This is a genomic window from Parasphingorhabdus sp. NYA22 (assembly GCF_976973735.1).
In genome coordinates this window covers 1-57,671 of record NZ_OZ333477.1, presented here as the reverse complement: position 1 = coordinate 57,671, position 57,671 = coordinate 1, and the positions used below count along the sequence as shown (strand labels likewise).

The window sequence follows — 57,671 nt, the reverse complement described above, 5'->3', positions numbered from 1 at the left end:
CGCACGCCCGCATCCTGATACGCGCGCGGCGCGGCGTTCTGGTAGCTGTCGAAAACCATCAGGCCGAGCCGGTCAAATCCCGCTATGGCAGCAAATTGTATCGCCGCGATAGCGATAACGACCAGCAGGCCCGCGATGATCGGTCCGGTTTTGATCAAGGCCAGCCAGCGGCCAACCCATTCGCTGAAATTCCTGATCCCCGATGTCATGCTACGCTGATTGCCCCACTAGTGTCGAAACTACAAGGTGGCTGGCGCGACCGGACGCCATTTTCAATTAAATTTCAATTACCGTTTGACAGTCTGTGATCAAGCTCCCTAATTAAGAATGAGAATCATTCGCATTATCAATAAAACAGGGGCACAATTCATGAAACCGAACTTCCGTCATCGGGGAGCTGCGCTTACATGCAGTTTTCTGGCATTAGGCTTTTCCCAGGCGGCCATGGCCGCGGGTGACGATGCGTCCGGTTTCGAGGATGACAACACGATCACGGTGACGGCGACCCGCTCGCCAGTACAGGTCGAGGATGCGCCCGCTACGGTTACGGTGATCGATCAGGAGCAGATTGCCGATGAAATGGCGACCGATGTCCGCGACATTGTGCGGTTTGAACCGGGCGTAACGGTCCGCCGGGCACCGGCGCGCTTTGGCGCGGCTCTGGGCACCACGGGCAGGGCTGGCAATGAAGATTTCAACATTCGCGGTATCGGCGGTAATCGTGTGCTCATTCAAGTAGACGGCATCCGCTCGCCCCAGGGTTTCACCTTTGGCGCGCAGGAGGTCGGGCGCGGCAATGCCACCGATGTCGGACTGATCAAGTCTGTCGAAATCCTCCGCGGCCCCGCCTCGGCCCTATATGGCAGCGATGGGCTATCTGGCGCGGTCAGCTTTATCACCTCTGACCCGGTCGACTTTATCAGCGACGGCAATAGCTTTGGCGGCTTCGCCCGGGCGCAATATAGTTCAGCCGATCAGGAATTTTCCGAGACTGTGGCGCTCGCCGGACAGGCTGGCGATTTCTCGGCGATGCTGGCTTATTCCCGGCGCGATTTTGAAGAGCTTGATAACAAGGGAACGGTCGATACTGAAGACGCAACCCGCACCACGCCGAATCCGCAGGACGGGAAGTCCAATGCATTTCTCGGCAAGCTGGTCTGGAGCAACGGCTCGCACAAACTGCGCCTGACCGGTGAATATCTCGAACGCGATCTTTCCTCCGACATATTGTCCGGGCGTGGGCCTGTATTTCTGTTCGGACCAACCCCCAGCTGGATCGTCGACAATCTGACCGCGCAGGACGACACCAAACGCAGCCGGGTATCGATCGATTATACTTATGATGCGGGTGAAGATGGCTCCGGCTTTATCGACTATGCCCATCTCGCCGCCTATTGGCAGGATGGTCAGGACCTGCAATTTGCTCTGGAAGAGCGCACGCCAACCTCGGCCACCCCGCGCCCGGATCGGGAAAGGCTGAACACGTTCGACAATGAAGTGATTGGCGCGGTCGCCGATTTCCGGTCCAGCTTTGAAACCGGTTCGATCAAGCACACGCTTACCTTCGGCGGTGATATCAGCAAAACCGAGCAAGCCGGTCTGCGCGACGGCACCGAGCCACCGTTTGGCGAAGTCTTCCCGACGCGGGCCTTTCCAAAGACCGACTTCACGCTGGGCGGCTTCTATCTGGGAGACGCGATCGAATTCGGCGGTGGCGTGTTGACGCTATATCCAGCATTGCGCTATGATTTTTACGACCTGAATCCGACCGACGATCCGCTGTTGCCAAGCTTCACGCCGAGCGGGCAGGATGGATCAAAACTGTCACCGAAGCTGGGCGCCGTGGTCAAACTTGGCGATGTCCGTCTGTTCGGCAATTATGCGCGCGGGTTCCGGGCGCCAACCCCGAGCCAGGTCAATAATTTCTTCGAGAATCTGGCCTTTGGCTATTCCTCTTTGGCCAATCCGGACCTCGGCCCGGAAACCAGCGACAGTTTTGAAGCGGGCATTCGCTACGCCACCGATAATATCAGCCTGTCGCTGACCGCCTTCACCGCCGACTATTCCGACTTTATCAGCCAGGAACAGGTGTCCGGCAGCTTCACGCCCAGTGATCCGGCGCTCTACCAGTTCGTCAATCTCGACAATGTGACCGTCAAAGGCGTCGAAGCCAAGGCGAGCTATGAAGCGGAAAACGGCGTTCGTGCGCGCTTTGCCATAGCCTTTGCCGACGGTACGGTAAAATCGCCCAACAATCCTCCGGCATCACTCTCCACGATCGATCCGATCAACGCGATTGTGGGTCTGGGCTATCGCGAACCGAGCGGGGCCTTCGGCGGCGAAGTGATCCTGAGCTATAACGCGCAGAAGGAATTCAACGAAACGGTCGGCGTATGCGCCGCCACCTGTTTCCGGCCGAAAGAATCGGCGATCCTCGACGCGACCGCCTTTGTCCGGATTACCGAAAATGCCAAGATCCGGGCGGGCATATTCAACATCACTGACCAGAAATATGCGCTTTGGAGCGATGTCAGGGGGCTGGCGGCGACGTCCGACATCCTTGACGCGTTCACCCAGCCGGGCCGCAACGCTAGCATTTCGATCAGCCTGTCATTCTAATCCTTGGGGGAGAAACTATCATGAAACTGAAACTGACAACACAATTGGGAGCAGCCCTGTTCGCTCTGGCAATGGCAACGTCACCGGCTCTGGCCGCTGGCGATCAGCCGCAACTGGCGGCAACGGCGACGCAGGCGTCCTTCGAACAGGACCGTGCCGACATATTGGCGATGGCCGGAGACTATAAGGTCAGATTCGACATGTCGGAGACCACGTCCTGGCGGGAAGACTATGAACCGATCAAGGCGAAGATTTCCGGCGGCCATGAAAGCGTGCGCGTCATCAAGGACACGGGCAGGGAGATCGTCCTGCAGCATCTTCTGGTTGCCGAGCATGAAGGGGAAAGCTTCATCATCAAACACTGGCGGCAGGACTGGACCTATGAGCCTGCGCAGGTGCTGGTCTATGCCGATTCTGGTACATGGGTGAACAAGGATGTTTCGCAGTCCGAGCGTCAGGGCAGCTGGTCGCAAACCGTCTGGCAGGTCGATGACAGCCCCCGCTATGGCGGTGTGGGAAAATGGCAGACGGTAAATGGACTGCGCAGCTGGACCAGCGACTGGACGGCGCGGCCGCTGGCGCGCCGCGATGCCGTGCGCGATCCGGTCTATGACCATTATCAGTCCATCAACCGGCATCAGCCGATGCCCGGCGGCTGGATCCACTGGCAGGACAATACAAAGATGAAGACGGTCGATGGCAAGGCCGTACCCTATGTCCAGGAATCGGTGCTCAACACTTACACGAAATTCGACGGCTATAGCGTCAGCGCGGCTGATGACTATTGGGCGAAAACCAAATCCTATTGGGAGCAGGTACGGGCCGAATGGGATGCCGCAATCGCTGCCAGTGGCGGGGTCACCGTCGAGGAAGAAGCGCACACCGGAACCGTGATCAGCGGACGCCTGTTGACCATGGGCACGGAGATTTCCGACGGCGAGTTAACCGAGGCTGCTGCAGTGGACGAAGCGCGGTCGCTGATACGGGTCGCAACTGGCAAGCGACCCGCGCAAAGCTCTGCACAGACAGCTCCGGCATCAGCAGACTATTAATGTCGGAGCCGATATCCGCATTTGCGCAATCGCTGGCCGCGACCCCCAGGATCGCCGCCTTGCCCGCTGCGCAAATGCGGATAGTTGTCGCGATGCGGATTGCGGTGCTGGCGTGGAGAAAGCGCCAGGATCCGAAACCCTATCTGGTGAGGCAATTGGGCGATGAAATCTCGGCGCGCCATTTTGCCCATATTATCGAATTGATGCATGATTGCTGGCCCGAGCCGATGGCCGTGCATCGGCCCTGCTGCCAGCAGACAAGCTATGACGAGATGCTGATGCTCGATTTGACCACGGCGGTGGTACAGCGCGAGCCCGACCATTTTCATGGGCTGCTCGGCGAAATGATCGGTTGCTCCGACAGGGAGAAACTGCTTCTAGGCTTCTCGAAATTGACCAGCCGGTTCAAACGTTCAGGAATAGATGAGTGAATAAAGTCAAAACCCGGAACCTGCTGATATTGGTTCATCTGTTCCTGGCCGCATTTCTGGCCCCGTCCTTTCTGATGGTTGGCACAACCGGCGCGCTCAAGCTGGCCGGGGTCGATCCCGCGATCGAGGATATTCCGATCGAACTGCCGGTCGGCACGCAGATCGACCCGGACAGCCCGACGCTGAAACAGGATATCGGCACGATTCTCGCCGCGCAGAATATCCATCTCGATATTGAAAGCGTGCGCAGTCGTGGGGGAGATATGACGACCCGACCGACTTCGCGCACTTTTGCCCGGATCAACCAGACGCCCGACGGGTTGCAGGCCTCTCTGCACAAGCCCGGCTTCCAATATGCGATGATGGAATTGCACAAGGGCCATGGCCCCGCGATCTTCAAAACCTATCAGCTGATTGCCGGCATCGCCCTGTTTCTGGTCATCGTCGGCGGGTTGATCGTCGGACTGTTGGCAAAGCCCTATCGCCGCAAAACCCTCGTTTCACTGGCGTTGGGAACCGTCACCTTTCTGGTTCTGGGTTTCGCGGTCTGATCCCCGAAGGACAGCCTACGCCAGAGCCACACCCTCGAGCGTGATCCGGTTCAGATAGCGCCGGTGTCCCTGATAGTCGTTCATGGCATAATGCCAGGTCGAACGGTTATCCCACATCGCCAGATCGCCCTCGCGCCAGACATGGCGATGGTGGAAGCGGTCCTGCATGATATGGGCGTATAGTTCCTGCAGAAGCGCCTGACCTTCCGCCGGATCCATATCGACAATCTCCAGCGTGAAGCCCGGATTGACATAGAGCCCCTTCTCCCCGGTTTCGGGATGGGCGAGTACCACCGGATGGATCGCCGTCTGTCCCGCCTGATCGGCATTGGTGTAGCGGTCGCCGACCGCCTTGCGATAGGGGCTTTCCTCGCCGAACACATGCGCATTGCCGTGTCGCGCTTTCAGGTCCTTGATCCGGTCCTTCATCGTATCGTCGAGCGCTGCATAGGCAGCTGCCATGCCGGCGAATAACGTATCGCCACCGCTCGGCGGGATTTCCAGCGCGTAGAGGATTGATCCCATTGCAGGCGCGTCATCATAGCTGTGATCGGTATGCCAGCCGCCGCCGATATTGAGCTGCTGGTCCGGTTCCTTGAGAACCTCGGCGATTTCCGGATAGCCCTCGCGCCGCTTGAAAAAGCGGTTAAGGTCGATCGCGCCCCAGCGCTTGGCGAAGGCAATATGGTCTTCGGGGGTGAGCTTCTGGTCACGAAAGAATAATGTGCCGTGGTCGAGAAAGGCGCGACGGATGTCAGAAAACTCTTGATCGCTCAGTTTGGTGACATCGACATCCTCGACAATCGCGCCCACCGCTTCGCTGGCTTTTGTAATCCGCATATCGCTCTCCCGCTGTTCCGTTTCCTTCTGGAACTTATATTGTGATCGTGTAGCATGAAATCTGATATTGAGGAGTCCGATAATGACCGAGCAAACCCGTGTGCCGTCTCTCAACCGCCGTCAGCTGCTTGCTGCAACTGCCGCAACCGGTGTGGCGCTGACCGCCGGTACGGCGACCGCCGCCGATAGCAGTTCCGATTTGACTGACAAGCCGGACCTGACCGGCAAATCGGTGTTGATCACCGGCTGTTCGTCTGGCTTCGGCAATCTCGGCGCGAAACTCTATGCCGAACTTGGCGCGAAAGTATTTGCCACCATGCGCAATCTGCCGCGCGCCGAAGGAGAGGCGCTGGCAAAGGTGGCGAAGGATAATAATCTGGATATCACTATCCTTGAACTGGATGTGCTGTCGGAAGACTCAGTGAACAAGGCTGTTGCGGAAGCGGAACGGCTGAACGGTCGCGCGCTTGATGTTGTCGTCAATAACGCCGGGATCGGCACCGGCGCGCCGGTTGAATTGCAGGATCTCGAGACGATGCAGTTGCTGTTCGACACCAATGTCATGGGATATCAGCGGGTCGCTCGTGCCGCTTTGCCGAAAATGCGCGCGCAGAAATCCGGTTTGATCGTCAATATCTCGTCGCAGCTCGGCCGGGTGATGGTGCCGGGCATGGGATTCTATAGTTCGACCAAATTTGCAGTCGAATCGATGAGCGAGCAACTGGCGTATGAACTGGTGCCGCATGGCGTCGATGTTACCATCGTCCAGCCCGGCGGCTTCCCGACCAAGATCTGGGAAAACGGCAATCAATATACGGCACCGATGCTGGAGCGCGCCGATGACGAACGCAAGGCGGCCTATCAGCAGCTAGTTGACGGCGCGCTGCGCAACGGCGGCGGTTCGACCGATCCAATGGATGTACCCCGCGGGATTGCGCTGACAATCGCCATGGCACAAGGCAGGCGCCCGTTACGCCTGCCCGTCCATCCAGGGCCCAAACCGCAGCAGGCGATCAATCAGGTCAGCGCCCAGACCCAGATCGCGATGCTCGGCAATTCGCCCTTTGGTCCGTGGGTCAAGGATGTGAACGGACGGTCCTAGCGCCGGGGTAATGTGCTCCGCACTTGATGCGGCGCACTGGCGTTTCAGGCCGTGCGTTTCACCAGCAGCAAGGGTGCCAGATAGACGACCAGAAATATAATATTGGGGATGACATTTGGCGCATTGCCGGATGCCACCGACGCGGTGCTGTCGACAACGAACCAGACCAGAAATGTGGTGATTGAACCCTTGCGGATCAGCTCGCTACCCTGTTCTACACCCGGCGCGGTGATGAAGACATACATGGCCATCAGGCCGGCAAATACGCCGCCCGCAATTGCCATCGCCATTTTCGCTTCCGGCGTATCCAGCCCGGCAACGCCATTGCCGCCGGAGGATGCGAGGTGGAAGAATATATCATTGGCGCCGGTAAAATCATTCACTCCGGCGAAGGCAAATAATATGGCGACCAATATGGAAAAACTACCGACGATACGGATATAACGGCCAGTGGCTTGTGGTGACATGATCTTCTCCTCATTCGGTTTCATCACCGGTAAAGCATGTGGTGGTCATCAAAACAATTACCTCTCGGGTAAGTGCATGGGGCGCGATTCATGCTATCGGTTGGTGAGGCTAAGGACAGGATGAGGGAGACGATCATGCCGTCGGAATTTGGTGCGATATTGAAAGACTGGCGCAAGACGCGCCGGTTCAGCCAGCTCGACCTCAGCCTCGAAGCCGAAATGTCCGCCCGCCATCTGAGTTTTCTCGAATCCGGTCGCGCCAATCCCAGTCGTGAGATGGTGCTGCGCCTTTCCGAAGCGTTGCAGCTGCCTCGCCCTGCCGCCAATCAGGCGCTCAATGCGGCGGGCTTCGCGCCTGTCTATCCCAGTCTTTCCGCAGACGCGCCCGAACTGGCCCCGGTCAATCAGGCGATCGCCTCGATGCTCGACCATCATGACCCCTTTCCCGGCTATGCCCTCGATCGCCACTGGAATATCGTCGGCAGCAACAAGGGCGCACAGATGATCCTCGCGATGGCCAGCCCCGACGGGCCGGCCAATCTGATCGACATATTGATCAAATGCGCCGGTCTCGACCTGATCGAGAATTGGGACGAGGTCGCGATCCTCTCCCTGTCCCGCCTGCGCACCGAGATACTGGAACTGGGTGGCGATGATCAACTGTCCGCACTGGCCAGACGGCTGGCGTCGCACGAACGGATCAAGAAGGTCGATATGGGATCGATCAATCTCAACCAGGCGGTGATTCCGACCATCTTCCGGATCGGTGAAAACCGCCTGTCGCTCTTCTCGGTGATCGCGCAATTCGGTTCCGTGCAGGACACCAGAGCCGGAGAGACAAGGATCGAGCTGATGTTCCCGATGGATGACGAAACGGTTCAGTATTTCGAAAGATAGCGCGGACATTGCGCATTCATCCGTGACTCCTTAGCACGTGATGCAACGGAGGAGAGAGACATGCGGTGGACAGCGGGATTAATGGCAGGAACGCTGGCGGCTTGTGCCCCGGTGGAGCAGGATGCAGCTATGGCTCCGCCCGAAACAGACAGGCCTGATACAGAGCCGCTGGATAGCATCGCCAATCCGGTTGATGACGAGATTCCGGAACAGTTTGACTGGCAGCAAAACTTTCCCAGCTGGTACGCCGCCGTCGAACCCTATCAAATCATGGGCAGCGGCAAGAAGGGTCTGTATTTTGTCGGAACCGAGGGGCTCGGCATGTATTTTATCCCCACCGATGCTGGCCATATCGTGATTGACGGAGGGATGCCGGGCGAGGGACGATATGTAGCCGATGCGATCCGCAAGCTCGGCTTTGATCCGGCTGATGTAAAAATCCTGCTCAACAGCCACGCCCATCTGGATCACAGCGGCGGTCTCGCCGAATTGAAGGCTCTGACCGGTGCGAAACTGGTTGCGAGCGAAGGTGACCGGTCCGCCCTGGAAGGCGGATTCTATCTGGGTTCCGAGGATGACAGCGCGATGAACGCACCGCCGGTCGAGGTTGACCGGATCATTGCAGACGGTGAGCAAGTGAAGCTGGGCGATGTCACGCTCACCGCGCGCATCACGCCGGGACATAGCCGCGGCTGCACGACCTGGACCGTCCCGATCATGCAGGGCGGTGCAACCTATCAGGCGCTAATTTTCTGTTCGGCGACGGTCGCTGCCAACCGGCTGGTCGGACCACCGCAATATCCAGGAATAGTCGCGGATTACCGCAAGACATTTGCGATGACCAAAGACTGGAATCCCGATATCTTCCTGACCAATCACCCCGAATTTTCCGGCTTGGCAGAAAAGCGGGAGCGTCAGAAGGCCGGGGATCCGCTTGCCTTTGTCGATCGCCAGGGCTTTCCGGTGATGATGGCCAAGCTGGAGAAAGCGTTTGAAGCGGCTCTGGAAAAACAGACGCTGAAACATAATGCGATCATGAGCGACTGAAGAAATCGAAACGAGGCAGTCGAGCCTGACCGATCAGCCTTCTGCGATCCACTCGCTGCGCAGCGGCTTGGCGGCGAGCGCCATCAGAGCTGCTGCGATGACATAGAAGACCAGCGAATAGAGCATCGAGTAGCGCAGACCGTCTTCTCCGTAGATCGGTGTCAGACTGTCGGAAAGCGCACCGAGGAAGAATATCCCGCCGCCGATACCGATCAGATTGTTGATCAGCAGGAACAGCGCCGAAGCGGTGGCGCGTGCATCCGCCGGAACCAGATGCTGGACCGCAGAGAGGACGGGGCCAAGCCAGAAATAAGCCAGCGCCTGCGGAATCAGGAACAGGATGAAGGCGACGGTCGCCGAACCGCTCATGATACCGGCGGCGAACAGCGGCACTGCAAGCAGGAAAGCGGCCGCTGGAACCAGTCCATAAGCCGCTTTGTCTTTCCGCCCCAGCCAGTCGCCGATCATGCCGCCGCCCAATACGCCGGCAACGCCGCCGATCAGCAGGATAGCGCCAAAGAACAACGATGTATCGATCAGGCTCAGGCCAAAGCTGCGCTGCAGCAAGCTGGGCAACCAGAAGGCAATGCCATAGCCAAGCATCGAACTGGAAGCCGCGCCAAAGGCTAGAAACCAGAAAGCCTTCTTTCCCGCCAGCAGAACCACGGTGCCCTTGAAGCTGTAAGAGGACACAGTTTGGTCGGCAGATACCGGCGCTTTAACCTTGTCGCGGACGAAATATTTGAACAAGGGCGCGATCAGCACGCCGGTAAGCCCGACGACAAAAAAGGCCAGACGCCAGTCGACGGTGGCGGCAATATAACCGCCCGCGATCACCCCGGTGGCCGATCCCAACGGAATTCCAAGCGAATAGATGGACAAGGCCCGCGCCCGCTTCTCGCTAGGGAAATGGTCGGAGATCAGCGCATAGGAAGGGGCAACGCCGCCCGCTTCGCCGATGCCGACGCCCAGCCGTGCCAGAAAGATCGACCAGAAACCCTGCGCCAGTCCGGTCAGCGCGGTAAAACCGCTCCAGATCGCCAGCGAAATGGTGATAACCCAGCTGCGGCTGGTCTTGTCCGCGACCCAGGCGAGCGGTACTGCGAGCGTCGAATAGAGTAAGGCGAAAGCAATGCCGCCGAGCAGCCCCATCTGGGTGTCGCTCAAGCCCAGATCGGCCTGAATCGGCCCCGCGAGAATCGCCAGTATCTGGCGGTCGACAAAATTGAAAATATAGACCAGCAGCAACATGCCGAGCGCGATATTGGGTGAAGTCGTCCGGCTTTTTACGTTTTGTTGGCCTGCCATTTAATGCCCCAATTCCTTGTAGAAGCTATCGATCGCGGCCAGAGCATCGGGTTCATCGAGCATTGGCGTATGGCCGCGATTTTCTATGTCTACAGCGCGGAAATTCTCCGGATGCCGACGTTTCATTTGCGCGACGGTTGCAGGAGAAAGAATGTCGGAAAGCGCACCACGGACAACCAAAACAGGCAGGGCTGACAATATGTCCCAAGTCGCCCAGAGATCAGGAGGAACGGCGCTTTGTTCGCTGCCCGAAAGGCCTTCCGAAATCGCCGGGTCATAAGCGAACGATATTTCGCCATCCGGCAATTCCTGACAGGTATGGCGCGCGAATGCCAGCCAATCCTGTGCCTCAAATCCGATCATGAATTCGCCATGGACGGAGCGGCTATGATCGGCGGCCTGCTGCCAGCTGTCAAAGGGTTCCATCCGGCCTATATAGCTTTGGATCCGTGCAAGACCTGCCGCCTCCACCGCTGGCCCGATATCGTTCAAGATCAGGCTGTCAAACCGTGCAGGAGCCATGGCCGCCATCATGATCGCCATCAGCCCGCCCATCGAGGTGCCGATCATGCCCATATTTTCGAGCTTCAGCCCGTCAATCAGGGCAAACATATCCTCGACATAGACGGCGGGCGTGTAATTTTCCGGATCGGGGTCGTAGTCTGATCGTCCCCGGCCACGCTGGTCGGGGATGATCAGTTGATATTGTCCGGCCAGATGTTCGGCCAGCGCTTCGAAATCACCGCTGTTCCGGGTGAGCCCGTGCATCAGCAGCAGCGGCGAACCTTCCCCGTCATAGATGCGGGCATAGAGGTCCAGCCGGTTGTCTGCGCTGCGGTAGACATGGTCGCGATAGGCAGGCGGACCGGATGATGCCGGTGCCGCCTGCCGATTGTCTTCAGCCATAATTTTCCGTCCTAGAACCGGACCTCGCCGGTAACAAAGATCCGCCGTGGATCGCCGAAAAAGCCTGTCAAAGTGCCTTCCAGGCCCAGGGTCGACACGAACGGTGCACCATTCTGACCACCGGCTACAAAATTATAGCCTGCAACCTTGTAGCGCTTGTCGAACAGATTCTTGCCGTGCACGCCGATCGAGAAACGGTCGCTGTCGTCATTATAGACAAGGCTGGCATCGACCAGCGAGAAGCCGTCCTGGTCGAGGAACGGATTGGGCGATTCAAACTGGCTGGCATCGCTGCGGAAGGATATCGAACTGTTCAGATTCAATATCCCGCTGGCGACAGGCAGGCCAAGATTGAAGCCCATGCTGCCGGTCCATTCCGGGGTGTTCTGGAACACGCGCTGGTCTGCGACATCATTGCCGAATGCATCGATGAACGTGTTATATTTCGCATCGAGATAGCCGATTGCCCAGTGAAAGTTGAAGCGGCTGCCGGCTCCGGCAAAATCCTTGCCGACCAGCGCCCGGCCTTCAAATTCAAAGCCGTTGACGTCGGCGCTGGCTGCGTTGGAGGTGATGCCGGCAAAGCTGTCATTGATACCATCGCCTGTTGTATCGACTCCGACCGAGCCCGGGATCTGGACATCCTTATAGTCACCCTTGAACACGGCGACGCTGATATTCAGGCGGTTGTCGAGCAACGAGCTTTTCCAGCCCAGTTCATAGCTGTCGACGGTTTCCGGATCGAACTGCAGGAAGTCGAAAATTTCAGCAGCGGAAACCGTGCCGTCGAGATTAAAGTCCGGTGTCGCGCTGGTCTGGCCGCGCGGATCAAATCCGCCGCCCTTGAAGCCGCGCGAATAGGTGAAGTAGATATTGTTATTCTCATCCGGCTTCCAGCTGACCGAGGCACGCGGGGTAAATTCCTTGAACGTATCGCTGCCGGAAAAGTCGGAGGTCACCGCAATCGGAATGCCGGAACCGTCAAACTGGTCGGACAAACCGCTGATGAACGTAGTCCGCAAAATCCGCGAGCTGCGCTTGTCACTGGTGTAGCGACCGCCAACCGACAGGCTGAGATGATCGGAAACATCATAGGTGAAATCACCGAATATCGACCAGGTTTTGGTATCGACATCGCCGAGCGTCTGGGCATTGAGACCGGGCAAGCCGATAAGAGTGCCGGTTGTTCCCAATAGTACGTCGAAGACATTGAATGCGCTGGCATCGAGATAATAGGCACCGAGCACGCCGTTAAGCTTGTCGCTCTCGTAGAGAATCTGGAATTCCTGACTGAGCTGGTCATTTTTATATATGACCGGGACGTCAAGATCTGCCGAAGGCAAGCTGTCAAAGTCGATATTGGAAGCAGAACTGTCTTTCCGGTAAGCGGTGATGCTTTTCAGGGTGATATTGTCCGACACAGGCGCTTCGATCAACAACGCGCCGCCATAAGCTTCGACCAGTTGCTCGGGTACCGTCAGGCCGGCCCTGGTATCATAGACATCATCCAGAACCGGTGCGCCGGTCAGCAGGCTGGGTATCAACCTGTGGCCCTGGCGCGGGTCGCTCTCATCGCGGACATAGTCGCCGGACAGACGGACAAAGAAACCGTCATTTTCATATTCCATGCTGCCGCGCGCGGCCCAGACATCCTTGTTGTAATTTTCAACACCAGGCTGCACCAGATTGTCGCCGAAGCCGCCGCGGCTGAGCCGGGCGCCGCTGGCGCCGATGCGCAGATTGTCGGTGATCGGCGCGGAAGCGGTTACCACCAGGTCTGCCTGGTCATAAGAGCCATAGGTCCCGCGGATCTTGACCGCCACATCATCCGGCAGGCGCTTGGAAACATATTTGATCGCGCCGCCAATGGTGTTGCGCCCGTAGAGTGTGCCCTGCGGTCCGCGCAGCACTTCGATCCGCTCGACATCATAGATATCCAGGACCGAAGCCTGCGGCCGGTTGAGGTAGACATCGTCGACATAGAGGCCGACACCGGCTTCAAAGCCCGCGACCGGATCCTGCTGGCCGACGCCGCGGATGAAGGCGGTGAGGGTGGTGTTGGTTCCCCGCGAAACTTCCAGTGTCAGGTTCGGAACGTCCTGGCCAATTTCGGTAATGTCCTGAACGCCGGTGGCGGCAAGTTCGTCGCCGCTGATCGATGTGATCGAGAGCGGAACGTCGACCAGTCGCTCTTCGCGGCGGCGGGCTGTGACGATAATGACGCCATCATCGCCGCCTTGAGTGGCCGATTCGGATGTCTGGGCATTGGCCGTGGCAGGAGCGATTAGCCCGCCCGCCAGACCTGTGATGATCGCTGCATAGCTAACGGTGTGCTGAAATTTCATGAAAGCATCCTCCTTGAATATATGCCTGGCATTTCCAGGTCGATGCCGGGCCTATATTGAAAGTTGAACCATTATTCAACTTAGAAATTTGCTTATCCGGTGAAATGCGGTTAGCCGTGACATTATGGCCACTGAATATACCGAACATACTGAGTCTAAAGGCAAACAGCCGCGCACAGCACGCGGGCTGAAGACCAAACGCAAATTGCTGGATGCGGCGGCGCTGGAATTTGGCGAGAAGGGCTTTCACGAAGCCTCGATCACCGGAATCACGCAACGGGCCGGCACCGCGCTCGGCAGTTTTTACACCTATTTCGATTCCAAGGACGAGCTGTTCAGCGCGCTGGTCAAGGATATGAGCACGCGGGTGAAAAGCCATGCCGCGGGAGCAATGACCGAATGGCAGGACGCGCTCGAACGGGAGAAGATGGCGCTCGAGGCGTTTATGAACTTTGCCCGCGAGCATAAGGAAATCTACCGGATCATCGACGAGTCCGAATTTGTCGACCCGCAAAGCTACCGTTCACATTATGAAGAAACGGCAATGCGTATCTACGAACGCCTGCAGGAGGGCACGGCCGCCGGCGATTTTCGCGGCGGACTGGAGGAGGCTCATGCCTGGGCGATCATGGGAATGAATGTTTTCCTGGGCATGCGCTACGGGATTTGGAGTGAAGAGAAATCGGCGGTTCAGATTGCCGATATTGCCAATGGTATATTGGCGAAGGGCATTGCGAAGAAGGGCTAGCCGTTCGCGTTGCCAGATCCGCACCGGCGAAGGCCCTGGCCCTGTCGGTGCGTCATTGTTTCCGTCGGTCTATTTCGCCATCCAGCTTTCAAGATTTTCGTGGAAGAAGCGGACCCGCCGTTCCTGCCAGGCGAGATAGTCACGCTCGTAGCCGCGCGAGTGCAGTCCGCGCTGCTGGACTTCCCAGACCTCGACATCCTGATCAATGCCCGGGCCCATCGAGACTTCTTCCACGGTGCCCTGTACGTGGGGTGCCGGCACGGACGTGTCGACCCATTCGGCCATGCTCTGCGAATAATAGCGGTCGGTGCCCTCGGGGAAGAGCGTCATATACCACATGTCGAAATAGCATTTTTCCGGATCGCTCTCGTGCGGCCGCGCGCGCAGCCAGATATTGCCGTCCGGCTTGAGGCTGAACGACAGGTTCGGGAAGATCGTATAATGCCAGTGGTCGGTGAGCTGCGAATCCTGATAGCTGGAAAAATCGAAGCCTTTTTCCGCGCCCAGTTCGCGCTTGGCCTTTTGCAGCGCCAGCCGGATTTCACCAGTCTTGCCGTTCCGGTAGTCGTCCGGATCGAGGCCCCAGAACTGGATTTCCTCGGCAAGCTGTTCGAGCGTTTCCTTCTCGCCGCCGCGCAGCGTTTTGGTCGGTCCGGCGCCCGGCATGATCATATGCGCATGGCCCTGCGGATAGAGATCGAACTGGCAGTGATGATGCGAATATTCCATCACGAATTTTGTCTGGGGATGGACGAAGGGTACGTGATAGCTTTCGTTGAAATTGTCCTGGATCAGCTTCCAGTTGAAATTCCCCTCGACCGTGACCCAGTGGGTCCGCTTCATCTTGTCCATCGGATAGGTTTCGATCTGCTCGGCAATCGGTCCGAGATATTCGCGCAGCGGCACGGCATTCTCGTCCATGTTGATCCAGATGAAACCGGCCCAGACCGTGCACTGCACAGGCTTGAGATTGAGCTTGCCGCAGGGAGAGCCCTGCAAAAAGTCGGCCTCGTCGGGTACGGCCTTGAGATTGCCGGTAAATTCATAGGCCCAGCCATGATAGGGGCAGGTCAGTCTTTTGCCCCGGGCATTGCCCTGTTCACCGGTGACCAGCGGCATGCCGCGATGCTGGCAGACATTGTAGAAAGCGCGGGTCTCGCCATCCTCGCCGCGGATACAGACGATGGTTTCCGGTCCGAAATCAGCGGTGATCCAGTCCCCGGCCTTTTGCAGCTGGTCGGCGACACCGGCAATCTGCCACGTTTTGGTCCAGATTTTTTCCCATTCCTTATCCGCCCATTCTTTCGAATAATAACGATCCGGCGTGATCGGGGTGTTGCGGAATTCAGGGTCGCGCAATTTGTCGGTCGTGGCCTTGAGGGTTGCATCGGACCGGTCTTCACTGATGACATTGGACATTTGACTATCTCCTGAAAATTTTCGGTTTTGGACTCATTTTAACATGAAAGGGCTAGCGGGCGAAATGCTGGTAGGATGGATCGGCTTCCCCGCGGGCGCCGAAACTGTAATCGGGCATATTGGCGCGGTCCCAGACATCGGTCGACGGGCTGATGCTGCTCCAGTCATAGACGGCGCCGCGATGGGCCATGCGCCATTCGCCGTCACGGCGTTCGAAACGGTCGAGATAACGGCCGGCGGCAACCATGAAATTGTCGCTGTCGTCCTCGGCGGGAATCGCGTGATGCGCGATGAAATAACTTTCGCCATAGGCAGTATCGCCGTCCAGCTGGATCAGGACATTGCCGACCATATGCTGGGTGCGGTGCATGCCGGAAAGGACTTCCATCACCCAGGGAGTAAAATCCCTGGCGCTGCCCTTGTAGCTGCCGTGGTCATCCGTCGCATCGGGATGGAACAGCTGATCGACCAGCTCGGCGTCACAGCGGTCGATCGCCCGCGCCATACGATGCACCAGTTCGGTGCAGTCCTGCTTGTCGAGCATGTCGGAGATGCGCTGCTCGCGCGAGGGTGCTGATCGCGTTTCGGCTGAAGTCATGTTCCAGTCTCCTCTTTTGAAGCGGCATGGCGATCCGCAAAGACCGCCATGCCTGTATCCACGTGCCGTTTAGAAGCGCACCGTGCCCTGCAGGGTCACCGTCCGCGGGAAGGCGCCATAGCCGATATTATCGCCCGGTATTGCCGCCGCCGTTCCGGTTCCCGAGCCCGTCGAAGGGGCCGTACCACCACCGGTGAAGTAGAATTTATTGGTGAGGTTCTTGCCGATCAGCGCCAGCTGCCAGCGGTCGTCCGCCGCCCCGATGCGCAGACCCGCATCGAGAATGGCATAGGAGGACTGCGTGGTGCCCGGATCGCCGAAGCTCGACGAGATATAGGAGTCGCTATAGCGCATATCGACATTGGTGCCGAATTTCAGATCGGACGACAGTTCGGTCTCGTAGGAGACACCGATGGTGCCGGTCCAGTCCGGCGCCGCCGAAGTGGCGCTGCCGCTGAGATCCTGCGACGGCACGCCACCGACGACCAGCGAACAGCCCGCAGCGATCGACTGGCCACCATAGCAGGGAGCGATGAAGTCCTCGTAGCGCGCTTCATTATAGTTCAGATTGCCGCGCAAGCGGAGGCCAGGGATCGAGTAAGGCGCATATTCCAGCTCTAGCTCGACGCCTTCGCTGCGGGCGCTGCCTGCATTATAGGTGATATAGGCAAAGATCGCGCTGTTGAAAAAGTCGACCTGCAGATCGGTATATTTGTAATTATAATAGGTCAGGTTGGCCTGCAGCTGGTTGTCGACCAGATTGGACTTGATGCCGATTTCATAGCCCTTGCCCTTTTCCGGGTTGAAGGTAAGATCGCCTTCGGGATCGGGAGACAGGGCCGAGTTGATTGCGCTGTTCGAAAAGCCGCCCGATTTATAGGCCACCCGATAGGCGCCGTAGAGCATGATATTGTCGGCCGGTTTCCACCGCAGGGTGAAATCCGGTGACCAGTCGTTGAACGTCTGGTCGCCGTAGATCGTGCCGTTTGCCGCCGCGCTTGCCGGCAGGAAAAGCCCCTGCAGACCGGCATTGACATAAGGCTGACGGAAGCTGCTTTCCTTGGTTTCATGAATATAGCGGACGCCGCCTGTGGCTTCGAGTGTCGGCGTGATCTGCCACATTGCCTGGCCATAGCCGGACAGCGTCTCGCCTTCGGTTTCCGACTCTTTGGAATAGGCGACATAACGGTTCTGCGCCGAAGCGGTCGAATCTTCCAGATTGGCGAACATCACCGCCTGGTAGAAGTTGCGCTTGGTCTTCTGGTACAGGGCGCCAACCATCAGGTTCACTGGCGCGTCGAAATCGGTCAGCGCGCGCAATTCCTGACTGAAAGCGTGATAGGTGGCATTTTCCGTAGCCCACACCCCGGCGCTCAGAAAGTCGCAGTCGCAGGCGAATTTGTTATTGTTCCAGTTATAATTGGTGATCGAGCTGATCGTCACATCGTCGAGCGCATATTCGAGCGATCCGGTCGCCGCCCAGCTTTTATATTTGTTATACAGCCCACCGTCATCGCGTGCGAAGGGATAGTCCTGCGCAATGTCGAGCGGAAAATCATTCTGGTGCGTGACGAAGCCGCCATCGCACGGATAATTGGGAGCATTGGCGGTCTGGCCCGTCGGGCAATTGGTGGCGACATAGTTCCAGCCATTGCCGACCGTGCGGTTATAGCTGCCGGAGACCTTGAGCTTGGCGGTCAGGCGGTCGTCCGGTTCATATTTCAGCGTCACCCGGCCGATCAGCTCGCGCTCCTGCGGTGCTTCCGTTGCTGCCGGTGCCGCCGTGTGCGGGTTGGTGACGCCGGTGGCGACATCCAGCGTCGGATAGTCGATCGTCTGCTGCTGATTTTTATAATAGCCACCCCACATGCGCGAGCCGCGAACGGCCACCCGCACGCCCAGAGTGTCGGTCAGCGGTTCCGAGATAATCGCTTCGGCAAAGGCGCGCTCGGCGGCAAATTCATAGCCGACCCGGCCGATATATTCCGAATCCAGACCCGGATCGGCTGTGGTCAGGGAAATCACGCCGGCGGTCGCATTCTTGCCGAAGAACAGCGACTGCGGGCCCTTCAGCACCTCGACCCGGGCAAGGTCGAAAAAGCCTTCGTTGATGATCCGGCCCTGACCGTAGTAGACGCTGTCGACAACGATCGCGACCGACTGTTCGATGCCGATAGAGGTGGCCGACGAGCCGATCCCGCGCAGGGTGAGCTGTGCACCGGCGCCATTGGAGGCGCGTGCAATGGTGAAGTTCGGAGTCGCCGCGGCAATTTTTTCGAGGCTCGACAGGTCGCGCTGCTGGATTTCCTCGGCGGTGATCGCCTGGACCGACACCGGAATCGACTGGACCGTTTCCTCGCGCCGACGGGCCGTCACGACGATCGCCTGAAGTCCGCCGGACTGTTCCCTGATTTCCGCTTCGGGCGAGTCGGCTGAGTCGACAGCGGCCTGATTCAATATCGATGGAACGAGACTGTTGCCGGGCTGGATTGCATCGGAACCGCTTTGTGCCTGAGCACCGGTGCCCGCTGCTGCTTCCTGTCCATAAGCCGCTGTCGGCGCTGCCAACATGGCCGCCACGATGGATGTTCTATAAAGTAAATCTGCACGCAAAGCGGTTTTCGCCATTCCGATATCCTCCACAATTTTTTGGTGCGCTTTTGCGCTTGGTAGGAAGGTATCTGACTGTAAATATTTTGCGCCTAGCAAAAATGCCCTAACAAAATAAGCAGCCAGTAAGCTAGACAACAGGATGCCGCCGTTACTTGGTGAAATAGGGGGGCACTATTATTGTTGATAGGGGCTATATTGACGAATTCGAGTCCGGCTTTTCCCGGCTCGCTTTTCACGAACGTCCGGCTCCGTCCCCCAAATGGCGACGTTCCCGGTAGTATGTCCCCCATCACTGACCAATGATTTTCATTATCCGCTTTTGTTTCTATGATGAGGCTGAACGGAAACTTCTTGAAACCAAGATTTCCCATCCTCATTTCGGCCGAGCGCTTGTCCCATGATTAAAAAATCGTCGAACTCAAAATCAATCGCGTTACTGCTGCGGCTTGATCCGGGGAGCAGCTTGTCTCTGCAGGCTCAGCTTCGTACGCGCATCATTGAGGCGATCAACGCTTCGGTTCTGACGCCGGGCAGAAAGCTTCCGTCCTCGAGAAAACTTGCCGGCGAGATCGGCGTTTCCCGCAACACCACTTCGCTCGCCTATCAACAGCTCGTGGCCGAGGGGCATTTGGTTGCGCGAGAGCGTAGCGGATTTTTCGTGGCGGAAAATCGTGCGCCAGTGACCAAGGTCGCGACAGTCGTCGCCAACGCGGGTAGTGATGATGGAACGGTTTCTTTTGCCCGCGGCATGATTCGCGCCCAGGTTGGCGCTGCGGGTGGTTTCCGCTGCCCTCCTGACTGGCAAAAATATCGCTATCCGTTCATCGACGGGCGTTATGATCGCTCGCTCTTTCCGGTGGCCGAATGGCGCGAAGCCAGCCGGTTCGCGCTGGGCGTCCAGGAAATCGATAAATGGTCGATCGACAATGGCGATTCCGATGATGAGATGTTGGTCGAGGAGATCCGTACCAAATTGCTTCCCCGTCGCGGCATAAGCGCGCAGCCCGATGAGATTCTTATCACCGCGGGTGAGCAGCAGGCGTTGCATTTGCTGACCGAGCTTTTTGCCAGACCGGGCGTTTCGATCGGGATGGAAGAACCGGGGCTGCCCTCGATGCGCGAACTTATCGGTCTTCGTGGTGCCGACACCCATTATCTGGAAGTGGATGAAGAAGGTCTGGTTGTCAGTGATACCATAGGGGAATGCGATCTGGTCCATGTTACGCCGAGCCGTCAGCGCCCGACCGGCGTGACCCTGTCGATGCCGCGCCGCGAGGCTTTGCTAGCCGCAGCGCAGAAACACGATCTGCTGATTATCGAAGATGATTTCGAATGCGAAATGAACTATCTCCGCGATGCCTTGCCCGCTTTGCGCGCGATGGCCGGTGGTGAGCGCGTCCTCTATGTATCGGCCCTCTCCAAATTGCTGTCTCCGGGCATCCGGATCGGTTATCTGGTCGGTCCTGCTGACGTTATTGCCGCCGCACGGCGTCTCCGCGGCCTGACCACAAAGCGGCCATCTCCGAACAACCAGCGAACGGCGGCCTTTTTCCTGTCTCTCGGCCATTACGATGCCATGCTGGGGCGGCTGAACCGGACATGTGAGGAACGATTGATTGAACTGCGGGATGCCCTGAACCACTATCGTCCAGAATCCATTGCTATTCCGCCGGTCGACGGCGGCACCGCCTATTGGGTCAGCGGGCCTGAAAGGCTCGACGCCGACCGTCTGGTGCAAGCGGCGCAAGCACAGGGCATGCTGATCGAGCCGGTCGTCGACTATTTTGCTCACCAGACCGGGCATAAGAATATGTTTCGTCTGGGGATTACCAGCCTTCCGAAAAACAGCATCCGTCCCGGCGTGGAATTGTTGTCAAAGATCATGCGGGAACTGAACGACGGAGAAAAGATACACGCTGGCGGAGAGCAATCCAGGCTGGACAATGGCGCGCTGAACAGTCTGATTCCCGGTCTGACGTTACTGTATAAAACCGTATATGGTGAGCCGTGTACGATCGAGGTTCTTAACGAGGGACAGCTGGTCGGCAGGGCCGGATATGCCAATGAGGACCGTGATACCGGCAAGTGGTGGATCGAGGGCGACCGCTGGTTCCGCCAGTGGGATCGCTGGGCTTATGGTGAAGCAGCGAGTTTTCCCATCAGGATCGAGGGCGATATCCTGTCCTGGCTGGATGAGGATGGCCGGACGGTTGATACGGCCCTTATCGTCCCGCCACAATTGTGATTTCAACCGGCCGGTGCCAAAACTGGCACTACAAAAGGTTATGAACTGGACCTAATGCAATTGTCAAAATTCTGTAATCACTAGGGATGGATAAACGAACCGTCCGTCTTGAGAGGTTCGCCTGATCGCAGAAAGCCCTTATGTCGACATTGGGAATAGCCTCCATTCAACTTGCCGGCGGCAAGGACAATAATATCGATTTGCTCGACACCGAGTTTCGGTCGATTGCCAAGCGATTTCCGTGGGTGGACATGATGGTTTGCGGCGAGCTGGCAGTTCACGGCGCCAGCCCGAAAAATGCTGAACCGGCAGGCGGGCCAACTGAACAGAGATTCAGGAAAATTGCACGCGAAACCGGCAAGTGGTTGATACCGGGATCTCAATTTGAAGCGCGCGGCGATAAAATTTTCAACACGTCGCTGGTGATTGATCCGCAGGGCGAGATCGTTGCCCGCTATGACAAGATGTTTCCCTTCCTGCCCTATGAAAAAGACATTGCATCGGGTGTTGAGCCGGTGGTGTTCGATGTACCGGGTGCCGGACGGATCGGGATCGCGATATGCTACGACATGTGGTTCCCGGAGGCGATGCGGACATTGGCCGGAATGGGCGCGGAAGCCATCATATTGCCGACCATGACCAATACCATTGACCGCGATGTCGAGCTTTCCATCGCGCGCGCCAATGCCGCGGTCAACCAATGCTATTTTATCGACGTGAATGTCGCTGGCGAGCAGGGCAACGGCCGTTCGGTATTCTATGGCCCCGGCGGTGAACTTCTCCACGAATGTGGCACGGAGAGGGAGGTTTCGGCCTTTGAGATCGATTTCGAGCAGGTCCGGCGTGCGCGCGAACGCGGATGGCATGGTCTGGGCCAGGTGCTCAAAAGCTTTCGCGATGCGCCGGCGCGTTTCCCTTTGCATGAAAGCAGGGAAGCCCGGCAGCAGGCGATGGGCGGACTCGGGGAATTGCGCCTGCCGGAATCTCAAAATGCCAGTCTGTCGAAGTCTGTCGACGAGACTTCAGGAAATTGAATTCACGCACAGAAGATCGCCAAAAATGGCTTGGTAAAAATATTCGAACGAGGGAGAATTTGACAATGACCGGGAATGTGAAGCGTAAATGGGTGATGATGTCGTTATTGAGCGGGACAGCTTTAACCCTGTGCCTGCCTGATGTCGCTCTGGCGCAGGCAGATGGGCAGGAAGTGGCGAACGATGGCGCAACGCAGGAGCGTAATGTCATTGTCGTGACCGCAACGCGGCGCGAGGAAAGCATCATCGACGTACCGTATAATATCTCTGCGATCAGCGGCGATACAATCGAAGCTGCCAAAACTTTCGACAGCGCCGAATTGCTCCGCTCCGTTCCAGGCGTGGGTGTCGTTGACCGGGGGGCACGCAGCGCCGGTACCGTTAACCAGGTTCGCATTCGCGGTCTGAACGTCGACGGAAATGGTCTTGGCGATTATTCGGTATCATCCGTTGCGTCGGTCTCAACCTATATCAACGACACACCGATTTTTGCCAACTTCCTGCTACGCGACCTCGAACGGGTCGAAGTGTTGCGCGGACCACAAGGTACGCTTTACGGTTCAGGGGCGCTCGGTGGCACGGTCCGTTATATTACCCGCGATCCGGTACTTGGCGAATTTGGTGGCTCGATCAGCGGTTCGCTGTCGAACGTCGATGGAACGAGCAAGTTCGGCTACACGCTCGATGGCGTGCTCAATGTACCGCTGGGTGACACCATGGCGCTCCGCGTTGTCGGTAGTTGGGCCGATTATCCGGGTATTACCGACTATGTGAACGTCTATGAACTCGACGCGGACGGCATACCTGTTGCGCCCAACGGCGTTCTTGCGCCCGAAGCCCAATATCGCGTCGCGAAGGACGCTGATACGGTTGAGCAATGGATGGTTCGCGCGACACTGTTGTGGGAACCGAGCGACACGGTCAGCATCAAGGCGCTTTATACGCATCAGGACGATGACGTCGGTGGCCGCCGCGCGCAGACGGTCAACAGCGATGGTTTCGGACGGCCCTACGGGCGCTATGAACAGGGTGCGATCCAGTTGGAACCAGCGCAAAGCAATGACGATATGGGCGCGCTGGAAATCAATGTGGATCTGGGCTTTGCGACCCTGACCTCGTCTTCATCCTATTATGACCGTGAGGGTGAAAGCGTCAGCGAGAATACCGGATTTTATGCCCAGGCCGGGTTTCTGGGCTTCTATTACAATTATCCACGGCCAATGGCCTCGGCGGTTCGCGGCTATGCCGACGAAGCTTTTGTCCAGGAGCTAAGGCTGGTGTCGGATACCGACGGGCCACTCGACTTCATCGTCGGTGGTTTCTATCGCGACCAGAAAACCCAGTCGACACAGCAGAGCTATTTGCGCGGATTCAAGCGCTGGTATGACGCGGCCTTCCCGGCCTTCGCGGCCTTTGTCACCGGCGACAAGGATTTCGACTATCGCAGAAACGAAAAATTTGAGGAATTGGCGGTATATGGCGAGTTAACCTGGCATGCCACAGACACGCTGGATCTGACCGGCGGCGTGCGTTATTTCGACAACAAGTCGGAAAATACCACCTTCATTGACTTACCGCTCTTCACCGGTGTGTTCGCGCCGACGACGGCTTTCTTCGAGACCAGCGAAAATGACGTGCTGTTCAAGGGCAATATCTCCTGGCAATTTGGCCAGCGTGACCGACTATATGCCACGATATCGGAAGGGTACCGGCGCGGCGGCACCAATGCGGTCCCATTGACGGGTACTTTTGCCGAAAATCCGAACTGGCAGACATATGAGGCGGACAATGTCGTCAATTATGAAATCGGTGTGAAGGGACAGAGAGCCGGAATTGTTTATGATCTCAGCCTCTATTATGTCGACTGGAAGGACCCGCAACTGAACACGGCGACAACCAATTGGGGCTTCTTTGCAGTCCAGAACGGGGATTCAGCCAGAACCATGGGGCTTGAGGCTCAGGTTGACGGCTATATCGGGGATCGCGTCCATTACACTCTGGGTTACACCTATACGGATGCGGAGCTGACGTCAGACTTCTTCGCCCCCGACAACGCGGTCACGCCGATAGCGGTTGACGGTGCCCGCTTGCCTGGCGCGCCCAAGCATATGCTGAACTGGGCGGTGGACTATACCGCACCAATTTCGGACAGCTGGTCGCTCTATACCCGGCTGGACGGCAATTATCAGTCAAGCTCGCGCAACGGGGTTGGCGTATCTCCGACATTCAATGTTCCGCTTGAGGGCTTCTCGCTCTGGAATGCGGTGGTGTCGCTTTCCAACGAGAATCTGACCGGCTCGCTATGGATGAAGAATATCTTTAACGAAGAGGGTATCACAGGTATATTTACCGAGGCCTATATGGGAACGGCACCGGCGAGCGGCTATTTCGGCAATGCCAACAAGCAACTAATCTCGCTTCCGCGGACAATCGGTGTTTCTGCAACTTATACATTCTGAGGGGAGGCGGCCTGCATGACTCACATAACGGCCGCCTCAACCACCCGATGCGTATGAACCCCGATTTCCAGCGTCGTCTCCAGGAGGCCGACCGCCTGCTTCGCCAACGCCAGCCGCAAGCTGCAGAAGCTATCTGCGCTGCGCTGCTGAATGAAGCCCCCGGGCATCGGGAAGCATTGCTGATTACCAGCCGTGCGCGTCAGATGCGCAATGACTGGGATGGCATGCTTGCGCATGTTGATCGGGTGCTGAAAGCCGAACCCGGTGATATGGCAGCGCAGTTGATGCGCGTCGAAGCGCTCAGCGCATTGGGCGAAATTGTTGAAGCCCGGGCCCAGCTCGAAACAGCCAAACGCCAAGCCAGGCAGAATGCGGGGCTGCTTGGCCGGATCGCCGAAATGGAGACGCAGTTGGGCGATCATGCCGCTGCCCGTGAAACGCTTGCGAAAGCGCGCGTTCTGGCGCCAGATGACCCGGCGATTTTATATAATTTTGCGTCAGCCGAAATTGCAGTCGGGGAAATGGATGCCGCAGAGACGCTGCTCGACCAGCTGATCGAAACTGCGCCGGGCGATTATGACGCCTGTTATAACCGGGCGACCGTCCGAAGGCAGACGATTGACGATAACCATATTGACGATCTGATAGCGCGTTTGTCCAAAGTTTCAGGGAACGTCGCCGGTGAAATTCAGCTTTGCTATGCTTTGGCAAAGGAACTGGAAGATATCGGCGAATTTGACCGGTCATTCGCTTATTTGTCCCGCGGAGCAGGTGCCCGTCGTCGCCAGATGGCTTATCGGGTCGAGGATGATATCTCGACAATGGAAGATATCGCTGCCGTTTTCGACAAGGATTACTTCGCCGCATCCGGTGAAGGTTCGAACGGTGAAGGCGCAATTTTTATTCTTGGCCTGCCGAGGTCAGGCACGACGCTGGTTGATCGCATCTTGAGCAGCCATCCGGAAGTGAACAGTGTCGGTGAAGTGAACGATCTGGCCTTGGCTATCACCCGTTTGTGTGCGGGCGCGAAAAGCAAGGAAGAGCTGGTCCGGCGTTCCGCGGCGATTGACCCGAATGCATTGTCGGCGGCCTACCGGAATTCGACGACCCAGCGATTGCCCGACAGCCCGAATATCATCGACAAGACGCCGTTGAATTTCCTCTATATCGGCCTGATTGCCAAGACCATGCCTGCGGCAAAGATCATCAATCTTGTCCGCGATCCGATGGATGTCGGCTATGCCATGTACAAGACGCTGTTCCGCATGGGCTATCCCTTCTCCTACGATCTGGAGGACATCGGCCGCTATATCCGAGCCAAGGACAGGCTGATGGCGCATTGGGAAGCCGTCCTGCCCGGAAAAATCATCAACGTGCATTATCAACAACTGGTCACCCGTCAGGAAGAAGAAAGCCGTAAGCTGGTTTCGGCTCTGGGGCTGGAATGGCATCCGGATTGCCTGGCCTTCCACCAGAACAAAAGCCCTTCGGCTACAGCAAGCGCGGCTCAGGTTCGTCAACCCATATACTCGTCTTCGGTCGGCAAATGGAAAGCCTATGAAAGCCAGCTCGCTCCTTTGGTGAAGGTGTTGAACGCATGATTATCCCGCGCTTGGCCATCGTTCTGTCGTTCATCATGGTGATGACAATATTGCCGTTGACGCAAGCCCATGCACAGGAGCTGCTCACCGAAAATTTCGAACAGAGCGCGGGCGACTGGGCGATCACGCCTGGACGCGGTTCAGCGCAAATCACGACATATGCCGATAATTCTTCCTTGCAGCTTGTGCGCGATGCTGCGGCGGTGCGCAGCTTTGCTCTTTCCGGTGTGAGCCGGATCGACATTGCCGCGTCTTTTGCCGCAAGCGGTCTGGAGGGGAATGACAGTTGCCTGATCGAATTCTCGCCAGACGGGCAAAGCTGGTATGAAATTGGCCGCATCGAAGACGGCAAGGATGACGGGCTGTCGCTGCATCCTGTCAGCGGTACCGTCGATATCCAGACTGGTACGGACAGAGGTTATATCGGCGTCCGGGTTGCTGGTAACGCGGACAATGACATTTGCTGGGTCGACAACATCAGGGTGGTTGCAAGGCCGTCGCCCAGTGATCTGTCGACGATCATCCCGGATCAATCCTTCGATCGCGGCACGACGCCGGACCGGCCTTTCTCTACCGATGCCTTCAACCGCCCCAGTGATGCCACGCAGCCGACGCACAGTTTTGCCGGACGCTTACATTCCGCTGGCACAGCGATGTCGCACTTCATGCTGCTGAAAGATGACTTTGACTATGCTGCGAGCAGCCAGAGCATCAGGACATTGCCGCCATTCGCAATCGATCTTTTGCAAATTGATGATGAACTGGTTCCGCTGGTGCGGACGCCGATTGCCGGCAACCATCAGGACTGGGAATGGATTTTCGCGCCCGGGAAAGTCTGGGATGACCCGGCAGACAAGGGATTGACGCGAGCGGTGCTGCCATTCGCGCTGATGGAACGCAACGCCAATTGCATTCACAATGGTCTGGCAAGTTTCCGTTTCGATAGCCAGGGCACGATATCGCATTTCGTCTATCAGATCGGGTCGGAAACCTGCGCCTATACGCAGTTCGATGCCTGGGGCGCTACGCCGGTCACTTATGTTCCGCAGCCGATAGCGCATTCCGAAGATGTGGTGACAGCCTATCATGCGGAGAAAGCGGCGAGACTGGAGAGGCGGTCGATCGATAGTCTGCCATCCGATGTCGCAGATATGTTCGGGTCCGAGGAAGAAGTGGCGAGCGATGCGATGACCGCGTTCGGCTATATCGCGGACGGCATTCATTATACCGGCGGGTGCGATACGCGTTTCGGCAGCTATCTCTATTGCGATTCGCTGGTGCTGCCGTCTTATTCCTGGGCAAAGTCGCTGGCCGCCGGCATTGGCGCGATGCGACTGGAAAAATTGCATCCCGGCGCGATGCAGTCCCTGATCTCGAATTACGTTCCTGCCTGCACCGGAGCACGCTGGCGCGGAGTCACCTTTGCCGATGCACTGAACATGGCGACTGGTGTTTACAATTCCGGCGGGCATGAAGTGGACGAGCAATCGGCTGAAATGCGAAGCTTCTTCCTTGCCGACAGCCATGCTGAAAAGATAAACACCGCCTGCACCGCGTTCGATCGTCAACAGGAGCCGGGAGAAAAATTCGTTTACCGGACCGGCGACACCTATATTCTCGGGGTCGCGATCAACGCGTTTCTTCGCGAAAAGACCGGCAACCCTGCGGCCGATTATTATGCTGATCTGCTCGAACCGATGTGGCGCGGACTGGGCATGAGTCCGCTGATCATGAGCATCCGCAGAACTTATGATTCCGAACGGCAGCCGTTCAGCGGATGGGGCATGACCTTGTTGCGCAACGATATCGCGCTGGTCACCACTTTTCTGCAGCGCGGCGGGACCATCAATGGCGAACCGGTCCTGGACAAAAAAATGCTGAACGCAGCGCTCCAGCGTGATCCCCAAAATCGCGGGCTCCGGGCCGTAATCGACGAACAGCGTTACCAGAGCGGTTTCTGGGCCTGGAATGCGGGCTCTGCTCTCGGTTGCAAGGGTGATGTCTGGATCCCGGCTCTTTCCGGCTTTGGCGGCTTGTCGGCTGCGCTGATGCCGAACGGGCCGGTTTATTATTATATCAGCGATGGCGGGGCCTTTGCTTGGCGCAACGCCGCCCGGGCATCCAACCGCCTTCACCCCTTTTGCGAGTAATCAGCATGATCGATTCTCAGGATACCGCACGTCGTTGGCCGACAGCACCGCCCAATGGCGTGCTGGCAGGTATCATGCTTTCCTTTCTGGCTACGGCGGGCCTGTTTTACGTCAATATCATGGCAGCGATCGTTGACGGGCTGAAAAACGGGCTGGGTTTTACCGACAGTCAGGCGGGGAATGTGGCCGCCGCCAATATCTACGGCGCGGCGCTCGGCGCACTGGTCGCCATATTTCTCATCAAGCGTGTGTCCTGGCGCTATTTTGCGACGGGCCTGTTACTGGCGTTGATCGCGATTGATCTGGCTTCGATGGCGATTGTGTCACCAATGGCAATGATCGGAATTCGGTTGCTGCACGGCATCGCCGGGGGCTTGCTGGTCGGCCTGTCCTATGGGGTGATAGCCCGCGTGGCGAATCCGGACCGGACATTCGGCATATTGCTGTTCGTGCAATTCGGCCTCGGCGGTCTCGGTGTCATGACACTGCCGCGGCTGGTGCCGATATATGGCGCGTCGGTGCTGTTTATCGCGCTTATCCTGTTCAGTCTGGCCACCCTGTTCATGCTGCCGTTTCTGGATCGCTATCCGGCGAATGATGGGCGGAGCAAAGTGATTGCCGGACCGATAAGCTGGAAACCGCTGCTGCTTACGCTCGTTGCGATTTTCCTGTTTCAGGCGGCCAATATGGGGCTTCTCGCCTATATCATCGGGCTGGGCATCGATTACGGTCTTGAGCGGGATTATGTGTCCACCGCTCTCGGTCTGGCCACCTGGGTTGCTCTTGCCGGGCCGCTTGTAGTTATTTTCATGGGCGTCAGGTTCGGCCGTTTCTGGCCTCTCGCCATTGTCATGCTGCTGACCCTGCTGGGCACCGCTGCCTTTCTGTGGAGCGCCAATCCGGTGATGTACCTGCTGGCGAATTGCGGCACGGGCATTACCTGGGGAATGGTCATGGCCTATCTGCTCGGCATGGCGGCCCAGTTCGACAAAGCCGGACGCACGGCGGCGGCAGCGGGCTTTGTTTCAAAAGTTGGTCTGGCTTCCGGGCCGCTGGTCGTGGGTCAAATGCTGGCTGCAGGCTTTTCCTATGCGGACATGCTGTATGCGGTTTTCGTCCTGCTCGTTCTCAGCATGGTGGTCATGCTCTTCCCGGCGGCGATATTGGACCGCAAATGACAGCAGGATTCTGGCACCATGTTTTGGTGCCAACTGGCGCTGTCACTGCCCGCTGCAAAGCGGCAAAACGCATTATTGGTACCATCCGGAGCATCTCAGAACATGATTTCTAGCGCCTATCTCAAGCATGACGCTTACATCGACGGCGAATGGATTGCTGCTGCCAGTGGCAAGAGCTTTGCTGTCTACAATCCGGCCGACGGAACCAAAATTGCATCGGTTGCAGATTGCGGGACGGCTGATACCGAACGGGCCATTGCAGCGGCAGACAGGGCTTTTGGCTCTTGGTCAGCGCTTACCGCTTCCGCGCGGGCAGAAAAGCTTCAGGCATGGCATGCTTTGATGCTCGCCCATGAAGAGGAACTGGCCAATATATTGACCGCCGAGATGGGCAAGCCGCTGGCGGAGGCAGTCGGCGAAATCCGCTATGGCGCGAGCTATCTCGAATGGTATGCCGAAGAGGCAAAGCGCGTTTACGGCGATGTCATCCCGCATGCCTCCGGCGATGTGCGTGCGGTTGTCGTGAAACAGCCGATTGGCGTCTGCGCCGCGATAACGCCCTGGAATTTCCCCAATGCCATGTTGATGCGCAAGGTCGCGGCGGCGCTCGCAGCGGGCTGCACGATGGTGGCAAAACCCGCCGAAGACACACCTCTTTCCGCGCTGGCGATTGCGGCATTGGCCGAACAAGCGGGTATCCCGCCCGGCGTTCTGAACATAGTGCCGACAAGCGGGGCGGCGGAAGTCGGTAAAGCCCTGACATCCAGTCCAATCGTGCGGAAACTGTCGTTTACCGGATCGACCGAAGTTGGACGGCTATTGCTGGAGCAATGCGCTCCGACGATCAAGAAAGCATCGCTCGAACTCGGCGGAAACGCGCCGTTCATCATTTTCGATGATGCCGATATCGATGCGGCGATGGAAGGGTTGATGGCATCAAAATTCCGCAATGCCGGGCAGACCTGTGTGTGTGCAAACCGCATTTTTGTGCATCGCTCGGTTCATTCGCAAGTAGTACGAAAACTGGTCGAACGCGTGAAGCGGATGAAGGTCGGGCCGGGTGCTGGCGCCAAAAATGATATCGGCCCGCTGATCAATATCGCCGCCGTCGAGAAAGTCGAAAAGCTGGTGGCGAGTGCCCGCAGTGCAGGCGCGCAGGTTTTGCTCGGGGGCGGTCGCCACGAGGCAGGTGGCCTTTTCTTCGAGCCGACAATCCTCGACAATATCAGCAATGATATGGAGATTGCGCGGAACGAAATATTCGGTCCCGTCGCGACGCTCATTCCCTTCGACAGCGAAGCGGAGGTCATCGCCCTGGCCAACGACACACCTTATGGCTTGGCCGCCTATTTTTACAGCCGCGACATCGGCAGAGTCTGGCGCGTAGGTGAGGCGCTTGAATATGGAATGGTCGGGATCAACCAGGGGATAGTCTCGTCCGCAGCGGCACCGTTCGGCGGCGTCAAGCAGTCCGGCCTTGGCCGGGAAGGTTCGAAATACGGGCTCGAGGATTATCTGGAAATGAAATATCTGTGCTTGGGAGGCATTGCGGAATGAACATATCAGCCAAAGTGGAAAGCTCTAATGAAGTGACCGGCAACGCCGCATGGCAGGCGCGCAAGAACGCGGCTATCGCCAGAGGAGAAGGCAATGCTGCGCCGATTTATGTTGATCGTGCCCGGGGATCGGAAATCTGGGATGTCGAAGGCCGGCGCTATGTCGATTTCGGAGCCGGAATCGCGGTCTGCAACACCGGTCACATGCATCCGAAGATCCATGCAGCGGTAACCGCGCAACTGGAGCGGTTCAGCCACACATGTGTCATGGTCACGCCCTATGAAAGCGCCGTCATGCTCGCCGAGCGGTTGAACGAATGTGCGCCGGGCGACAGCCCCAAGAAGAGCATGTTCGTGACAACTGGCGCAGAGGCCGTTGAAAATGCCATCAAGATCGCTCGCGCCCATACGGGCCGGCGCGGTGTCATAGCCTTTGACGGCGGCTATCATGGACGGACGATGATGACCCTGGGCCTGACCGGCAAAGTGACGCCCTACAAGAATCGCTTTGGCCCGTTTCCCGGCGAAATTTACCGCGCGCCCTTCCCGGTTCCCTATCACGGAATCAGCACGGAAGACTCGCTACGTGCGCTGGAGATCCTGTTCAGGACCGATATAGAGCCACGGGACTGTGCTGCGATAATCGTCGAGCCGGTGCAGGGAGAGGGCGGATTTTATCCGGCTGCGGACGCGTTTCTACAGGCGCTTCGGCAGATTTGTGACGAGCATGGCATCCTGTTGATTTTCGATGAGATCCAGACCGGCTTTGGCCGTACCGGCAAATTTTTTGCCGCCGAACATGCGGAAGTGGAAGCGGACCTGATGACCGTTGCCAAAGGTCTGGCAGGCGGCTTCCCGTTGGCTGCGGTGATCGGGAAACAGGAAGTTATGGATGCGCCTGAACCGGGCGGCCTGGGAGGCACCTATGCCGGTTCGCCGATCGGCTGTGCTGCTGCGCTTGCCGTGCTCGATGTGATCGAAGAAGAAGGCCTTGTCGAGGCATCGGTCCATATTGGCCAGGTCTTCGGCGAACGGTTGCTTGCGTTGCAGGCAGAATTTCCGGATCGGATTGGCGATGTGCGCTGCGATCGCGGCGCAATGATCGCGGTTGAACTGGTTGAAAATGGTGATGCCAACTTGCCAGACGCGATCCTGACAAAAACCATAGTGACGGCGGCCTATCAGAAGGGACTGATTGCTTTGACCTGCGGGGTTCGCGGCAACGTCTTCAGGTTCCTGCCGGCGCTGACGATCTCGGACGCGCTTATCCATGAAGGGCTGGATATTTTCGAAGAATGTTTTCGGGATGCTCTCACTAAATAGAGAAAAGTCTGAAGGCTGAAAATTGATCTCGGCTTGAATCGGAGGGATTGCAGGCAAAGGCGACTCTCAGGAAGAAACTTCGGCGGTCGGAACAACGATAATTGGGCGCGAAGCAGACGCTGGCTCGAATTTCGATCGCGGCCTCATCGCATTGGGTCGATAAGCCAAAATGTTTTTCACGCCACGGACAGCTGTTTTGAGCAACCCGAATCCCGATGTTCTCCATGATTCCACCGGAGAACCACCGGAGTTCCAAGTAGCTCTAACTCAAGAAATGGCAGAAAATATGGTGCACCCGACTGGATTCGAACCAGTGACCTCTGCCTTCGGAGGGCAGCGCTCTATCCAGCTGAGCTACGGGTGCCGGGGCGGTGTTCCGCCGGATGCGCGTCTAGCAGCGGATTTGCTGCTTTGCCAATAGATTATTCTGCGTCCGGCAATCGCGTCCGGCGGGCGGCTTAATCTTCGCTCTCTTCCTTCGGAATTTTCTCGATTTTCTGGAATTTGCCGAGACCGCAGGCGCCGCGGGTGTCGAGCCGGCCGCCGGTCTGGGCCAGCACATGGATGATGTCGACGCTGCACAGCTGGTTGGTCGAGGTCTTGTAGGAAAAGGATTCCTCGAAGCCGAGGCCGCTGCATCTATGGGGCAGCGAATTGCGGTAGATATCGCCGTTGCGCATCTTGAAATCGATGGTCTGGTCGTCGATGACATCGGTCGAGCGGATATTCGAACGCGTGATGCAGCTTTCCGGTTCGCCAATCTCCCTGATCTCATATTTGTCATCCCCGGACGATTTTTCGGCGGCAAAGGCGACGCTGCCGGCGGCGAGGGCGGAAGCGATGATGATCGTGGTTTGAAGGCGCATGTTCTTCTCCTGTGGATGGTTTCCATCTCGGTTTACAATTTACAGGGAGTCACATTTCGCGAAGCTGAATGTTATCCGCAATGCTACGGATCTGCGCTCCACCCCTCCGGCGCCGGTGTTTTCTTCTTGAAGCGGCACAGATCGGCGACCGGACAGCGCCAGCATTCCGGCTTGCGCGCCTTGCAGATATAGCGGCCGTGCAGGATCAGCCAGTGATGGGCGTGGACGCGGAACGGGGCGGGGGTTTGCGTCTCCAGCTTCTTCTCCACTGCCAGCACCGTCTTGCCCGGCGCCAGGCCGGTGCGGTTGCCGACTCGGAAAATATGCGTGTCGACCGCGAAAGTCTCGGCACCAAAGGCACAGTTCATCACGACATTGGCGGTCTTGCGCCCGACTCCGGGCAGCTTGACCAGCTCGTCGCGATCCGCTGGCACCTCGCCGCCAAAATCGTCGATCAACATTTGCGACAGCGCGATCACATTTTTCGCCTTGGTATTATAAAGCCCGATTGTCTTGATATGCTCTTTCAGCCCGTCGAGCCCGAGATCGACCATCTGTTGCGGCGTCTTGACCTCGGCGAACAGCAGCCGCGTCGCCTTGTTGACGCCGATATCGGTCGACTGCGCCGACAAGGCCACAGCGACGACCAACTGATAGACATTGCCATAATTCAGTTCGGTCTCCGGCGAGGGATTGTCGGCGGCGAGGCGGGAGTAGAATTCGAAGATATCGGCTTTTTTCATGCGCGCCGTCATGGCGGTTCAATGATGAAAATACAATCGCGGGGGCAAAGCATTGGTTTAGCCAGTGGCCCGCTTTTGCCATTACCGGGCTGATGCCCTCACTGCTCTGTGCGGCGCTCGTCAAACCATTGCCGCATGATCGCCGCCTGGCAGCCGGTAAATCCGAAGGTGCCGACCACCGAGCAGCTGCCCGGACGCCCGGGCCGGGCGGCTTCGTCATGCGAGGCGACTGTAGATGCCCAGCTCTGTTCGCCGGCCTGTTCCTCTTCGCTTTCGCGTAATTCCGGCGGGATGCGATAGCGTTCCGATTCGGGTCGCTGGGCGCAGACGACAATTTCGTCACCTTCCGCCACCGGACATTCGTCTTCGCCAAAGGTCACGAGAATATTGATCCGTTCCGGGGTGTCGAGATCGGGCGCCGGTTCGGCGGCGGCGCTGGCTGACCAGAGACAGCTGGTCACGGCGATCAGGCCGGCGGTTACCATATTTTTGCAGGACATGATCTGGGCCTTTTCGCTGTTCCGCCCCGTCGACGGCAACCCCCCGGTCGTGTCCTGCCTTAAAAATATATGTATTGCGCTTTACTGAACAGAAAGGCCGGCGGGCAGGGAAGAACGTGACGGGCAACGCCAGGCCATCATCCGAAGCACCGCCAAGCCAGCCCGGATCAGGGCCGCGAAATCATCCCGCCGTCGAGCACCAGCGTCTGGCCGATCATCCAGGACGATGCGCGCGAGCACAGAAAGAGCGCTGTACCGGCAATATCTTCCGGCGCGCCCATCCGGCCGCGCGGTATCTGGGAAATGGCCATCTTGGTCATGCCGTCATTCTCGACAATCTGCTTGGTCATGTTGCTCGGGAAGAAGCCGGGGGCGATCGCGTTGACGTTGATATTATAGGCAGCGAGATCGGTGGCCAGATGTTCGGTCAGATTGATCACGCCGGATTTGCTCGCCGTATAGGCATAAGTCGGCATGCCCGAATTGCGGATGCCGTTGATCGACGCGATATTGATGATCCGCGCCGGATCGTCCGCAGTGCCGGAGGCTTTCAGCAGCGGCAGAAATTTCTGGGTGGCAAAGAAGATCGACTTGATGTTGATGTCCATCACCTTGTCCCAGCCCTTTTCCGGGAAATCCTCGATCGAGGCGCTCCAGTTCGCGCCGGCATTGTTGATCAGGATATCGATCTTGTCCTCGCGCTCGCTGATCGCGGCGACCAGCGCCTCGATGCCCTCGACATTGGACAGATCGGCCGGGATAGCGATACACTCGCCCAGTTCGGAAAGCTCGGCCGCTTTCGCCATCAGCCGCTCTTCCTTGCGGGCGGTGATGTAAACCCTGGCGCCATTTTCGATCAGGCCGCGCGCCATCATCGCGCCGATGCCGCTGGATCCGCCGGTTACCACGGCCACTTTGCCACTGACATCAAATAGGGTCTTCATCGACACGCTTCTTCTCCCGTTAATTCACAAGCCGCCACCCCTTTCACATCGCCCCGGAAAAGTCCACGCACGACTGGTGCGGAGGGTGGAGGACGATATTGGCGCAGCGGGCGGCCCGCTCAGTCGCCCTGAACCCGGTCCATCATATCCATGAAATCGCGCGCCGAATTGCGGTCGGCCTCGTCCTCGAAAGCCTTGTCCAGATCCAGATGGGTGCCGAGCATATAGAGCACCGCCCATAAGGCAAAGCGCCGCCCGCGATCCTTTTCCAGACCAAAGTCGACGCGCATATGCTCGATCCCCGCCGCCATCGCTTCGGGCTGAATCGCGGCAAGATCGGCGGTGCCGAAATAGCGTTGGAGTTGGTCATCAAAATCCATGGTTCTGGCCTATTGCCTGTGCGGGGGCTTGGCAAGCCAGTCGTGACAACGGACCTACGCGATATTGCGTAGCGACGGTGGTGACCGTCAGTCGTAACATTGCCGGATAAGACATGATTGCGATGGAGTCTTCCTATGGAAAACCACATGAAAGCCGCGATTTTTATCGAACCCGGAAAGATCATTCTCGGCGAGAAACCGATTCCCGACATTGGCCCGCTTGATGCGCTGATCCGGATTACCACCACTACGATCTGCGGCACCGATGTCCATATCCTCAAAGGCGAATATCCGGTGGCCAGCGGCCTGACAATCGGCCACGAACCAGTCGGCATCATCGAAAAGCTCGGCTCTGCGGTGGAGGGCTTTTCCGAAGGGCAGCGGGTTATCGCGGGTGCGATTACCCCGACCGGCACATCCAGTGCATCGCTCTGCGGTTTCCATTCGCAATGCGGTGGCCAGCACGGCCATGGCTGGAAAGCGATGGGCGGCTGGCGCTTCGGCAATACCATCGACGGCGCCCAGGCGGAATATCTGCGCGTGCCCGATGCCATGGCCAATCTCGCTCCCGTGCCCGACGGGCTGACCGACGAACAGGTGTTGATGTGCCCGGACATTCTCTCGACCGGGTTCAGCGGCGCTGAGTCCGGCAAGATCAGGATCGGCGACAGCGTCGCGATCTTTGCCCAGGGACCGATCGGCCTGTGCGCCACCGCTGGCGCCAGGCTGATGGGCGCGACCAATATCATCACCGTCGAAACCATCCCCGAACGCATGGAAATGTCGCGCAGCATGGGCGCCGATCATGTCATCGACTATAACAAGGTCGATCCGATCGACGAGATCATGCGGATCACCGACGGCCGCGGCGTCGACGTCTCGATCGAGGCTTTGGGCAAGTCGCGGACCTTCGACTGGGCCTTGCGGACCCTGCGCCCCGGCGGGACCCTCTCCTCGCTCGGCGTCTATTCCGAAGACCTGACTCTGCCGGTCGATGCCTTTTCTGCCGGTCTGGGCGACAATAAAATCGTCACCACCCTCTGCCCCGGCGGCAAGGAAAGAATGCGCCGGCTGATGGAGGTGGTCGGATCGGGACGCGTCGATACCAGCAAGCTGGTCACCCATCATTTCGCGCTCGACGATATTGAAACCGCCTATGACCTGTTCGCCAACCAGCGCGACGGCGTGATGAAAATCGCGGTGAAGCCGTAAGGTGGCGGGTTGTCGTGCCATCATGGTTCGGTAAACCCTCATCCAGCCCCGAATAGGCAGCTGTCGATGGAATTTTTGAGCAACCAGCAATATGAGAATCTTATGAACTATTATATGGCCACAACATTGGCGACGTCATTCGACGAAGCGATCGAGCGCACCGAAGCGGCGCTCAAGACCGAGGGTTTCGGGGTGCTGACCCGCGTCGACGTGCAAAAAACGCTGAAGACTAAAATCGATGTCGACTTCCGGCCCTACACCATTCTCGGCGCCTGCAATCCGGCGCTCGCTCACGAAGCGCTGCAGCTGGAAGACAAGGTCGGAACGATGCTGCCCTGCAATCTGGTGGTCCAGCAACAGGGTGACGGAAAGATAGAAGTCGCCGCCATCAACCCCGTTGCCTCGATGCAGGCCATCGATAATCCGCAGCTCAAACAGGCCGCCGCGGCGGTTCGGGACAAATTGTCAAAGGTGATCGATGTTTTGGCCAGCGCCTAGAGGCAGGCCTTCGCGTTGCAGGAAGGTCCGTCATTCCTGAGCGACATAATGGCTGTTACCCCGCCCTGATTCCCCAAGCCACCGGGAACGGATCGCAAAGCTGCGCGTATCTGGAGCATGGGGAATCGAAAAAAGACACGGACGGAGATTTTTTCCTACATGACAATCGGGGTGTCGCTGGCGCTGATGTCGGGACTGGCCCTAGGCCATGTCACCGAACAGTCGATGCACCCCCGTCTTTCCGCCCCGCCACCCGCAGATCCGGTCGAACGCTATGCGCTCGGGCAGAATGCATACAAGATGCCCCATGTCCCTGTCCAAACGTCCCCGACACAGCCCGTCGAATATGTTGACGCCAGCTATGAAATCGGCCGCTATGAAAAGGGCGTACGCGTTCTGGTCCCCGAGGAACCCGCCCGCAAGATCGACCGCCTCCGGATGGAGAGACTGCAAGCCTGGAATGATGAGACTTTTGGTGCCGATGGTGGCGGTTACGACGAGCGCGCCGGTTACGCAGAGACGCATATTGAGGACTATGCCCCCATCGATGTCGGCGCAGTAATGGACGCGCCCGAGACAGCGGGGATGCACGTCAGCGGGGTTTAAGGTGTTGGGGTGGCGGAAAATCGGCCGTCCCGGCCCTGTCATCCGAGTGCAGGCCGGAATCCAACCCAATCTATCGTGGGAAGGGAATCGCCGGACCAGGCGCAAGCTTGCGGCGGGGCGACCAGGTGGCCCGGAGCGCCTAATCCAAGCGCACAATCACCGCCACTCACAGTTTCTGCATCAAGAGAGAAAGATCGGAAGGCTCGGCTCCCAACGTCAGCGCGATTGGCGCCTGTGACATTCAGAAATAGAACGGTTGCCAGACTTTGGTCAGGGCAAGTCGAGACCCATATGTTTATATTCTGCGGAAATTCCTGGGTGCAAACGCTCTGCCGCCTTCAGGTCAGCTTGGCCTCCGGCTAGGTCGCCGCTCTTTATCTTGGCAAGACCCCGACCATATTGTGAAACGGCAAAATCCGCAGATTTCTCTAAGGCTTGGTCATACATTTCAATCGCTTCCTGATATCTACCCATTCGGAGAAGGACCATTGCTCTGCTGTCGAGATAGGCGGGCTCGCCGGGTTCGAGCTTCAACGCAGCATCGCAGTCGTGCAGTGCAGTCTCCAGATCAAAATTCACCGTCGCGAGGCTCCAGCAAAGGGCATTAAACTGCCTGCTATTCCCATCCGCATTGCTGCGAATTAGGCCGTATGATTCACGAGCGGCTTCGAAGTCCGCCATTTGCACATGAATTTCCGCCCGCATGAGTTGAAAATCCATTTCATTGGATATTTTGGGATCGTTACTGTCCAGATAGGACAAGGCTTCTTGATATCGTTCTGTCTCTGATAGAGTTTTTGCCTTGAAATATGCACCCGTGAAGGATGTCGGATCATAATCCAGCAGCGTCTTTGCATCTGCCATCGCGCTGTCATAATCTCCGCGGAAAAAATTAAGGTTGACCCGCTGCTCCAGCGCCCAGCTATTTTTGTCCTTCATATCAATCGCTCTGGTCAAGGCTGCAACCGCTGAAGGGATGTCTTTCGCAGCCATTGCCAGAACCGCTCTGCCGTGAAAGATGACTTCAACCCTGGGGTCAATTTCTTCCGCTCTGTTTAGATCAGCATTTGCGGCCGCCACATTTTTCATGTGTGCGTAGGTGATACCGCGATTGGCCCAGGCATATGCATGGGCCGGATCCAGCTCCACTGCCTTGGTGAAATCGGCAATGGCTTTGTCATATTCCCGAATATCCAGATAGTCGTTGCCGCGACTATTATATTCCATTGCACTTGCCGGCTTTTTCTCATCCAGCGCTGCAATTTCCGATGGGGTCAGTCGATAGTTAAATGGATGTTTCACATAGACGAGAACTTTGCTCAACGCAGTAATGTGCTCGGCCTCAGCCACGGCCTCGGCCCACGGCATTTCTCCTGCCAGGCTGCGCTGGCTCGATTCCATGACCAGTTCATCGCCGGAAATCCTTGTGACACGCTTGAAGGCGTAGCTGCCGGCGGTCTTGTCCACATCTTCTCCTACCACCGAGAAGCCGACACCGTCGTGGGGCAGGATTATTGTTTGCTTGTGGGCGACAAAATAGGGAAACGGCACAGTAACCGGCGCGTCCATATTGGGGCCGTCTTCGCGCTCATATTCGGCCACCCATCCAATTCGGGCACCGTCGAGCTGATATCCTCTCCATCCCCAGTCCAGCTTTGCAGTTCCCGACACCGTCAATCGGTATTCGCCGCTCACCGGGTCAAAATGGCTGCCAAAATCCGAAGGTTCTATGAAATCATATTTTCTTTCCCAATAACTGCGCAGCGCTTTATCCAGATCTTCGGCCGAAAGTTGCTCGAGGACAGTCTTGCTGGCAACAGCCTCGTCCCCGCGCAAAATCTTCTTCACTTCGACGACCGCGGGCATTGATTTACCCGCGCTCGCATCAATCCAGATATCAGTGAACTCGCTCGGTTTTTCAAAAGGTTGCTGAATCAAAGGCTCAAGTGGCGCACCGTCAACCATGACCGGTAGCGCCCAATGAAACGGTGGCACTTCGATGTTGTCGATGTTGAAGTCGCCTTGCCGGGTTCCATCGAGCCAATAGGTTCTTCCGGCAATTTCTGCCCTGACCAGAATATGATCGAGATGGCCGACCAAGGGCAATTTTTGATCCAGTCCGTCGCCCTCTGAACTGCTTACCGCAGCCGGAACAGCGTTAATTCCAAGCTCTGCAAGAATGGCGATAAGCAGGGCTGTTTTGCCCTTGCAGTCACCAAATTTTCTTTTCCAGGTCGTCACGGCATTTGCGGGAACGAGGTTGCCGGTGTTCATGCCGCGATAGACATAACGCACGCGATCCTGCACCAGTTTGAGGGCGGATTCAGCGCGGACCTTAGGGTCGCTGCCAGCTTCGCGAATTTTATCGACTTCTGCCATCAAGGATGAATCGGCCGGGATTTGTGCGGCATCAATATATAGCGGAGCCATCAGCGCCGAGATTTCGTTCCATGCACCATAGTCGGTGAACTCAATCACGCGAACAGGTGCATAACGAGCCGGTGCACCTTTTGGATGTATTAGATTGGAGGTTCCCGGAAGTGTTTGTGACAATCGCGTCAAAGCTTTTTGAGATGTGACTTTCGGTTCGGGCAGGGAATTGCTTTTTTGCCATCGCATATTGGAACCATCGTCCCAGAAGGCTCGCAGCGAAAATGCCGTGTCGGGCGAGTTATTGGGAAAAGCGACCGTAGTTTCAGAATGGCCTTTTAGCACCGGATCAACAACACGGAGGGTAAATGCCATGTCCACAATGTCCCCAACTTGCATGTCCTCAGGTTGAATGGCGGCAGTCAGAACACCATCCAATGCGGCGGATTCCAGATTGGCTTCGCGGCGCAATATCGTGAACGTCTGCCCATTCCCCAACACATCGATCACCTCTTTGCCGCGCAAAATATGGAGTCGGTGAACGATCAGTGTCGATGTGTCCGGAGACCAGGGAATGGAAATGGTACCCATGGCGTGCAAACCTTGTGGGGTTTGCACGAGAATCTTTGTTCCAAAGAAAAATTCGTCATCATCTTTATTGAAACGCAATTGTTGTTCCATTCCCAAAAGGACGGCCGCAGCATCCTTGTTGGATATGGTTCGTTCCAGATCTATAGATTGTTCGCTGACCCAGTCTCCCGGCGGTGCGAAAATAATTTCTTCTGCGGCAAGCACAGGTGCCGCCCAAAAAAAAGCACAACTGATCAAGAATAGTTTTTGCATTTAAGCCCCATTTTTCAACACTTGATTGATATAGCTGAAGCTTATGAAGGCAAGTCATTATATGGGAATTGCTGCTATTATCAATAATATTGCATTACTCGTTTTTGCCGCGGTCGCGAATAATAGCGGAAAATAATAATGCAGTTTCTCTGTCCGGAAACCGGGCGATCCGTGATTTTCCCATTGATCACCAGCAGATTACGGGCCCAGCCACCTAAAGCCCCAAAACCCCATCCATCCCGTACCGCCCGGCCTTCTGTCCTACCAACCACCCAGCCGCCTTCACTGCACCACGCGCAAAGATCATCCGGTTTTCCGCCCGGTGGGTCAGCTCGATCCGTTCCTCGTCGCTCGCCAGGATGACCGTGTGATCACCGGCGACCGATCCGCCGCGCAATGCCGCAAAGCCGATCGCGCCCTTTTCCCGCGCGCCGGTGATGCCGTCGCGGCCGCTCTCGCTATGCGCCGCCAGATCAATCCCGCGTCCGCGCGCCGCCGCTTCGCCCAGTAATTTCGCGGTGCCGCTGGGGGCGTCGACCTTGTGGCGGTGGTGCATTTCGACGATCTCGATATCCCAGTCATCGCCGAGCTTGCTCGCCGCCTGCTCGACCAGTGCCGCCAGCATATTGACTCCGAGCGAGGTGTTGCCGGTCTGCAGCACGGGGATATTGGTCGCGGCCTGATCGATGGCGGCGTGATGCTCGGCCTCCAGTCCGGTGGTGCCAATGACAATCGGTTTGTCCGCCGCGACGCAGGCATCAAGCGTCGCCTGTAGCGCTTTCGGGGAGGAGAAATCGACCAGCACATCGCTTGAGCCAATCAGCGCCGCGACATCATCCCCCTGATCGGCGCCGCCGGCATGTTCATGACCCGCTTCCGCGATGGCCTCGACCAGCGCCTGTCCCATGCGGCCCCTGCTGCCGATAATTCCGATGGCTGTCATTCTGTATCTTCCCGTTCGTCCTGAGCGCGGTCTCGTCATCCTGAACTTGTTTCAGGACCCCACTATACTCTACGCTATTTCTATGAGACGAAATGGATGCTGAAACAAGTTCGGCATGACGAAGAAAGACAATATGCGAAACACTATCAACAATATCGTCATCCTCACCGGCGCCGGTGTCAGCGCCGAGAGCGGCGTTGCCACCTTTCGCGGTCCGGATGGTCTGTGGGAAGGGCATCGCGTCGAGGATGTCGCCACGCCCGAAGCCTTTGTCCGCAATCCCGAACTGGTGCAGAAATTCTACGACGAGCGCCGCGCCAAGCTCAAGACGGTGCAGCCCAACGCCGCGCATCAGGCGCTGGCGAAGCTCGACCAGACCTGGGCGGGCGAGCTGCTGCTGGTCACGCAAAATGTCGATGATCTGCACGACCGCGCCGGTTCCAGACGTCTGCTGCATATGCACGGCGAGCTGAACAGCGCCTGGTGTCTGGCCTGCGATGCCCACTCCCCGTTCGACGGGGTGATGGCCAGCGGGCCACCCTGTCCGCATTGCCACCAGGCCGGCTGTCTGCGCCCCGATATCGTCTGGTTCGGTGAAATGCCCTATCAGATGGAGCGGATCGAGCAGGCGCTGGCCCGCTGCGACCTGTTTGTCTCGATCGGTACATCGGGCGCGGTCTATCCGGCGGCCGGCTTTGTCCAGACCGCCCGCTATCACGGCGCGCAAACGCTGGAGATGAATCTCGACCCGTCGGAGGGCAGTTTCCATTTCCACGAAAGCCGGATGGGCAGGGCGGGGGATCTGGTGCCGGACTGGGTTGATCAGGTCCTGTCGCATGGCCTGTGTTGAGCGGCTATGTTGAAGCTGCTGTCATGAAAGGCCAATGTCATTGCGGCGCGGTGCAGATCACGGTCGCGGAACCGCCCGCCGAAGTGTCGCGCTGCAATTGCTCTTTATGCCGGAAGACCGGCTGGATAGGCGGCTACTGGCATCCTGATGAGGTGCAGGTCGAGGCGAAGCCGGAGGCGCTGAACGCCTATGTCCAGGGCGACAAGATGATCACCACGTGGAACTGTGCCCTCTGTGGTTCGCACACCCACTGGACCCCGATCACCGCGTCGCCCGAGCGGATGGGCGTGAATATGCGGATGTTTGAACCGGACGAGTGGCAGCATCTGCCGGTGCGCGACGTGGACGGGGCGAGTTTCTAGCTTTGCTCCGCAGATGATGTGGAGGTCAAACGTGATCGATGGGAGCGTTCCCACCGATCACGCGCCGCAGTTCAGGAACAGACCCCATGAAGCATTCGGAATCTAGCCCGCCGACGGCCGGTGCGCGTCATCGGACCAGTCCTGCCGCGCTGCCCATTGCTCGAGCGTTTCAAATTCGACCTCGGGCAGACGGCGGTGCATATAGTCTGTGTTGACCAGAAACGGCTGGGTCGGGGAATCATTATTATAATGATAGAAGGACGCGATAAAGTCGCGCATCGGCTGTTTCTCTTCTTCCGCCATCGAATCGCCCAGAGCCTTGACCAGCAGCGCTCCGAATTCCTCCGGCGTGCACGGATCATATTTAATTTCCCGGCCGAACACGCGAGACAGGGCCTCGGTGACCTCGGTCGGTTTCAGCGCTTGCGGACCGCCGATATTCATCCAGGCACCTTCAAGATCCGGGCGGGACAGCGCCGCCGTCATGCATTTCCCGACATCGTCGAGGCTGATCCAGTTGGCCTGCAAATGAGGCTTGTGCGCATAGACATAGCGGTCTTCATGGACGATGAAGGGCCGCGCCCAGTTGGTCAGCAAATTGTCCATGAACAGCACCGATCCAAAGACGGTCGCCGGTATGCCGGTGCGGAACAGCGCGTTGATCGCACCCGTATTGTCGCCATAAGTATGGGCTTCTCCCGGCTGATCGGGAATCCAGCCCGACGTGTTCCAGACGAAACGGTCCAATCCGGCCTCCAGTGCCGCCGAACCCAGTTTGGCGACCAGCTCCGAACGATCGCCGGGTGATTGCAGGGGATGGGTATAGAAAACCGCGTCGGAACCTTCCAGCGCCGGCACGAACGTGGATTCGTCGGAGAGATCGATGACCCGTGTCTCGTCGGCGACGTTGCTGCCGCCGAGATCGGGGTTCTCGCTTCGCGAGAGCGCCCGCACCTTGTGGCCTGCTGCGGCCAGCTGTCTCATTTGCGCCAGTCCCTGCCGGCCGGTTGCGCCTACTACGGATACCAATGCCATTATTCTCTCTCCTATATTGTCAGGAGGAAACTAGGCGACCGGCTTTGCCGTCTCAATGCATCAATTAGTCAGGGGTCGTCTAGTCAGGGGTAGTCCCTGCCATTTGCGCCTCGCAATCGGCGCCGGTTGTTAGGAGAGGACGTGCATCGTCACGAACAGAAAGAGAATCCACAAGGCCAGCGCAATCGTGGTCAGCCATGTGGCCAATACGCCCAGTTGGCGAAAGCGCGGGGAGCCGCCCTTGTGATGCTGTGCCATGCCGACGATATGGGCGACACGGCCAATCAGGAAGACCGCCGCGATGATCGTGATGCCGCGATGATCGGCATTGGCCAGTTCAAGGATACCGAGCATGATCAGGAAGATCGGCGCATGTTCCGACAGATTGGCATGGGTGCGGCGGGCAGCGAGCAGATCGGGATTGTCGCCATCACCAAAGCCGATCTGGTTGGCGATGCGAACTTTCACCGTCGCATAGGCGCAATAGATCAGCAGCAACGCACAAATCGCGGCGGCGAGGCCGGTTACCGGTAATGTCATAATGTTCCTCCCTGTTTTTTCCTGTCCTAGCCGATTTTGGCTAAAGCGCAAATTTCGCGGGGAGGGGAAGCTTGTATTCTGCGCCGTCTTATTTTTTGAACGATTGCGACACGGGTGATCGTACCCGGCAAAGCAAGGCAGCGGTTCTCAAGCAGCGGCCATGCCGTCCAGTCTGCACCTGGCCGAACTAGGCAATACGGCCATCGACCACGTTGATCTGGCGGTCGCATATGGCTGCAATATCCGGATCATGGGTCGATATCAGAAAGGTTGTTTTGTCCTCCCGGTTAATTTCGCGCAGCAACTGCATCACTCTTGCCCCGTTTTCCTGATCCAGGCTGCCCGTCGGTTCATCGGCGAAGACAAGCTGCGGCCGGTTCATCAGGGCGCGGGCCACGGCCACGCGCTGTTTCTGCCCCCCCGAAAGCCGGTTTGCCGCATAATCCAGCCGGTCCGACAGGTCTACGCGCTCAAGCAGGCTCTTTGCCCGTTCTCGCATCGCTTTCGAAATACCGCCAGCCGGTGCTGCTGCAGGGAATGCCACATTTTCAACCGCGGTGAAATCCGGAAGCAGATTGTGAAACTGGAATACGAAACCGAAATGCCGGTTACGGATCGCCGACAGCTGCTTTTCCGATAGTCCCGATACGCGATCGCCTATGAAGGACAATGTTCCGCCCGTCGGCTGCATCAGCAGTCCCAATATATTGAGCAATGTTGATTTCCCGGACCCTGACGGACCCTGCAGCGCAACCATTTCGCCCGGTTCCAGAGCGAGGTCGATCCCTTTCAGAACGACCGTCTCCAGATCACCATTATAAAAGCTCTTGGTGAGGCCATCGGCTTTCAGCAACGTCATTGTTGAATCGCCTCGACCGGATCCAGGCGGGCCGCTGCCCGGGCAGGCAGAATAGCCGCCAGAGCAGAGCCTGCGATTGTCAGCGTGATGACCAGCACATAGCCGCCTTCAGCCGGGGCTATCGGCAGCAGCGGACTACCGTCTGGCGCGACAAATCGTTCCACGAGAAACAGACATAGGCGGTAGCCGATGGCAGCACCCAATAGCGAAGCGAGGAAACCGATAATCACGCCCTGGAACACAAATACGCTTGCAACAAAGCTGCGCGAAATTCCGAAAGAACGCATGATGCCGATTTCGCTCCGGCGACGGACACTGGTCAGCAGCAATGCGCTGGCAATCGAAATCATGATGGCCACCATCGCAAAAGCCTGAATGAAAATTCCTGTGCGGTTCTGCGCTTCCAGTGCTTCTTCCAGATTGCGGTTCTTTTCCTGCCAGGCGGTGACCTTGAGCGGCAGCTGAGCCTGCAGCTGTCCGGCGACCTGAAAGGATTTTTCCGGATCATCAAGTCGGATAGCTATCGATGTGACGCCGTTTGGCAGATCGGCCAGTGGTCGGGCGGTCGCCAGCGAGAGATAAGCGACGCGTCGATCGAGATTGGCAAGCCCGGCCCGGAATATTCCGGTTATCGGGATCAGCCTTTCCACGCCGCGGTCAGAACGCAATAGCACCGGGACACCGGCTTTCAGGCCAAGATCATCGGCGAGGTCGGCGCCGATCACCAGGCCACCACTCGAAAGGTCCGACGAGCCGTCGATGATATAGCTGGAAATGGGTATGATGGCGTCAATCTGCGACGGATCGACGCCTTGCAACGCAATCGGTGCAACCGCGGCGCCGCGCACCAGAAATCCGTTGCCGGTTATTTCGGGGACAACCGCAACGACATGCTGCAGTCTTTCGCTCTGCTGCACGACTTGCTGCCAGCCCAGAATTTGCTGGCGCTGAAAAGTGGACACGGGCTGGGCGGCAAAGCGGTCGTCGTCATTCTGTACCGCTGCCACGCGCCGCGGCGGTTCAAGGTCGACATGCGAAATCTGACCGGTCGTCTGCACGGTCAGAAATATCGCTAGCCCCTTGATCAGCGCGGTTATGAAAACAAACACGACAACGCTCAGCGCAACACCGCCGATCAGCAAGCCTGTCTGCACGCGATTGGCAAGGAGATAGCGAAAGGCGACACGAATCGCGAACAGCATCAGCTTGCCTTGTCTGAATTGCTCACGACCACATCGACCTCTTCGCCAGCCTGGACCGAAAGCGGGTCAAGGATGACACGCTCTCCGGCCTTTACGCCATCGGTGATAATGACATTGCTCCCCGGCCAGTCCACCAAGATGACATTGCGCGGGACAGCTTTCCCGGATTCCACGATATATAGTTGATTCTGCCCGCGGTTCTTGAACAGACTGGTTCGCGGAACGGACAATATATTGTCATATTTTTTCACCACTATAGTGACATTTACCGACCGTCCCGGGCGTAGGCTTGCGTCGTCCGTTTCACTTGCAAAACGCATCAGCCTTCCGCCGGTAGACGAATCGATACGCGGCGAAATTTCGGTGATACGGCCCTTGAACCGCTGATCACTGCCGGAGGGAGAAATGATGACATCTGCGGACAGCGGTACCGCGTCGGCATAATATTCGTCGATTTCCGCTCGGATCTCGATCGGCCCGTCAGAACCGATTTCGTACAGGATCGTGGCAGTCGAAACCACCTGACCCGCGTCGATAGGGCGGCTCAATATTGTTCCTGTCATCGGCGCGAGAATATCATATTCGCGCGCTGCAGCGACTGCTTGCCGCGCCGAAGCCTGACCCGCTTCCAGGCTGGCCCGGCCGGCGGCAACGGCGGCATCCGCTTCATCCATTGCCGCGCGCGTTACCCAGCCCTGCGCGAATAATGTTTTTAGACGTTGCTGCTTCTTGACTGCCAATGACAGCTGCGCTTCCAGGCTTTTGATCTGGGCGGCGGTTACGGCAATGGCAGCGCGCTCCTGCTCGGCCCGCACCCGGGCCAACAAGGCCCCCTTTGATACCTGATCGCCCTCATCATATAGCAGCTCAATCACAGCGCCCGCGCGCTCCGATTGAATTTGGACCAGATCGAGGGGCCGAACGCGGCCGACAACAGACAGGCTTTGTTCTGCAGGACCTTCGGTCAGGATGGAGACCTTGACAGTCTGGGGAGCCGTGGCGCGTATATATATGGACGCTGCGCCGATGATCAGCACTATCACAATGGCGGCCCGGATAATTTTACTGCGATCGAAATCCATAATGTCCCGTTCCATTAGACGCTTTGGCGACTTTGCTGCTACCCTGCATTTTTATATTATCAGTGAAAAGGCCCGTGCAGTATCATCCACACGGTTGTCTTCTAGCATCCGGCGACGAAGGTCGCACTCAAATCATTGGACGATTTTTGTTGGCCTACCGCAGAAAGGCTTGCTTGGCGGCCAATTGCCGCCATCCACCACGGAAAAGGCTTTGGTTCGCTTTCGTGATTGGGCGGACATCGGTACAAATATATTTGGCATCAGGGACGGAGCTCAGGCTCTATAAATCCATGGTTACAAACAGATAGATGATTTCCAGAGCTAGTACTTCCGTGGTCAGGGAATCCGACGCATGTTCCTGAAATTTTCATGTGCGTGCCGGACGTGACCAGGTTGCGGCACGCTTCTGGTTGGTCAAGTTGGCGGTTTGATCAAATGTGTGACGGATCAAGTTGGCGGGGGCGTACCGCAGCTTTTGCAATGCGGGTCCTTGGGCAGGTTGATGCTGCGCATCGAGGGCGCGAGGCCGTCGAAAAGCTGGAGTTTTCCGGCGGGGTCCTCGCCGAAGCCGGTGACCACGCGGATCGCTTCCATCGCCGCGAAACTGCCCATCAGGCCGACCATCGCGCCGAGCACGCCAACTTCACTGCAATTGTCACAATCTTCGGGGTCGAGCGCGTCGCCGACGAAACAGCGGTAGCAGGGCTTGTCTGCCTCCCAGCCGCGGAAGGTTCCGAGCTGTCCCTGGAACTGGCCGATTGCCGCAGAAACCAGCGGGGTATGGTGCTCAACCGAGAGGTCGGAAACCAGCAGGCGGGTCTGGTAATTGTCCGACCCGTCGATAATCGCATCAAACGGCGCAAAAAATGCTGCAGCGTCTCCAGAAAAATATTGCGCGGTAAGTCGTTGATTTATAGGAAATATGTCAACATCGGGGTTGATACGCTGCGCGGCAACTTTGGCAACTTCGACTTTTTCTTTCCCGACATCATTCTCGCCAAATAAAACCTGCCGCTGCAAATTCGAAAGCGACACGATATCATCATCGAAAATCGTCAGCGCCCCGATTCCGGCCGCTGCCAGATATTGAATGGCGGGACAGCCGATACCGCCCGCGCCAACGACCAGAATATGGGCGTCCAATAGCTTCTTCTGCCCTACTCCGCCAATATCCTTGAGCACGATATGGCGGGCATAACGGTCGAGCTGTTCGTCTGAAAGGTCCAATAGCCTACCAGTAAAATTTCAGGACGCTGCGCCGCCAGGCGGGTTTTCTATCGGGTGTAGGTTTCATGTTATGCGCGCCTGCGCGGGCAAAATAGCGCGCGACATATTCTTCCAGAGCCGGGCACTGGATCGAGATTGGTGTCACCCGGCGGAGACTGCCCTTGCCGTCTACCAATAACAGCACTTCGACGAAATAATTTCCTCCGCCGGACACTTTTTCTGATGGTGTACAACCGGAGGTTAGTTTTCGCGCTTTGAGCGATTCCCTGTAGGTATATTCCGGTTTATATCTGAATTCTGCAACCTGCACGCTGTTCAAATTGTCAGGGATTGGCGGTATATCCGAACTGGCGATCGAACCGGTCTGCAGCGCTGCTGCTAGAATTAGCGTTGAAATACTCATTTCCTAAACTCCCGTTGAACCAAAACCGCCTTCTCCTCGCGCAGTCTCGTCGAGTCGGTCAACCTCTTTGAGAATGCCGCGCTGCACCGGCGCGATCACAATCTGGGCAATACGGTCACCGCGCTGGATGACGAAGTCTTCTTGTCCGTGATTGATCAGGATGACTTTCAATTCCCCGCGATAGTCACTGTCGATCGTACCGGGTGTATTGGGAATGCTGACACCCTTTTTCAGGGCCAGTCCGGAGCGGGGGCGCACTTGAATCTCATAGCCGTGAGGGATGGCAAAGGCGAAGCCCGACCCGACCAGTCCCCGCTGAGCCGGCGCGATCGTGAGACCTTCCGCAGCGCGAATGTCCATGCCGGCCGAGCCGCTGGTTTCATAGGAGGGCAGGGGAAGGTCGCCGGCGTGATCCAGTCGTTTGACAGCAATATTGACGGGCTCGAACATCAGGCAATTTCCTCGCTGATTTTGGCTACAAGACGCCGGGCTACTTCCGCTTTGGGCAGGCGTTCCCAGATTTCGCTGCCGGACCTGGTGATGATATGGACGCTATTGTCTGTACCGCCCATCACGTCTCCGGAGACATCATTGGCGACAATCCAGTCACAGCCTTTTTTCGCCAGTTTCGCCTCGGCATGTTCGGCGACATTCTCGGTTTCGGCGGCAAAGCCGATGAGCAGGCCGGGGCGTTTCTCGTGCCGCGCAAGGCCAGCCAATATGTCCGGATTTTCGGTCAGCTTGAGCGGAGCCGGTGCTGCGCCCTTTTTCTTGATCTTCTGTCCGGACTGGCTGTCGGCGCGCCAGTCGGCGACGGCAGCAACCATGATCGCGATATCGGCGGGCAGGGCGTTGTGCACCGCCTTTTCCATTTCAAGTGCGGTCTCGACATCAACGCGCCTGACGCCGGTCGGCGTAGCGAGATGTACGGGGCCGGCGACCAAGGTCACTTGCGCCCCGGCTTCGGCGGCGGCGGCGGCGATGGCGAAGCCCTGACGGCCGGACGAGCGATTGGCGATATAGCGCACCGGATCGATCGGTTCATGGGTCGGTCCCGCGGTGATCAGAACATGCTTGCCGCGCAGCGGACGGTGCCGGTCGGGGGCGAAGGCGGGCTGGCCGTCGAGCGGATTGCGACCAAGCCCGGATTCCTGAGCCACTAGCGAGGGTGATCCCGTCAGCGCGCTAATCTCCGCCATTACCGCTTCCGGCTCCGGCAATCTGCCGGGGCCAAATTCGCCGCAGGCCATAGCGCCTTCATCTGGCTGCATGACGATGATGCCGTCTGCTTTGAGCTGGGTGATATTGCGCTGGGTGGCGGCATGCTGCCACATCCGCACATTCATTGCCGGGACCGCCATCACCTGCGTATCGGTGGCGAGGAGCAAGGTTGTCGCCAGATCGTCGGCTATTCCGCCGGCCATTTTGGCGAGCAGATTGGCAGTCGCCGGACAGACGACGACCAGATCAGCCTCACGACTAAGTTGAATATGCCCCATCTCGGCTTCGTCCTTGAGGCTCCATAACGTCGTGTGCACCTCATTTTCAGACAGGGCCGCGAGCGTCATCGGAGTGACAAACTGAGCGCCTGATTCCGTCAGAACACAACGTACTGTCATACCGGATCTCTTGATCAAACGGATCAGTTCGCTGGCCTTATAGGCGGCAATGCCGCCGCCAATTATCAGGAGAATATGCTTGGTCACGAAATCATCCCCACATCCAGACCGAGCCGGCTCCAGCAGCTGCTGCCACAGCCACCGTCAGAGCATAGCGCCAAAATCCACCGCCCTGACTCTTCTTCCGCTTATCCCAGATAAGCTCTATGTCCGCCACAGGTGGTGGGGGCGGTGCGCCGCCCTGGCGGGGGAGCTGGGCATCGAGACGCCGGACGATATCGGGCAGCATCATGATGGTGCCCAGATCATCATTGATCCGGTCGGCAATCGCAGCTTCCGGACCCAGTTCGCCGCGTATCCATTCCTTCACATAAGGCCCGCTGGCGTCCCACATATTGATTGTGGGATTGAGGTCGGTGGCAATGCCCTCGACCATCACCATCGTCTTTTGCAGCAGCAGCAGATGCGGCTGGGTCTCCATGTCGAAATCGCGCGTGATCGCGAATAGCCCGTCGAGCATATCGCCGACCGACAATTCGCTCACTGGTTTTCCCCGCATTGGTTCGCCTACCGCGCGCAATGCGGTAGCGAAGTCTTCCATGCTGTGATGATCGGGCACATATTGCGCTTCGAAATGGATTTCCGCTACGCGTTTGTAATTGCCGGTGGTGAGGCCGTACAGAATCTCCGCCAGCCAGACGCGCGCTTTCTTGTTGATCCGCCCCATGATGCCGAAATCGATCGCGACAATCGTGCCATCGGCCTTCACGAACAGATTGCCCTGATGCATATCGGCGTGGAAATAGCCGGCCTCAATTGCCTGCTTGAGGAACGTGTGAACGAGCCTGCTTGCAATGTCATCAAGGTCATGACCGGCTGCTATGAGTCCCTCGCGGTTCGAGATTTTAGTCCCGTCGACCCAGTCGAGCGTCAGTACCCGGCCCGATGTCCGGTCCCAGTCGATGGCCGGAATTTCATATTTATCGACTTGAGCCATATGTTCGCCAAGCTCCGAAGCGCTGGCTGCTTCGCGGCGCAGGTCCAGTTCGCGCAAAGTCCAGCGACGGAAATTGGCGATGACCAGCTGCGGCCGCAGACGCTTTGCCTCGCCGCCGAGAGCCTCTAGATGGGCGGCGGCCCATTCGTAGGTTTCGATATCGCGGGTGAACTTCTTGATAATACCCGGACGCAGTACCTTTACAGCAACATCCCTGCCTTCCAGCGTGGTGGCGCGGTGAACCTGGGCAATTGAGGCCGCTCCCACCGGATCGGGGTCGATATAGCTGTACAGTTCGTCCAGTGACTTGCCGAGGCTTAGCTCGATCTCGTCGCGGATCAGGTCAAACGGCACCGGCGGCAAGCTGTCCTGCAATTGCAGCAGATCGCGCGCCGCTGCTTCGCCAATCACATCGGGGCGTGTCGCCAGCGTCTGGCCGAGCTTGATCGCCGCCGGGCCAATAGCCTGCAGCGCCGCCGAATAATTAGGCTCCTTCGGCTGGAATGTACCGATCCGTGCAATACGGAACAGGCGCCGGACTTGCGGCGGTGTCGCCTTGTGCTTCTCCAGATCGCGAAGCGCGCCATGTTTGGCGAGCGTACGCCCCCATTTGAGCAGGCGGAAAATGTGGGTGCGGGAACTAGTCATCGTATGTGTTTGCTCAGACCTTCCAGCCGCTATGGATCGCGACGAGGCCGCCCATCATCGGCTCCACTTTGGTCTGGCTAAATCCGGCAGCCTGAATCATGGAGCGAAACTCTTCCATCGGCGGAAATTTCGCGATCGATTCGGCAAGATAGCGATAGCTGGCTTCGTCATTCGCCAGGACTTTGCCGACTTTCGGCAGGATATGGTGGGAATAGGTGTCATAGACCTTGTCAAAGCCCGGCCATCTGGTTTGTGAAAATTCCATGCAATAGAAACGCCCGCCATATTTCAGCACGCGGTGGGCTTCGGCCAGGGCTTTGTCGATATGGGTCACATTGCGAATGCCGAAGACAATTGTATAGGCATCGAAATGGGCGTCTGGGAAATTCAGCTGTTCGGCATTTTGCTGACTCCAGACCAGACGTGTCTCATCTTTTTCGAGCGCTCGTTCCACGCCTTCGGCCAGCATTTCCGCGTTGATATCGGCGACTGTGATGTCGGCGCCGCTGTCAACCATGCGAAAGGCAATGTCTCCGGTGCCGCCGGCCATGTCGAGGATAGTCTCGCCAGCGCGCGGTTTTACGCGGCGCACGAAGCGGTCTTTCCACAAGCGATGGGTCCCGGCGCTCATCGCGTCGTTCATCACATCATAGCGGGATGCGACGCTGGAAAAAACCGCGCCAACCTTGCCAGTCTTTTCGCTCTCGTCGACCTCTTCATAGCCGAAGGAGACAGTTTTGCTTTCGATAGCCATTTTGTGTCCGTGCTGAATTTTTCTTTGAAATCCCGAGTAGACGAGCCTTGGCAGCACTGCAATCACTCTATAGCTGCCCTTTGGACCGTAACGGATAAGGAACGTCATGCCCGAGCTGCCCGAAGTGGAAACAACCGTTGCCGGTTTGCGGCCGGTGCTCGAAGGGCAGCGCCTGACTCTGGTGGAACCGCGTCGTGCCGATCTGCGCTGGCCAATTCCTGTGGACTTGCGGCAAAGGATGACCGGTGCGGTGGTAACTTCACTTGGCAGGCGTGCCAAATACGGGCTGATCGAAACCGATCGCGGCGATGTGATGATCTTCCATCTCGGTATGTCCGGTCGCTGGCGGATCAATCCGGCAGAACTGGCAAAACATGACCATCTGCTCATAGAGACCGATGCCGGTCACCGGATGGTGATGAATGACCCCCGTCGATTCGGTTCGCTGGACATTGTGCGAATCGAGGATCTCAACAGCTATAAGCCTTTTGTCACGATGGGGCCGGAGCCGCTGAGTGACGACTTTACCGGTGTCTATCTGAAAGCGGCAACCAAAGATCGCAAGGCTCCGATCAAGCAACTGTTGCTCGACCAGCGCACGGTGGCGGGACTCGGCAATATCTATGTATGCGAGGCGCTGCATATGGCGGGAATATCGCCGAGCCTGAAAGGCGGTGCGATTTCCAAGCCCCGCTATGAACGGCTCGTTGCTGCGATAAAGCAGGTTCTCATCGCGGCCATCGCGGCTGGTGGTTCGTCCCTGCGTGATTTCGTGCAACCGGACGGGGAACTGGGCTATTTCGCCAAGGATTGGCGGGTCTATGGACGCGAAGGGGAGGCCTGCAAATGCGGTGCGCCGGTGCTGCGGCGAGTGGACAGCGGGCGGTCGACCTTTTACTGCTCGCGATGTCAGAAATAAGCCGGTCACTAAGCTATTGACGAGAATCGGCAGTCACGCTATTGGCCGCGCTCTTGAGCCGGAAGCTATCCGATAAGTACCGGCATTTAATTTCAGATTTTGAGGTTTTTTCATGGCTAATACGCCGCAAGCAAAAAAACGTATCCGTCGCAACACGCGCCGTACCGCGATTAACAAAAATCGCCTGAGCCAGATCCGCACCAAGATCAAGGCCGTAGACGCTGCGGTTGAGGCTGGTGATAAAGACGTGGCAGCAGCAGCTCTTAAAGCCGTACAGCCCGAATTGGCGCGCGGTGTTACCAAGGGGCTTTACCACAAGAATACGGCTTCGCGGAAGTTCAGCCGTCTGACAAAACGGGTTGCCGCGCTGCAAACAGCTTAAGCGACCTTACAGACCTGTATAGAAAAACCCGCCCGATTGTGGCGGGTTTTCTTTTGCGTGATCGTTATTCGATTCGCGCAGGTCGGGCGATTCGTCCGCTGCGCGGTGCGTGTCTTTTCCCAACGATCAGCAGATAACCCTGATTTCCCTTGTGTACTTGATCCGAAAGGGTTCAAGTCGGTCGCAGGGCGTCAATCTGTCGCCGTTCAAAGTCGGTTCAGCCCGGCTTCTCTATCTTGCGGCCAAGATGGTGGGTAATTTGAAGGAAGAAATATGACTATTCTCGCGACACAAGTCTTCAACCGCAAGGGGCTTTCCCTATTTGCGCCGCTCGCACTTCTGTCGCTGGCAGCTTGTGCAACGCCGTTTCGTGCGGATGTCCAGCGCTTCGTCGCGCTTCCTGACACCACGGGCCAAAGCTTCACTGTCGTCGCTGCTGACCCTGATTTGTCCGGTGGGCTCGAGTTCGGTCAATATGCGATGCTGGTTGAGCAACAGATGCTCGATCTTGGTTATCGGCGCAGCGATGACCCCGCAGCGGCAGAACTGATCGTCAGCATGGATTATGAAATCGACAAGGGACGGGACAAGGTCGTTGCCGACCCTGATCCATTTTATCCTTCTGCCCGATTCGGCGGATATTACAGACGCCCTGGCTATCGCTACGGTTTCCACGATCCGTTCCTGTACGGAGGCTACGGCTTTTCCGGCTATGACGGGGTCCGCAGCTTTACTGTGTATACCACGGAGCTGGATATGAAGATTGACCGTGCGGTCGATGGCGAACGCTTGTTCGAAGGCAAGGCCGAAGCCCTGTCACGGTCGAAGAACCTGACCTACCTCGTGCCGAATCTGGTTGAAGCCATGTTCACCGACTTTCCGGGAAACAGCGGCGAACGGGTCCGGATTTCGATAGCCCCCGAGAAAAAATAGACCGTCCACCGCCCGGCTTGTTAGCTATTCAGCTTTCAAGCTGGCGGAGGAGCATCCGGACGTCATTGTCCATCTCGCTATCTTCGCCGCGCAAATGCTCGACCAATTTGACCGCATGGATCACCGTGCTGTGGTCGCGACCGCCAAATTTCCGGCCGATTTCGGGATAGCTGCGCGGCGTCATTACCTTTGCCAGATACATGGCGACCTGCCGTGGGCGGGCAACCGCGCGGGCGCGGCGCTTGGATGACATTTCGTTGCGATCGAGCCGGTAATATTCGCAAACCGTGCGCTGGATTTCGTCGATCGTGATCCGGCGGCGACAGGCGCTCAATATATCCGATAATTGCTCTTCGGCCAGTTCACGGCTGATTTCGCGACCGGTCAGTTGCGCATAAGCGAGCAGCTTGTTGAGGCCGCCCTCCAGTTCGCGCAAATTGCGGCTGATCGTGCGGGCAAGAAAGTCAACGACCTCTTCCGACACATGCTGGTGCGGCATGGTCGCCAGGCGATGGTCGAGAATGTCGCGGCGCAGTTCGAGGCCAGCAGACTGGATATCCGCAACCAGGCCCATCGACAGTCGCGATAGCAGGCGCTGGTCGACACCATCAAGAGCTTGCGGAGGACGATCCGCGGCCACGACAACGCGTTTGCCCTGGCTGATCAGCGAATCGACCGTGTGGAGAAATTCTTCCTGCGTTGAATTCTTGCCGACAATGAATTGTATGTCATCGATCATCAGCAGATCGGCTTCGCGCAGCGATGCCTTGAATTCCATGCCCTCGTTGCGGCGCATGGCCGACACAAATTCGATCATGAACCGTTCGGCGGACATGTAGATGATGGTCGAAGACGGAAATTCTTCGCGAAACGCATGGCCGATAGCGTGCATCAAATGCGTCTTGCCCTGGCCGGTCGACGACTGGAGGTAGAGTGGACTGAAAAGCGGCTTTTCGGCTGCGGCCGTGCGTTGAGCGGCGTTGAGCGCGAGAACATTCGAGTGACCGGCGATAAACTGGTCAAAAGTCATCCGGGGATCGAGATCCAGACGAAATTTGCTTTCGGGAACGGCTTTGATATTTGCCTGTGCCGCAGCACCATTGATATGCGAAATCTGGGCAATTTTCGCAGTCCCCGACTGGGCCTGAAACGCAAGATCGGTGACGGCAGCGTGGTGGGCTTTCCATGCGAGCAGCAGACGTTCGGCATAGCGATCGCGGACCCAGGTGGCTGCAAATTCCGAAGGAAGTTCCAACTGCAATAATCCTGTTTCCGAATCAAAAACAGAGAGTTTGATCGGCTTTATCCACTGGCCAAAAATTTGTGCGCCCAGATCACGGCGCAGACCCGCGCAGATTTTAAGCCACACAGTTTCCAGATCATTAGAAATGATAGTTTTCCCAGAAACAGCAGTGTCTACAGACAGTCCGCTATTCCGGTTTTGTACACTTTTACTCACGAGCAT

Annotated in this window: 52 protein-coding genes and 1 tRNA gene (1 of these 53 running past the window's edge); 24 read left to right on the top strand and 29 right to left on the bottom strand. The window is 57.5% G+C overall.

The genetic code is table 11. The features are described from left to right. Positions 1–209, bottom strand: the 5' end (the start) of a protein-coding gene (locus tag ACWFTY_RS00265) for a CHASE2 domain-containing protein (protein ID WP_447525404.1). Its footprint begins 2,059 nt before the window's first position; the window shows 209 of its 2,268 coding nt (coding positions 1–209); the start codon lies at positions 207–209; the stop codon falls past the left edge of the window. Between the two features lie 160 nt (positions 210–369). Between ACWFTY_RS00265 and ACWFTY_RS00260 the strand changes: the two genes are divergently transcribed. Genes ACWFTY_RS00260 through ACWFTY_RS00245 form a run of 4 tightly spaced genes read left to right on the top strand, consistent with a single transcriptional unit; the run spans position 370 to position 4,653 of the window. Beyond that, positions 370–2,619 (top strand): TonB-dependent hemoglobin/transferrin/lactoferrin family receptor, encoded by a 2,250-nt coding sequence (locus ACWFTY_RS00260; RefSeq protein WP_447525403.1) that lies wholly within the window; start codon positions 370–372, stop codon positions 2,617–2,619. A gap of 20 nt (positions 2,620–2,639) precedes the next feature. Next, positions 2,640–3,671 carry a DUF6607 family protein gene (locus tag ACWFTY_RS00255; RefSeq protein WP_447525402.1) on the top strand — a complete coding sequence of 344 codons (1,032 nt, stop codon included), beginning with the start codon at positions 2,640–2,642 and terminating at the stop codon, positions 3,669–3,671. Then, entirely contained in the window at positions 3,671–4,102 is a 432-nt protein-coding gene (locus tag ACWFTY_RS00250) for a hypothetical protein (RefSeq protein WP_447525401.1), read from the top strand. The genes ACWFTY_RS00255 and ACWFTY_RS00250 overlap by 1 nt, the downstream gene beginning before the upstream one ends. Then, positions 4,099–4,653 carry a hypothetical protein gene (locus ACWFTY_RS00245; RefSeq protein WP_447525400.1) on the top strand — a complete coding sequence of 185 codons (555 nt, stop codon included), beginning with the start codon at positions 4,099–4,101 and terminating at the stop codon, positions 4,651–4,653. Before ACWFTY_RS00250 ends, ACWFTY_RS00245 begins: the two co-directional genes overlap by 4 nt. Positions 4,654–4,668: 15 nt before the next feature. Here the strand turns inward: ACWFTY_RS00245 and ACWFTY_RS00240 are convergent, their stop codons facing one another. After that, positions 4,669–5,493 carry a TauD/TfdA dioxygenase family protein gene (locus tag ACWFTY_RS00240; protein ID WP_447525399.1) on the bottom strand — a complete coding sequence of 275 codons (825 nt, stop codon included), beginning with the start codon at positions 5,491–5,493 and terminating at the stop codon, positions 4,669–4,671. A gap of 82 nt (positions 5,494–5,575) precedes the next feature. Here ACWFTY_RS00240 and ACWFTY_RS00235 point away from each other — a divergent pair, with 82 nt between their 5' ends. Continuing rightward, positions 5,576–6,595: an SDR family oxidoreductase gene (locus ACWFTY_RS00235; RefSeq protein WP_447525398.1), complete on the top strand. Its 1,020-nt coding sequence runs from the start codon at positions 5,576–5,578 to the stop codon at positions 6,593–6,595. Positions 6,596–6,639: 44 nt separating this feature from the next. Here the strand turns inward: ACWFTY_RS00235 and ACWFTY_RS00230 are convergent, their stop codons facing one another. Continuing rightward, entirely contained in the window at positions 6,640–7,062 is a 423-nt protein-coding gene (locus ACWFTY_RS00230; protein WP_447525397.1) for a hypothetical protein, read from the bottom strand. Positions 7,063–7,197: 135 nt separating this feature from the next. On the opposite strand from ACWFTY_RS00230, the gene ACWFTY_RS00225 reads away from it, so the two are divergent. Both ACWFTY_RS00225 and bla read left to right on the top strand, forming a co-directional pair. Further along, on the top strand, positions 7,198–7,959 hold the full coding sequence (locus ACWFTY_RS00225) for an MmyB family transcriptional regulator (protein ID WP_447525396.1): 762 nt from the start codon (positions 7,198–7,200) through the stop codon (positions 7,957–7,959). A 60-nt stretch (positions 7,960–8,019) separates the two neighbouring features. Beyond that, entirely contained in the window at positions 8,020–9,006 is a 987-nt protein-coding gene (gene bla, locus ACWFTY_RS00220; RefSeq protein ID WP_447525395.1) for a subclass B3 metallo-beta-lactamase, read from the top strand. A 33-nt stretch (positions 9,007–9,039) separates the two neighbouring features. Here the strand turns inward: bla and ACWFTY_RS00215 are convergent, their stop codons facing one another. Genes ACWFTY_RS00215 through ACWFTY_RS00205 form a run of 3 tightly spaced genes read right to left on the bottom strand, consistent with a single transcriptional unit; the run spans position 9,040 to position 13,565 of the window. After that, positions 9,040–10,314, bottom strand: a complete 1,275-nt coding sequence (locus ACWFTY_RS00215) for a spinster family MFS transporter (protein ID WP_447525394.1) — start codon at positions 10,312–10,314, stop codon at positions 9,040–9,042. After that, positions 10,315–11,220 carry an alpha/beta fold hydrolase gene (locus ACWFTY_RS00210; RefSeq protein WP_447525393.1) on the bottom strand — a complete coding sequence of 302 codons (906 nt, stop codon included), beginning with the start codon at positions 11,218–11,220 and terminating at the stop codon, positions 10,315–10,317. Positions 11,221–11,231: 11 nt separating this feature from the next. Further along, on the bottom strand, positions 11,232–13,565 hold the full coding sequence (locus tag ACWFTY_RS00205) for a TonB-dependent receptor (RefSeq protein WP_447525392.1): 2,334 nt from the start codon (positions 13,563–13,565) through the stop codon (positions 11,232–11,234). 124 nt (positions 13,566–13,689) lie between these two features. Here ACWFTY_RS00205 and ACWFTY_RS00200 point away from each other — a divergent pair, with 124 nt between their 5' ends. Then, the gene (locus ACWFTY_RS00200; protein WP_447525391.1) at positions 13,690–14,313 is read left to right on the top strand and encodes a TetR/AcrR family transcriptional regulator; all 624 of its coding nucleotides are present in this window, start codon (positions 13,690–13,692) and stop codon (positions 14,311–14,313) included. Positions 14,314–14,382: 69 nt separating this feature from the next. Here the strand turns inward: ACWFTY_RS00200 and ACWFTY_RS00195 are convergent, their stop codons facing one another. From ACWFTY_RS00195 to ACWFTY_RS00185, 3 genes are all read right to left on the bottom strand, one after another. Further along, positions 14,383–15,732, bottom strand: coding sequence for an aromatic ring-hydroxylating oxygenase subunit alpha (locus tag ACWFTY_RS00195; RefSeq protein WP_447525390.1), 1,350 nt, complete (start codon positions 15,730–15,732; stop codon positions 14,383–14,385). A 52-nt stretch (positions 15,733–15,784) separates the two neighbouring features. After that, positions 15,785–16,330 carry a nuclear transport factor 2 family protein gene (locus ACWFTY_RS00190; RefSeq protein WP_447525389.1) on the bottom strand — a complete coding sequence of 182 codons (546 nt, stop codon included), beginning with the start codon at positions 16,328–16,330 and terminating at the stop codon, positions 15,785–15,787. A gap of 69 nt (positions 16,331–16,399) precedes the next feature. Then, a complete protein-coding gene (locus ACWFTY_RS00185; protein ID WP_447525388.1) occupies positions 16,400–18,958 on the bottom strand; it encodes a TonB-dependent receptor in 2,559 nt (852 codons plus the stop codon). Between the two features lie 448 nt (positions 18,959–19,406). Here ACWFTY_RS00185 and pdxR point away from each other — a divergent pair, with 448 nt between their 5' ends. The 8 genes from pdxR (at position 19,407) to gabT (ending at position 32,489) form a co-directional block, all read left to right on the top strand. Then, on the top strand, positions 19,407–21,188 hold the full coding sequence (pdxR, locus tag ACWFTY_RS00180; RefSeq protein ID WP_447525387.1) for a MocR-like pyridoxine biosynthesis transcription factor PdxR: 1,782 nt from the start codon (positions 19,407–19,409) through the stop codon (positions 21,186–21,188). Between the two features lie 140 nt (positions 21,189–21,328). Further along, complete coding sequence (locus ACWFTY_RS00175) at positions 21,329–22,222, top strand: carbon-nitrogen hydrolase family protein (RefSeq protein ID WP_447525386.1); 894 nt, start codon at positions 21,329–21,331, stop codon at positions 22,220–22,222. Between the two features lie 65 nt (positions 22,223–22,287). Further along, positions 22,288–24,681: a TonB-dependent receptor gene (locus tag ACWFTY_RS00170; protein WP_447525385.1), complete on the top strand. Its 2,394-nt coding sequence runs from the start codon at positions 22,288–22,290 to the stop codon at positions 24,679–24,681. Between the two features lie 47 nt (positions 24,682–24,728). Further along, positions 24,729–26,282, top strand: a complete 1,554-nt coding sequence (locus ACWFTY_RS00165; RefSeq protein WP_447525384.1) for a tetratricopeptide repeat-containing sulfotransferase family protein — start codon at positions 24,729–24,731, stop codon at positions 26,280–26,282. Beyond that, the gene (locus ACWFTY_RS00160) at positions 26,279–28,432 is read left to right on the top strand and encodes a hypothetical protein (protein ID WP_447525383.1); all 2,154 of its coding nucleotides are present in this window, start codon (positions 26,279–26,281) and stop codon (positions 28,430–28,432) included. Before ACWFTY_RS00165 ends, ACWFTY_RS00160 begins: the two co-directional genes overlap by 4 nt. A 5-nt stretch (positions 28,433–28,437) precedes the next feature. Further along, entirely contained in the window at positions 28,438–29,610 is a 1,173-nt protein-coding gene (locus tag ACWFTY_RS00155) for an MFS transporter (RefSeq protein ID WP_447525382.1), read from the top strand. 102 nt (positions 29,611–29,712) lie between these two features. Next, the gene (locus tag ACWFTY_RS00150) at positions 29,713–31,167 is read left to right on the top strand and encodes an NAD-dependent succinate-semialdehyde dehydrogenase (protein WP_447525381.1); all 1,455 of its coding nucleotides are present in this window, start codon (positions 29,713–29,715) and stop codon (positions 31,165–31,167) included. Further along, complete coding sequence (gabT, locus tag ACWFTY_RS00145; RefSeq protein WP_447525380.1) at positions 31,164–32,489, top strand: 4-aminobutyrate--2-oxoglutarate transaminase; 1,326 nt, start codon at positions 31,164–31,166, stop codon at positions 32,487–32,489. Before ACWFTY_RS00150 ends, gabT begins: the two co-directional genes overlap by 4 nt. A 287-nt stretch (positions 32,490–32,776) precedes the next feature. Here the strand turns inward: gabT and ACWFTY_RS00140 are convergent. The 6 genes from ACWFTY_RS00140 to ACWFTY_RS00115 form a co-directional block, all read right to left on the bottom strand. Then, a tRNA-Arg gene (locus ACWFTY_RS00140) sits at positions 32,777–32,853 on the bottom strand. Between the two features lie 94 nt (positions 32,854–32,947). Beyond that, on the bottom strand, positions 32,948–33,355 hold the full coding sequence (locus tag ACWFTY_RS00135) for a hypothetical protein (protein WP_447525379.1): 408 nt from the start codon (positions 33,353–33,355) through the stop codon (positions 32,948–32,950). Between the two features lie 83 nt (positions 33,356–33,438). Next, positions 33,439–34,098 carry an endonuclease III gene (nth, locus tag ACWFTY_RS00130; RefSeq protein WP_447525378.1) on the bottom strand — a complete coding sequence of 220 codons (660 nt, stop codon included), beginning with the start codon at positions 34,096–34,098 and terminating at the stop codon, positions 33,439–33,441. 98 nt (positions 34,099–34,196) lie between these two features. Continuing rightward, the gene (locus ACWFTY_RS00125; protein WP_447525377.1) at positions 34,197–34,598 is read right to left on the bottom strand and encodes a hypothetical protein; all 402 of its coding nucleotides are present in this window, start codon (positions 34,596–34,598) and stop codon (positions 34,197–34,199) included. 167 nt (positions 34,599–34,765) lie between these two features. Beyond that, complete coding sequence (locus tag ACWFTY_RS00120; protein ID WP_447525376.1) at positions 34,766–35,542, bottom strand: glucose 1-dehydrogenase; 777 nt, start codon at positions 35,540–35,542, stop codon at positions 34,766–34,768. Positions 35,543–35,661: 119 nt separating this feature from the next. Continuing rightward, positions 35,662–35,922, bottom strand: a complete 261-nt coding sequence (locus ACWFTY_RS00115) for a hypothetical protein (protein WP_447525375.1) — start codon at positions 35,920–35,922, stop codon at positions 35,662–35,664. 135 nt (positions 35,923–36,057) lie between these two features. On the opposite strand from ACWFTY_RS00115, the gene ACWFTY_RS00110 reads away from it, so the two are divergent. The 3 genes from ACWFTY_RS00110 (at position 36,058) to ACWFTY_RS00100 (ending at position 38,238) form a co-directional block, all read left to right on the top strand. Then, positions 36,058–37,134, top strand: coding sequence for an NAD(P)-dependent alcohol dehydrogenase (locus ACWFTY_RS00110; RefSeq protein WP_447525374.1), 1,077 nt, complete (start codon positions 36,058–36,060; stop codon positions 37,132–37,134). A gap of 102 nt (positions 37,135–37,236) precedes the next feature. Further along, complete coding sequence (locus tag ACWFTY_RS00105; RefSeq protein ID WP_447525373.1) at positions 37,237–37,632, top strand: DUF302 domain-containing protein; 396 nt, start codon at positions 37,237–37,239, stop codon at positions 37,630–37,632. A 159-nt stretch (positions 37,633–37,791) separates the two neighbouring features. Continuing rightward, positions 37,792–38,238, top strand: a complete 447-nt coding sequence (locus tag ACWFTY_RS00100) for a hypothetical protein (RefSeq protein ID WP_447525372.1) — start codon at positions 37,792–37,794, stop codon at positions 38,236–38,238. Positions 38,239–38,508: 270 nt separating this feature from the next. Here ACWFTY_RS00100 and ACWFTY_RS00095 read toward each other — a convergent pair whose 3' ends face one another. Together ACWFTY_RS00095 and dapB are read right to left on the bottom strand one after the other, a co-directional pair. Beyond that, positions 38,509–41,451 (bottom strand): tetratricopeptide repeat protein, encoded by a 2,943-nt coding sequence (locus ACWFTY_RS00095; RefSeq protein WP_447525371.1) that lies wholly within the window; start codon positions 41,449–41,451, stop codon positions 38,509–38,511. A gap of 214 nt (positions 41,452–41,665) precedes the next feature. Next, a complete protein-coding gene (gene dapB / locus ACWFTY_RS00090; RefSeq protein WP_447525370.1) occupies positions 41,666–42,394 on the bottom strand; it encodes a 4-hydroxy-tetrahydrodipicolinate reductase in 729 nt (242 codons plus the stop codon). A gap of 133 nt (positions 42,395–42,527) precedes the next feature. Between dapB and ACWFTY_RS00085 the strand changes: the two genes are divergently transcribed. Together ACWFTY_RS00085 and ACWFTY_RS00080 are read left to right on the top strand one after the other, a co-directional pair. Continuing rightward, complete coding sequence (locus ACWFTY_RS00085) at positions 42,528–43,244, top strand: NAD-dependent deacylase (protein WP_447526923.1); 717 nt, start codon at positions 42,528–42,530, stop codon at positions 43,242–43,244. A 23-nt stretch (positions 43,245–43,267) separates the two neighbouring features. Further along, positions 43,268–43,606, top strand: coding sequence for a GFA family protein (locus ACWFTY_RS00080; protein WP_447525369.1), 339 nt, complete (start codon positions 43,268–43,270; stop codon positions 43,604–43,606). Positions 43,607–43,708: 102 nt separating this feature from the next. Here the strand turns inward: ACWFTY_RS00080 and ACWFTY_RS00075 are convergent, their stop codons facing one another. From ACWFTY_RS00075 to ACWFTY_RS00025, 11 genes are all read right to left on the bottom strand, one after another. After that, positions 43,709–44,641: an SDR family oxidoreductase gene (locus ACWFTY_RS00075; protein ID WP_447525368.1), complete on the bottom strand. Its 933-nt coding sequence runs from the start codon at positions 44,639–44,641 to the stop codon at positions 43,709–43,711. A gap of 129 nt (positions 44,642–44,770) precedes the next feature. Next, a complete protein-coding gene (locus tag ACWFTY_RS00070) occupies positions 44,771–45,181 on the bottom strand; it encodes an MAPEG family protein (RefSeq protein ID WP_447525367.1) in 411 nt (136 codons plus the stop codon). Positions 45,182–45,368: 187 nt separating this feature from the next. Beyond that, entirely contained in the window at positions 45,369–46,040 is a 672-nt protein-coding gene (locus ACWFTY_RS00065) for an ABC transporter ATP-binding protein (RefSeq protein ID WP_447525366.1), read from the bottom strand. Next, complete coding sequence (locus ACWFTY_RS00060; protein WP_447525365.1) at positions 46,037–47,242, bottom strand: ABC transporter permease; 1,206 nt, start codon at positions 47,240–47,242, stop codon at positions 46,037–46,039. The genes ACWFTY_RS00065 and ACWFTY_RS00060 overlap by 4 nt, the downstream gene beginning before the upstream one ends. Further along, a complete protein-coding gene (locus ACWFTY_RS00055; RefSeq protein ID WP_447525364.1) occupies positions 47,242–48,339 on the bottom strand; it encodes an efflux RND transporter periplasmic adaptor subunit in 1,098 nt (365 codons plus the stop codon). The genes ACWFTY_RS00060 and ACWFTY_RS00055 overlap by 1 nt, the downstream gene beginning before the upstream one ends. Before the next feature lie 432 nt (positions 48,340–48,771). Further along, the gene (locus ACWFTY_RS00050) at positions 48,772–49,551 is read right to left on the bottom strand and encodes a HesA/MoeB/ThiF family protein (RefSeq protein ID WP_447525363.1); all 780 of its coding nucleotides are present in this window, start codon (positions 49,549–49,551) and stop codon (positions 48,772–48,774) included. 4 nt (positions 49,552–49,555) lie between these two features. Next, positions 49,556–49,954, bottom strand: coding sequence for a hypothetical protein (locus ACWFTY_RS00045; protein WP_447525362.1), 399 nt, complete (start codon positions 49,952–49,954; stop codon positions 49,556–49,558). A gap of 3 nt (positions 49,955–49,957) precedes the next feature. Continuing rightward, positions 49,958–50,404, bottom strand: a complete 447-nt coding sequence (dut, locus tag ACWFTY_RS00040) for a dUTP diphosphatase (protein ID WP_447525361.1) — start codon at positions 50,402–50,404, stop codon at positions 49,958–49,960. Next, positions 50,404–51,660: a bifunctional phosphopantothenoylcysteine decarboxylase/phosphopantothenate synthase gene (locus ACWFTY_RS00035; RefSeq protein WP_447525360.1), complete on the bottom strand. Its 1,257-nt coding sequence runs from the start codon at positions 51,658–51,660 to the stop codon at positions 50,404–50,406. Before ACWFTY_RS00035 ends, dut begins: the two co-directional genes overlap by 1 nt. Positions 51,661–51,664: 4 nt before the next feature. Beyond that, positions 51,665–53,218: a 2-polyprenylphenol 6-hydroxylase gene (gene ubiB / locus ACWFTY_RS00030; RefSeq protein ID WP_447525359.1), complete on the bottom strand. Its 1,554-nt coding sequence runs from the start codon at positions 53,216–53,218 to the stop codon at positions 51,665–51,667. 13 nt (positions 53,219–53,231) lie between these two features. Then, positions 53,232–53,972, bottom strand: a complete 741-nt coding sequence (locus ACWFTY_RS00025; protein ID WP_447525358.1) for a class I SAM-dependent methyltransferase — start codon at positions 53,970–53,972, stop codon at positions 53,232–53,234. A gap of 106 nt (positions 53,973–54,078) precedes the next feature. Here ACWFTY_RS00025 and mutM point away from each other — a divergent pair, with 106 nt between their 5' ends. The 3 genes from mutM (at position 54,079) to ACWFTY_RS00010 (ending at position 56,206) form a co-directional block, all read left to right on the top strand. Continuing rightward, a complete protein-coding gene (gene mutM, locus ACWFTY_RS00020; protein ID WP_447525357.1) occupies positions 54,079–54,891 on the top strand; it encodes a bifunctional DNA-formamidopyrimidine glycosylase/DNA-(apurinic or apyrimidinic site) lyase in 813 nt (270 codons plus the stop codon). A gap of 112 nt (positions 54,892–55,003) precedes the next feature. Then, positions 55,004–55,273, top strand: coding sequence for a 30S ribosomal protein S20 (gene rpsT / locus ACWFTY_RS00015; RefSeq protein ID WP_067202399.1), 270 nt, complete (start codon positions 55,004–55,006; stop codon positions 55,271–55,273). Positions 55,274–55,546: 273 nt separating this feature from the next. After that, the gene (locus tag ACWFTY_RS00010) at positions 55,547–56,206 is read left to right on the top strand and encodes a DUF4136 domain-containing protein (RefSeq protein WP_447525356.1); all 660 of its coding nucleotides are present in this window, start codon (positions 55,547–55,549) and stop codon (positions 56,204–56,206) included. 28 nt (positions 56,207–56,234) lie between these two features. Here ACWFTY_RS00010 and dnaA read toward each other — a convergent pair whose 3' ends face one another. Further along, complete coding sequence (gene dnaA / locus ACWFTY_RS00005; RefSeq protein ID WP_447525355.1) at positions 56,235–57,671, bottom strand: chromosomal replication initiator protein DnaA; 1,437 nt, start codon at positions 57,669–57,671, stop codon at positions 56,235–56,237.

Bases quoted from the DNA above. Each gene is read 5' to 3' on its own strand.
- ACWFTY_RS00190 (WP_447525389.1), bottom strand. From the start codon at position 16,330: ATGACTTCAGCCGAAACGCGATCAGCACCCTCGCGCGAGCAGCGCATC.
- ACWFTY_RS00205 (WP_447525392.1), bottom strand. From the start codon at position 13,565: ATGAAATTTCAGCACACCGTTAGCTATGCAGCGATCATCACAGGTCTG.
- ACWFTY_RS00250 (WP_447525401.1), top strand. From the start codon at position 3,671: ATGTCGGAGCCGATATCCGCATTTGCGCAATCGCTGGCCGCGACCCCC.
- ACWFTY_RS00160 (WP_447525383.1), top strand. From the start codon at position 26,279: ATGATTATCCCGCGCTTGGCCATCGTTCTGTCGTTCATCATGGTGATG.
- rpsT (WP_067202399.1), top strand. From the start codon at position 55,004: ATGGCTAATACGCCGCAAGCAAAAAAACGTATCCGTCGCAACACGCGC.
- ACWFTY_RS00075 (WP_447525368.1), bottom strand. From the start codon at position 44,641: ATGGCATTGGTATCCGTAGTAGGCGCAACCGGCCGGCAGGGACTGGCG.
- ACWFTY_RS00120 (WP_447525376.1), bottom strand. From the start codon at position 35,542: ATGAAGACCCTATTTGATGTCAGTGGCAAAGTGGCCGTGGTAACCGGC.
- ACWFTY_RS00175 (WP_447525386.1), top strand. From the start codon at position 21,329: ATGTCGACATTGGGAATAGCCTCCATTCAACTTGCCGGCGGCAAGGAC.
- ACWFTY_RS00055 (WP_447525364.1), bottom strand. From the start codon at position 48,339: ATGGAACGGGACATTATGGATTTCGATCGCAGTAAAATTATCCGGGCC.
- ACWFTY_RS00045 (WP_447525362.1), bottom strand. From the start codon at position 49,954: ATGAGTATTTCAACGCTAATTCTAGCAGCAGCGCTGCAGACCGGTTCG.
- dut (WP_447525361.1), bottom strand. From the start codon at position 50,404: ATGTTCGAGCCCGTCAATATTGCTGTCAAACGACTGGATCACGCCGGC.
- ACWFTY_RS00195 (WP_447525390.1), bottom strand. From the start codon at position 15,732: ATGTCCAATGTCATCAGTGAAGACCGGTCCGATGCAACCCTCAAGGCC.
- ACWFTY_RS00025 (WP_447525358.1), bottom strand. From the start codon at position 53,972: ATGGCTATCGAAAGCAAAACTGTCTCCTTCGGCTATGAAGAGGTCGAC.
- ACWFTY_RS00210 (WP_447525393.1), bottom strand. From the start codon at position 11,220: ATGGCTGAAGACAATCGGCAGGCGGCACCGGCATCATCCGGTCCGCCT.
- ACWFTY_RS00065 (WP_447525366.1), bottom strand. From the start codon at position 46,040: ATGACGTTGCTGAAAGCCGATGGCCTCACCAAGAGCTTTTATAATGGT.
- nth (WP_447525378.1), bottom strand. From the start codon at position 34,098: ATGAAAAAAGCCGATATCTTCGAATTCTACTCCCGCCTCGCCGCCGAC.
- ACWFTY_RS00225 (WP_447525396.1), top strand. From the start codon at position 7,198: ATGCCGTCGGAATTTGGTGCGATATTGAAAGACTGGCGCAAGACGCGC.
- ACWFTY_RS00080 (WP_447525369.1), top strand. From the start codon at position 43,268: ATGAAAGGCCAATGTCATTGCGGCGCGGTGCAGATCACGGTCGCGGAA.
- ACWFTY_RS00100 (WP_447525372.1), top strand. From the start codon at position 37,792: ATGACAATCGGGGTGTCGCTGGCGCTGATGTCGGGACTGGCCCTAGGC.
- ACWFTY_RS00260 (WP_447525403.1), top strand. From the start codon at position 370: ATGAAACCGAACTTCCGTCATCGGGGAGCTGCGCTTACATGCAGTTTT.
- ACWFTY_RS00165 (WP_447525384.1), top strand. From the start codon at position 24,729: ATGCGTATGAACCCCGATTTCCAGCGTCGTCTCCAGGAGGCCGACCGC.
- mutM (WP_447525357.1), top strand. From the start codon at position 54,079: ATGCCCGAGCTGCCCGAAGTGGAAACAACCGTTGCCGGTTTGCGGCCG.
- ubiB (WP_447525359.1), bottom strand. From the start codon at position 53,218: ATGACTAGTTCCCGCACCCACATTTTCCGCCTGCTCAAATGGGGGCGT.
- ACWFTY_RS00115 (WP_447525375.1), bottom strand. From the start codon at position 35,922: ATGGATTTTGATGACCAACTCCAACGCTATTTCGGCACCGCCGATCTT.
- ACWFTY_RS00200 (WP_447525391.1), top strand. From the start codon at position 13,690: ATGGCCACTGAATATACCGAACATACTGAGTCTAAAGGCAAACAGCCG.
- ACWFTY_RS00185 (WP_447525388.1), bottom strand. From the start codon at position 18,958: ATGGCGAAAACCGCTTTGCGTGCAGATTTACTTTATAGAACATCCATC.
- ACWFTY_RS00170 (WP_447525385.1), top strand. From the start codon at position 22,288: ATGACCGGGAATGTGAAGCGTAAATGGGTGATGATGTCGTTATTGAGC.
- dapB (WP_447525370.1), bottom strand. From the start codon at position 42,394: ATGACAGCCATCGGAATTATCGGCAGCAGGGGCCGCATGGGACAGGCG.
- ACWFTY_RS00085 (WP_447526923.1), top strand. From the start codon at position 42,528: ATGCGAAACACTATCAACAATATCGTCATCCTCACCGGCGCCGGTGTC.
- ACWFTY_RS00110 (WP_447525374.1), top strand. From the start codon at position 36,058: ATGGAAAACCACATGAAAGCCGCGATTTTTATCGAACCCGGAAAGATC.
- ACWFTY_RS00215 (WP_447525394.1), bottom strand. From the start codon at position 10,314: ATGGCAGGCCAACAAAACGTAAAAAGCCGGACGACTTCACCCAATATC.
- ACWFTY_RS00125 (WP_447525377.1), bottom strand. From the start codon at position 34,598: ATGTCCTGCAAAAATATGGTAACCGCCGGCCTGATCGCCGTGACCAGC.
- ACWFTY_RS00095 (WP_447525371.1), bottom strand. From the start codon at position 41,451: ATGCAAAAACTATTCTTGATCAGTTGTGCTTTTTTTTGGGCGGCACCT.
- ACWFTY_RS00060 (WP_447525365.1), bottom strand. From the start codon at position 47,242: ATGCTGTTCGCGATTCGTGTCGCCTTTCGCTATCTCCTTGCCAATCGC.
- ACWFTY_RS00010 (WP_447525356.1), top strand. From the start codon at position 55,547: ATGACTATTCTCGCGACACAAGTCTTCAACCGCAAGGGGCTTTCCCTA.
- ACWFTY_RS00155 (WP_447525382.1), top strand. From the start codon at position 28,438: ATGATCGATTCTCAGGATACCGCACGTCGTTGGCCGACAGCACCGCCC.
- ACWFTY_RS00235 (WP_447525398.1), top strand. From the start codon at position 5,576: ATGACCGAGCAAACCCGTGTGCCGTCTCTCAACCGCCGTCAGCTGCTT.
- ACWFTY_RS00070 (WP_447525367.1), bottom strand. From the start codon at position 45,181: ATGACATTACCGGTAACCGGCCTCGCCGCCGCGATTTGTGCGTTGCTG.
- ACWFTY_RS00240 (WP_447525399.1), bottom strand. From the start codon at position 5,493: ATGCGGATTACAAAAGCCAGCGAAGCGGTGGGCGCGATTGTCGAGGAT.
- bla (WP_447525395.1), top strand. From the start codon at position 8,020: ATGCGGTGGACAGCGGGATTAATGGCAGGAACGCTGGCGGCTTGTGCC.
- ACWFTY_RS00135 (WP_447525379.1), bottom strand. From the start codon at position 33,355: ATGCGCCTTCAAACCACGATCATCATCGCTTCCGCCCTCGCCGCCGGC.
- ACWFTY_RS00105 (WP_447525373.1), top strand. From the start codon at position 37,237: ATGAACTATTATATGGCCACAACATTGGCGACGTCATTCGACGAAGCG.
- dnaA (WP_447525355.1), bottom strand. From the start codon at position 57,671: ATGCTCGTGAGTAAAAGTGTACAAAACCGGAATAGCGGACTGTCTGTA.
- ACWFTY_RS00230 (WP_447525397.1), bottom strand. From the start codon at position 7,062: ATGTCACCACAAGCCACTGGCCGTTATATCCGTATCGTCGGTAGTTTT.
- gabT (WP_447525380.1), top strand. From the start codon at position 31,164: ATGAACATATCAGCCAAAGTGGAAAGCTCTAATGAAGTGACCGGCAAC.
- ACWFTY_RS00150 (WP_447525381.1), top strand. From the start codon at position 29,713: ATGATTTCTAGCGCCTATCTCAAGCATGACGCTTACATCGACGGCGAA.
- ACWFTY_RS00255 (WP_447525402.1), top strand. From the start codon at position 2,640: ATGAAACTGAAACTGACAACACAATTGGGAGCAGCCCTGTTCGCTCTG.